At 57.5% G+C, this 57671-nt stretch carries 48 protein-coding genes and 2 tRNA genes (1 of these 50 only partly in view); 39 read left to right on the top strand and 11 right to left on the bottom strand.

Going from position 1 to position 57671, the window contains the following annotated elements; all coding sequences use genetic code 11:
* Window positions 1-418 precede the first annotated feature (418 nt).
* From nagZ to G8764_RS01480, 4 genes are all read left to right on the top strand, one after another.
* Window positions 419-1438: a beta-N-acetylhexosaminidase gene (gene nagZ, locus G8764_RS01495; protein ID WP_166161171.1), complete on the top strand. Its 1020-nt coding sequence runs from the start codon at window positions 419-421 to the stop codon at window positions 1436-1438.
* A 185-nt stretch (window positions 1439-1623) separates the two neighbouring features.
* Complete coding sequence (locus tag G8764_RS01490; protein WP_166161169.1) at window positions 1624-2730, top strand: mechanosensitive ion channel family protein; 1107 nt, start codon at window positions 1624-1626, stop codon at window positions 2728-2730.
* A complete protein-coding gene (locus G8764_RS01485) occupies window positions 2727-3512 on the top strand; it encodes an S-methyl-5'-thioinosine phosphorylase (protein WP_166161167.1) in 786 nt (261 codons plus the stop codon). The genes G8764_RS01490 and G8764_RS01485 overlap by 4 nt, the downstream gene beginning before the upstream one ends.
* Before the next feature lie 330 nt (window positions 3513-3842).
* Entirely contained in the window at window positions 3843-4055 is a 213-nt protein-coding gene (locus G8764_RS01480) for a cold-shock protein (RefSeq protein ID WP_166161165.1), read from the top strand.
* Window positions 4056-4632: 577 nt separating this feature from the next.
* On the opposite strand, the gene G8764_RS01475 is transcribed toward G8764_RS01480, so the two are convergent.
* Window positions 4633-5886, bottom strand: a complete 1254-nt coding sequence (locus G8764_RS01475) for a CsiV family protein (RefSeq protein WP_166161163.1) — start codon at window positions 5884-5886, stop codon at window positions 4633-4635.
* Between the two features lie 28 nt (window positions 5887-5914).
* On the bottom strand, window positions 5915-9370 hold the full coding sequence (gene mfd / locus G8764_RS01470; protein WP_166161161.1) for a transcription-repair coupling factor: 3456 nt from the start codon (window positions 9368-9370) through the stop codon (window positions 5915-5917).
* A gap of 381 nt (window positions 9371-9751) precedes the next feature.
* Between mfd and G8764_RS01465 the strand changes: the two genes are divergently transcribed.
* The 10 genes from G8764_RS01465 (at window position 9752) to sthA (ending at window position 20550) form a co-directional block, all read left to right on the top strand.
* Window positions 9752-11200, top strand: a complete 1449-nt coding sequence (locus G8764_RS01465; RefSeq protein ID WP_166161159.1) for a glyceraldehyde-3-phosphate dehydrogenase — start codon at window positions 9752-9754, stop codon at window positions 11198-11200.
* A gap of 608 nt (window positions 11201-11808) precedes the next feature.
* Entirely contained in the window at window positions 11809-13152 is a 1344-nt protein-coding gene (locus G8764_RS01460) for a Na(+)-translocating NADH-quinone reductase subunit A (protein WP_166161157.1), read from the top strand.
* Between the two features lie 3 nt (window positions 13153-13155).
* On the top strand, window positions 13156-14352 hold the full coding sequence (locus tag G8764_RS01455) for an NADH:ubiquinone reductase (Na(+)-transporting) subunit B (protein WP_207951626.1): 1197 nt from the start codon (window positions 13156-13158) through the stop codon (window positions 14350-14352).
* Entirely contained in the window at window positions 14345-15112 is a 768-nt protein-coding gene (locus tag G8764_RS01450; protein ID WP_166161155.1) for a Na(+)-translocating NADH-quinone reductase subunit C, read from the top strand. The genes G8764_RS01455 and G8764_RS01450 overlap by 8 nt, the downstream gene beginning before the upstream one ends.
* Window positions 15113-15114: 2 nt before the next feature.
* Window positions 15115-15768: an NADH:ubiquinone reductase (Na(+)-transporting) subunit D gene (locus G8764_RS01445; RefSeq protein ID WP_166161153.1), complete on the top strand. Its 654-nt coding sequence runs from the start codon at window positions 15115-15117 to the stop codon at window positions 15766-15768.
* 3 nt (window positions 15769-15771) lie between these two features.
* Entirely contained in the window at window positions 15772-16380 is a 609-nt protein-coding gene (nqrE, locus tag G8764_RS01440; protein ID WP_166161151.1) for an NADH:ubiquinone reductase (Na(+)-transporting) subunit E, read from the top strand.
* 21 nt (window positions 16381-16401) lie between these two features.
* Window positions 16402-17625, top strand: a complete 1224-nt coding sequence (gene nqrF, locus G8764_RS01435) for an NADH:ubiquinone reductase (Na(+)-transporting) subunit F (RefSeq protein WP_166161149.1) — start codon at window positions 16402-16404, stop codon at window positions 17623-17625.
* A gap of 57 nt (window positions 17626-17682) precedes the next feature.
* Entirely contained in the window at window positions 17683-18756 is a 1074-nt protein-coding gene (locus G8764_RS01430; protein ID WP_341806265.1) for an FAD:protein FMN transferase, read from the top strand.
* Window positions 18757-18838: 82 nt separating this feature from the next.
* Window positions 18839-19078 carry a (Na+)-NQR maturation NqrM gene (gene nqrM, locus G8764_RS01425; RefSeq protein WP_166161145.1) on the top strand — a complete coding sequence of 80 codons (240 nt, stop codon included), beginning with the start codon at window positions 18839-18841 and terminating at the stop codon, window positions 19076-19078.
* 74 nt (window positions 19079-19152) lie between these two features.
* Window positions 19153-20550, top strand: a complete 1398-nt coding sequence (gene sthA, locus G8764_RS01420) for a Si-specific NAD(P)(+) transhydrogenase (protein WP_166161143.1) — start codon at window positions 19153-19155, stop codon at window positions 20548-20550.
* Window positions 20551-20572: 22 nt separating this feature from the next.
* On the opposite strand, the gene G8764_RS01415 is transcribed toward sthA, so the two are convergent.
* Together G8764_RS01415 and G8764_RS01410 are read right to left on the bottom strand one after the other, a co-directional pair.
* Complete coding sequence (locus G8764_RS01415; RefSeq protein ID WP_166161141.1) at window positions 20573-20872, bottom strand: hypothetical protein; 300 nt, start codon at window positions 20870-20872, stop codon at window positions 20573-20575.
* Between the two features lie 62 nt (window positions 20873-20934).
* Window positions 20935-21513 (bottom strand): PilZ domain-containing protein, encoded by a 579-nt coding sequence (locus G8764_RS01410; RefSeq protein WP_166161139.1) that lies wholly within the window; start codon window positions 21511-21513, stop codon window positions 20935-20937.
* Window positions 21514-21656: 143 nt separating this feature from the next.
* On the opposite strand from G8764_RS01410, the gene G8764_RS01405 reads away from it, so the two are divergent.
* The 3 genes from G8764_RS01405 (at window position 21657) to G8764_RS01395 (ending at window position 24950) form a co-directional block, all read left to right on the top strand.
* A complete protein-coding gene (locus G8764_RS01405) occupies window positions 21657-22910 on the top strand; it encodes a lipoprotein-releasing ABC transporter permease subunit (RefSeq protein ID WP_166161137.1) in 1254 nt (417 codons plus the stop codon).
* Window positions 22911-22972: 62 nt separating this feature from the next.
* Window positions 22973-23683, top strand: coding sequence for a lipoprotein-releasing ABC transporter ATP-binding protein LolD (lolD, locus tag G8764_RS01400; protein ID WP_243748522.1), 711 nt, complete (start codon window positions 22973-22975; stop codon window positions 23681-23683).
* A gap of 22 nt (window positions 23684-23705) precedes the next feature.
* Window positions 23706-24950 (top strand): lipoprotein-releasing ABC transporter permease subunit, encoded by a 1245-nt coding sequence (locus tag G8764_RS01395; protein WP_166161135.1) that lies wholly within the window; start codon window positions 23706-23708, stop codon window positions 24948-24950.
* Between the two features lie 194 nt (window positions 24951-25144).
* Here G8764_RS01395 and G8764_RS01390 read toward each other — a convergent pair whose 3' ends face one another.
* From G8764_RS01390 to G8764_RS01360, 7 genes are all read right to left on the bottom strand, one after another.
* Window positions 25145-25681 carry a DUF2062 domain-containing protein gene (locus tag G8764_RS01390; protein WP_166161133.1) on the bottom strand — a complete coding sequence of 179 codons (537 nt, stop codon included), beginning with the start codon at window positions 25679-25681 and terminating at the stop codon, window positions 25145-25147.
* A gap of 128 nt (window positions 25682-25809) precedes the next feature.
* Window positions 25810-26775 carry a methylmalonyl Co-A mutase-associated GTPase MeaB gene (gene meaB, locus G8764_RS01385; protein ID WP_166161131.1) on the bottom strand — a complete coding sequence of 322 codons (966 nt, stop codon included), beginning with the start codon at window positions 26773-26775 and terminating at the stop codon, window positions 25810-25812.
* 567 nt (window positions 26776-27342) lie between these two features.
* The gene (scpA, locus tag G8764_RS01380) at window positions 27343-29493 is read right to left on the bottom strand and encodes a methylmalonyl-CoA mutase (RefSeq protein WP_166161129.1); all 2151 of its coding nucleotides are present in this window, start codon (window positions 29491-29493) and stop codon (window positions 27343-27345) included.
* Window positions 29494-29604: 111 nt separating this feature from the next.
* Window positions 29605-30018 (bottom strand): methylmalonyl-CoA epimerase, encoded by a 414-nt coding sequence (gene mce, locus G8764_RS01375; RefSeq protein ID WP_166161127.1) that lies wholly within the window; start codon window positions 30016-30018, stop codon window positions 29605-29607.
* An 88-nt stretch (window positions 30019-30106) separates the two neighbouring features.
* The gene (locus G8764_RS01370) at window positions 30107-32965 is read right to left on the bottom strand and encodes a biotin/lipoyl-containing protein (RefSeq protein ID WP_166161125.1); all 2859 of its coding nucleotides are present in this window, start codon (window positions 32963-32965) and stop codon (window positions 30107-30109) included.
* A gap of 63 nt (window positions 32966-33028) precedes the next feature.
* On the bottom strand, window positions 33029-34708 hold the full coding sequence (locus tag G8764_RS01365) for an acyl-CoA carboxylase subunit beta (protein ID WP_166162930.1): 1680 nt from the start codon (window positions 34706-34708) through the stop codon (window positions 33029-33031).
* Window positions 34709-35035: 327 nt separating this feature from the next.
* Window positions 35036-36079, bottom strand: coding sequence for an AraC family transcriptional regulator (locus tag G8764_RS01360; protein WP_166161123.1), 1044 nt, complete (start codon window positions 36077-36079; stop codon window positions 35036-35038).
* Window positions 36080-36317: 238 nt separating this feature from the next.
* Here G8764_RS01360 and G8764_RS01355 point away from each other — a divergent pair, with 238 nt between their 5' ends.
* The 22 genes from G8764_RS01355 to G8764_RS01250 form a co-directional block, all read left to right on the top strand.
* On the top strand, window positions 36318-36788 hold the full coding sequence (locus G8764_RS01355) for a flavodoxin family protein (protein ID WP_166161121.1): 471 nt from the start codon (window positions 36318-36320) through the stop codon (window positions 36786-36788).
* Between the two features lie 167 nt (window positions 36789-36955).
* The gene (locus G8764_RS01350; RefSeq protein WP_166161119.1) at window positions 36956-39322 is read left to right on the top strand and encodes a DNA internalization-related competence protein ComEC/Rec2; all 2367 of its coding nucleotides are present in this window, start codon (window positions 36956-36958) and stop codon (window positions 39320-39322) included.
* Between the two features lie 201 nt (window positions 39323-39523).
* Complete coding sequence (locus G8764_RS01345; protein WP_166161117.1) at window positions 39524-40150, top strand: MotA/TolQ/ExbB proton channel family protein; 627 nt, start codon at window positions 39524-39526, stop codon at window positions 40148-40150.
* Between the two features lie 10 nt (window positions 40151-40160).
* The gene (locus tag G8764_RS01340) at window positions 40161-40586 is read left to right on the top strand and encodes a biopolymer transporter ExbD (protein ID WP_166161115.1); all 426 of its coding nucleotides are present in this window, start codon (window positions 40161-40163) and stop codon (window positions 40584-40586) included.
* A gap of 89 nt (window positions 40587-40675) precedes the next feature.
* Window positions 40676-41884, top strand: coding sequence for a tetraacyldisaccharide 4'-kinase (lpxK, locus tag G8764_RS01335; protein WP_166161113.1), 1209 nt, complete (start codon window positions 40676-40678; stop codon window positions 41882-41884).
* Entirely contained in the window at window positions 41884-42645 is a 762-nt protein-coding gene (gene kdsB, locus G8764_RS01330; protein ID WP_166161111.1) for a 3-deoxy-manno-octulosonate cytidylyltransferase, read from the top strand. The genes lpxK and kdsB overlap by 1 nt, the downstream gene beginning before the upstream one ends.
* A gap of 29 nt (window positions 42646-42674) precedes the next feature.
* A complete protein-coding gene (locus G8764_RS01325) occupies window positions 42675-43145 on the top strand; it encodes a low molecular weight protein-tyrosine-phosphatase (RefSeq protein ID WP_166162927.1) in 471 nt (156 codons plus the stop codon).
* Entirely contained in the window at window positions 43145-44215 is a 1071-nt protein-coding gene (murB, locus tag G8764_RS01320; protein WP_166161109.1) for a UDP-N-acetylmuramate dehydrogenase, read from the top strand. The genes G8764_RS01325 and murB overlap by 1 nt, the downstream gene beginning before the upstream one ends.
* Window positions 44216-44462: 247 nt before the next feature.
* A complete protein-coding gene (locus G8764_RS01315) occupies window positions 44463-45095 on the top strand; it encodes an alpha-ketoglutarate-dependent dioxygenase AlkB family protein (protein ID WP_166161107.1) in 633 nt (210 codons plus the stop codon).
* Between the two features lie 101 nt (window positions 45096-45196).
* Window positions 45197-45850 (top strand): UvrY/SirA/GacA family response regulator transcription factor, encoded by a 654-nt coding sequence (gene uvrY / locus G8764_RS01310; protein ID WP_166161105.1) that lies wholly within the window; start codon window positions 45197-45199, stop codon window positions 45848-45850.
* A gap of 173 nt (window positions 45851-46023) precedes the next feature.
* Window positions 46024-47886, top strand: a complete 1863-nt coding sequence (uvrC, locus tag G8764_RS01305) for an excinuclease ABC subunit UvrC (RefSeq protein WP_166161103.1) — start codon at window positions 46024-46026, stop codon at window positions 47884-47886.
* Between the two features lie 89 nt (window positions 47887-47975).
* Window positions 47976-48530, top strand: coding sequence for a CDP-diacylglycerol--glycerol-3-phosphate 3-phosphatidyltransferase (gene pgsA, locus G8764_RS01300; protein WP_166161101.1), 555 nt, complete (start codon window positions 47976-47978; stop codon window positions 48528-48530).
* Between the two features lie 130 nt (window positions 48531-48660).
* Window positions 48661-48734, top strand: a tRNA-Cys gene (locus tag G8764_RS01295).
* A 129-nt stretch (window positions 48735-48863) separates the two neighbouring features.
* Window positions 48864-48951: transfer RNA gene (locus G8764_RS01290), tRNA-Leu, on the top strand.
* Between the two features lie 169 nt (window positions 48952-49120).
* The gene (locus G8764_RS01285) at window positions 49121-49591 is read left to right on the top strand and encodes a hypothetical protein (RefSeq protein WP_166161099.1); all 471 of its coding nucleotides are present in this window, start codon (window positions 49121-49123) and stop codon (window positions 49589-49591) included.
* The gene (locus G8764_RS23040; RefSeq protein ID WP_425049206.1) at window positions 49572-49940 is read left to right on the top strand and encodes a putative toxin; all 369 of its coding nucleotides are present in this window, start codon (window positions 49572-49574) and stop codon (window positions 49938-49940) included. Before G8764_RS01285 ends, G8764_RS23040 begins: the two co-directional genes overlap by 20 nt.
* A gap of 12 nt (window positions 49941-49952) precedes the next feature.
* Complete coding sequence (locus G8764_RS01275; RefSeq protein WP_166161095.1) at window positions 49953-51008, top strand: HEAT repeat domain-containing protein; 1056 nt, start codon at window positions 49953-49955, stop codon at window positions 51006-51008.
* 408 nt (window positions 51009-51416) lie between these two features.
* Window positions 51417-52220, top strand: coding sequence for a class I SAM-dependent methyltransferase (locus tag G8764_RS01270; protein ID WP_166161093.1), 804 nt, complete (start codon window positions 51417-51419; stop codon window positions 52218-52220).
* 189 nt (window positions 52221-52409) lie between these two features.
* Complete coding sequence (locus G8764_RS01265; protein WP_166161091.1) at window positions 52410-52823, top strand: SRPBCC family protein; 414 nt, start codon at window positions 52410-52412, stop codon at window positions 52821-52823.
* Window positions 52824-52837: 14 nt separating this feature from the next.
* Window positions 52838-53323: a VOC family protein gene (locus tag G8764_RS01260; RefSeq protein WP_166161089.1), complete on the top strand. Its 486-nt coding sequence runs from the start codon at window positions 52838-52840 to the stop codon at window positions 53321-53323.
* 731 nt (window positions 53324-54054) lie between these two features.
* The gene (locus tag G8764_RS01255; protein WP_166161087.1) at window positions 54055-55986 is read left to right on the top strand and encodes a flavin monoamine oxidase family protein; all 1932 of its coding nucleotides are present in this window, start codon (window positions 54055-54057) and stop codon (window positions 55984-55986) included.
* 14 nt (window positions 55987-56000) lie between these two features.
* Window positions 56001-57671 carry the 5' portion of an alpha-keto acid decarboxylase family protein gene (locus G8764_RS01250; protein WP_166161085.1) on the top strand. 96 nt of this gene lie beyond the right edge of the window, so the window shows 1671 of its 1767 coding nt (coding positions 1-1671); it begins with the start codon at window positions 56001-56003; the stop codon falls past the right edge of the window.

Genomic DNA, 57671 nt, shown 5'->3' with positions numbered 1-57671 from the left:
TCACGCTGCCGTGATTGGATCACGTGTCTTGGACCGCGCGGCCGGCATTTTATCACCAAAGACTCTCTCTTGCGGGGCCGGCCTTAATTTATCGCTCCGTGTAGAAAAACAATAACGCGTTGGGGCAGTGCTTAAAAGCCCGTTTTGAAAGGCGGCCGGGAGACCTTCGCGACAGTAAATCCGGATCATGGCGTAAGCCCCTAATTTATCGCTTGTTTTTATATTTTAGGGATATCCTTTATAGCCAAAACCTGTTTATTCGAGTGTCAGGCGATTAAAAAACGATCTAATTGACACCCGGGGAGCCGGACTGCCGAGGCGCCAGAACTGCCTTGACTTCGATTTCGGCTGTCAGTAAGGTCCAGCGCAGACCGGCTCTCGGCAGCCGGGAACATACGCAAGCCCGAGAATGTATACTATGACACTTGGCCCGATTGTGGCGGACCTGGCAGGTTTAGAAATTACCGATGAAGAGCGGCAGTTACTGCTGCACCCGGCGCTGGGTGGAATTATTCTTTTCTCTCGCAATATTCACGATTACCAGCAGTTGCAAGATTTGGTGCGCGCTATTCGCGCGGTGCGGCCGGAGTTGTTGGTAGCGGTGGACCAGGAGGGGGGGCGCGTACAGCGTTGCAAGTCCGGTTTTTCCCGCATCCCAGCCATGCAGGTGTTCGACGCCAGGTACACGGATGACCCGGGCAGCGCGTTACAACTGGCAGCTGATTGTGGCTGGTTGCTGGCGGCTGAAATCCTGGCGGTTGGCATCGATTTCAGTTTTGCGCCGGTGCTGGATGTGGACCAGAGTTACTGCAGTGTGATCGGTGACCGCTCATTTTCCGCCGACCCGGAACGGGTCATTGCACTGGCCAGCGCTTTTATCCAGGGCGCCCACGAGGCCGGTATGGCCGTCACCGGCAAGCATTTCCCCGGGCACGGCAGTGTCAAGGGCGACAGTCACCTGGAGCTGCCCGTGGACAACCGGGATTTGCAACAGGTCAGTGCCAGGGATATGCAGCCCTTTGCCCGACTGGTGGATGATTTGGAGGCAGTTATGCCCGCCCACATCCTGTTTCCCAAAATCGACCCGCAAGCCCCGGTGGGCTTCTCCAGCCATTGGCTCGGGCAAATACTGCGCCATGAGCTGGGGTTTAAGGGGGTTGTTTTTAGTGACGACCTGTCAATGGCGGGGGCGGCCGCGGCCGGCAATTACCTCGAGCGGGTGCAGCGCGCGCTGGTGGCGGGTTGCGATATGGTGCTGCTGTGCAACAATCCCGCGGCCACTCGGCAGGTGATCGCTGAGCTCAGCGAGGATTACTATTACCGTTCGCCGGTTGAGCGCAGTATCATGCGCGCCCGCCCGGGCCACACCCGCGCCCAATTGGATCGTTCGCCGCGCTGGCAACAAACCTCGCAATCCCTGGCGGCGTTATTGAAATGAAGTAACAGGGCCGACGATACCGAAGTAACAATGCCGAAGTAACAATACCGAAGTAACAATACCGAAGTAACAATACCGACCTAATCATACTGGCGTTATCATACTGGGCCGAAAATGGGATAGCAGGTGGCTGGATCCCGTTTGGCAAGGCTAATTCACACGCTTTTTTTTACAAGACAGGAACTATGGAATACATCAACAAGTTTAGCAAATGGCTCGGTGAGGGTAATTACTGGATTCTGCACGTGTTCGTCATCGTTGCGATCATGCTGGTGGCGGCGTTGGTGGCAAAAATCATCCTCGCCAGATTGGTAAAGCGGGCGGAGAGCAGTCGCAACCTGTGGGACGATGCCCTGCTCGGTGCTTTGCAGCGGCCGTTAAACTGGCTGATATGGCTGATAGGATTGACCATGGCCGCGCAGATCGCCGCGGAAGTCTCGGAAAACACTTTGCTGGATATTTTTGCGCCAGCCAGGAAAGTGGGCGTCATTGTTTTGATCACCTGGTTTTTGGTCTCGTTTATCAGTCGCGCAGAAGAGAATTTCAGAAGCCCCGACTACACCGATGAGCCCGTGGATGAAACCACGGTGCAGGCCATTGCCAAGCTGCTGCGTATGTCGGTATTTATTACTGCGCTATTGGTATTATTGCAATCCCTGGGTTACAGCATCTCCGGAGTGCTGGCGTTCGGTGGTATCGGCGGCATCGCCGTCGGTTTCGCGGCCAAGGATTTACTGGCCAACTTTTTTGGCGGCCTGATGATTTTTATGGATCGCCCCTTCAGTGTCGGTGACTGGGTGCGCTCACCGGACCAGGAAATTGAGGGCACGGTCGAGGATATTGGCTGGCGCTTGACCCGTATTCGAACCTTCGACAAGCGGCCGCTCTATATTCCCAATTCAACGTTTACCCATATCTCCCTGGAAAACCCGTCGCGCATGAGCAATCGGCGCATCAAGGAAACCATCGGCGTGCGCTACGATGACGCCGCCAGGCTGCCCGCCATTGTGGAGCAGGTAAAAGAATACCTGCAGCAGCATCCGGAGATCGATCACAACCAGATATTGATGGTGAACTTTAACGCCTTCGCCGCCTACTCGCTGGACTTTTTTATTTACACATTTACCAAAACCACGGACTGGAAAACCTACCATGAAATCAAGCAGGGAGTGCTGTTTGATATTCTCGCTATCATCGAAAAGAACGGTGCAGAGTGTGCCTTCCCCACCTCCACAGTGCACGTTCCGGACGGCCTTAAATTGACGGGGCAGGGTGACAAGGTGGCCTCATGAAGCTCGGCATAATAGGCGGTACCGGGCTGGCGGATTGCGACGCGGTCGATTGGCACTCGGAGTCAACGCCGGCGACCCGGTTTGGGCCGCCTTCAGCGCCCATCAGGGAGGGGCTGGCGCGCAACGGTGCAGCGCTGGGACAGGGGCGCGGCGGAAAGCGGCTGGCTGTGGCTTTTCTGCCCCGGCACGGCCAAATTCACTCCATCGCGCCCCATTTGATTAACTACCGCGCCAATATAGCAGCACTGCAAGCCGTCGGCGTTACCCACATAGTCGCCGTCAACAGCGTCGGTGGCCTCACATCTGCGATGCAGCCCGCGGCGCTGGTTGTTCCCGATCAAATTATCGACTACTCCTATGGGCGGGCGCAGTCCTTCTACGACGGTGTGGACGGGGAGCTGCGGCATGTGGATTTTACCTGGCCTTTTAGCAACGACCTGCGCGGGGCGCTGTTGCAAGCAGCGGCAAGTGGCGAGGTGGCGTGCATCGATGGCGGCACCTACGCCTGTACCCAGGGGCCGCGGCTGGAAACTGCTGCGGAAGTGCGCCGCCTGATCGGCGATGGCTGTGACCTGGTGGGCATGACGGCGATGCCGGAAGCGGTGTTGGCGCGCGAACTGGACCTCCACTATGCCTGTTTGGCGTTGGTGGTCAACTGGGGGGCGGGCCTGTCTGCCGAGCCTATCCTGATGGAAGATATCGGCCGGATCGTCGCTGCGGGCGCGGGAGATATTAACAAGTTGTTGCAGGTCCTAATGATCCAGCTGGCGGCTGCGCAGTGAATTCTGCCGCTGCGCTTTGCCGGTTTTCACTATTCAGGCTCACTGGCTGTATATCGGGCCCCGACTCACGACAGCAGTGGGCAATGTCAGCCAGGTAGTCGGGCGGGCAATTTTTACTGGACACAAGTGCATAATTGTCATAAAAATAAAACTGGCACTGTCGTGTTTTGCATTGTTTTTATCGCCATGGTTGGCAATGCAAATGGGCACTGCAGGTTAGCAATCCGGATTGGCAATCCAGGTTTACAGCCCGGGTTGGCAACTGGTGGGGGCAGGTGTCAAATCACGCAAATATGTTTTAAACACTATAAAAATAAATGAGGTAGCAGAATGGCTGTTCGGGAAGTCGGCACTGTAAAATGGTTTAACAACGCTCGAGGCTACGGTTTTATTACCCGCGGCGAAGGCAGTGATGATGTATTTGTTCATTACCGCAGTATTCAGGGGGAGGGATATCGCTCGCTGGCGGAAGGCCAGTCGGTGGAGTTTGATCTTTCCGAGGGTGATAAGGGCCTGCAGGCCGAGAACGTCAGCCGCTTGTAGACCCGCGCCGTTGATCGGCGCAGATTAAGTTTTTCTAATTACCACCTAAGCTAAGCGTCGTGCAGCCGGCACTATGTTAGGTCTGGCTTCGGGGGCTTGCTTTCAAGACCCTCGACAGCAGGGATGCTGTCGTGGAGCCTCGAGCCCGCCCCGCGAGCGGAGCGAGTGCTTTGGGTGCATGGATGGAACCTGAGCCTGCCCCGCGAGCGCAGCGAGTGCTTTGGGCACGGCGAGTCTTGAAAGCAAGTCCCTGGAGCCAGGCCGGGAGCAAGGCTGCTGTCCCAAGGGCTACAGAGTATATGTTTACTATCGCCGATAGTTGGCTTATTCATAGGCGTAATTAGGTAAGTTTTTCTCCAGGGTATTTCCTCTCGGGTTCAACAACGCCCCCGCCTGCTGGCCTTTGGCTGCAGGGCGGGTCAGTGTGTTATTTTTCTGCAGAAAAAATTGCGTCGAAAAAGTCTCGCTGCTGCATCCCCATGCCAGCGTCGTTACGGTTTACTGCTGTCTTTACGGTTTACTGCTGTCGTTACGGTCTACTGCTATTGTGGCTGGCCGGACTCGGGCGACGCGCCGCTTACTGCACGGAACCTGCAGCTGCAGGTGGTGGTACGTCGTAAGGGGTACAGAGTATCACTATGCCCAGGTGCGGGTGATCGATGTAGTGCACCTCGCCGCTGCGCATACGGCGCTTTTGCCTGAGTATCGAGATGCGCTCGGGAAGAAACGGGGTGGCCAGAATCTTGTCATAGTCGTCTGTGGGTGGGCTGAACTGCTGCCAGGCCGATGGTGATTTGGCGGTGGCAAGGGCGAACTCTCGCTGGTCAGGACGCTGCGGCAGCTCCGGCCAATTGCCCCGCTCCTGGCCATAGTTGTGGGTAAAACGGGTAAACCAGAGATTGGTTTGCAAATGCAAGTAGCGGGATACGCTGAGTGCTATGGTGCCTTCCAGTTCGTGCTGTTGGCCAAACTTGTCGCCGGCGGAAATCAGCAGTGACGGTGCTTCCGGCTGGTCGACCACGGGTTGGCGCCAGGCTTCATGAAACAACAGGCGGTAATTGTAGGAGCGCTGGATTGCCTTTGCGTCGCGCTCCAGTGCCCGTTGGCTGGCGGGCAGCAGGTAATAGGGGTCGCGCAGCAAATCGACCGGCTTGTTCACAGGTGCCGGGTTTTCAGCTGTAATTGCACCTTCTTCACCCGTGGCAGTGGGCTCCCCGGTGGTTGTGCCTTGGGGGTCGAGGGCAGTGTCTGTGCTGGTGGCCGCAGCGGTTGCCGGGGTGTCGGGTTCACCCGTGTTTGCAGTGCTTTCTGCTGCGCTGCTCTTCTCTGCGGCGGCAGCGAGGCTGGCGGTTTCTGCCAATTGGGCGGCCAGTTCGGCGGTATCTTCCAGCAGCGAGGAATCCAGCAGCGAGGAATCCGGCAGGGAGGTGTTTGGTGCAGAGCCGAACAGTAGAGAGCTGTCGCCGGGCAGGCCCAACGGGGAGCTCTTGGTGTCCATGAGTGAAGCTATCTCGCCAGCGCCCGCAGCGGGCGTTAGTTGGTTGGGGTCTTGCAAGACCACCCAGTTGTGGGGGTACCTGAGCTCGATATCCTTGCGCCAGGTCTCGGTATCGCCAGTCGCTCGCCGGTTGGCAAAGATCAGCACTTCCACCTGGTACCAGCGGGGCTTTTCATCGCTGCCGCTTTGCGCGGCCATCGGGCTGCTGCCCAGCAACAGCCCGATGGCGAGCAACCCCGGCAGAATTGAGAAGCGCGCATTGGTGATCGGGCTGGCGCCGAGTCCGGCCAGGCCGCTAAATTGGCGCAGGAAAAAAACAGTTTTGCTGTACATCGTTATCAGGATCCTGTGAGTGAACCGCTCAAGAGGCCGCCATATGATTGAGTAACTCAGTCACACGCTTCAGTCGGGTTTCGCCATTATGCATGTCAAAGGAGAATTTCAAAACGTTGGCGCCCTCCAGGCGATAGTGTTGCGGCTTCGACTGCACCATTTTAACTATGGTCAGCGGGTCCACCTGGGTGACGCTGTCAAATTCAATGCGGCCGCCGGACTGCCCCGCTTCCAGCTTCCTGACACCGAGCTGTTTCGCCAGCAGCTTGAGGCTGCTGGTCTTGAACAGGGTTTTACAGGGTTCGGGTAGCAAGCCGAAGCGATCGATCATCTCCACCTGCAGCTCCCGCAGCGCCTCATCATTAGCGGCGCCGGCAATACGCTTGTAGATAATCAGGCGGCTGTGGACGTCGGGGAGGTAATCCTCTGGTATAAGGGCCGGCAACCTGAGGTTGATGTCGGTGGCGGTGCTGAAGCTGGTATCAAAGTCCGGCGTCTTGCCCTGGCGGATGCTCTTCACCGCCCGATCCAGCATTTCCATATACAGGGTAAATCCCACCGCCTGCATCTGTCCGCTCTGGTCATCGCCCAACAGCTCACCGGCGCCGCGGATCTCCATATCGTGGGTTGCCAGGGTAAAGCCGGCGCCGAGATCGGTGGTCTGGGCAATCGCCTCGAGGCGTTTCTGGGCGTCGGCGGTCATGGCCTTCTTGTTGGGGGTCAGCAGGTAGGCATAGGCCTGGTGGTGGGAGCGACCCACCCGGCCCCGCAACTGGTGCATCTGGGCCAGGCCAAATTTGTCGGCGCGGTCGATAATGATGGTGTTGGCGTTGGGGATGTCGATACCGGTTTCGATGATGGTGGTGCACACCAGCACATTAAAGCGCTTGTGATAGAAATCCGACATAACCTGTTCCAGCTGCCGTTCGCGCATCTGGCCGTGGGCCACCAGCACTCGCGCCTCGGGCACCAGCTCGGCAATATCCCGCGCCGTTTTTTCGATGCTTTTGACCTCGTTGTGCAGGTAGTAAACCTGGCCGCCGCGGAGAATCTCCCGCAGTATGGCCTCCTTGATCAAGGCTGTGTCTGACTCCCTGACAAAGGTCTTCACCGACAGGCGCTTGGCCGGTGGTGTGGCGATAATGGTGAGATCGCGGATACCGGACATGGCCATATTGAGGGTGCGGGGTATCGGGGTCGCGGTGAGGGTTAGAATATCCACCTCGGAGCGCAGGGACTTCAGGGTCTCCTTTTGCCGCACCCCGAAGCGGTGCTCCTCATCGATGATCAGCAGCCCCAGGTTCTTGTAGTTCAAGTCCGATTGCAACAGCTTGTGGGTGCCGATAATGATATCGATTTTGCCGTCGGCCAGCTTTTGCTGCACGCTGTCCACGTCCTTGCCGGAGCGAAAGCGGGAGATCACGTCAATCTGCACCGGCCAATCGGCAAAGCGGTCGCGAAAGTTGTCGTAGTGCTGCTGGGCGAGCAGGGTAGTGGGTACCAGCATGGCCACCTGTTTGCCGCTGTGGACCGCGATAAATGCCGCGCGCATGGCGACTTCGGTCTTGCCAAAGCCGACGTCGCCACAGACCAGTCGATCCATAGGCTGCTTGGATACCATGTCCTGGTAGACCGCGTCGATGGCGGTTTGCTGGTCGGCGGTCTCTTCAAACGGAAAGCCACTGGCGAAACGCTGGTAGGCGCCCTTCGGGTCTTCGAAGGCAAAGCCGCGGCGAGCCGCGCGGCGGGCGTATATATCGAGCAGTTCTGCGGCGGTATCGCGCACTTGCTCCGCCGCTTTCTTTTTCGCCTTTTGCCACTGGTCGCTGCCCAGCTTGTGCAGTGGCGCATGATCTTCATCGGCGCCGGAATAGCGGCTGATGGCATCGAGGCTGGCGACTGGCACGTACAGATTGGCATCATTGGCGTATTGCAGCATCAGGAATTCATTGCTCTGGCCGTCTACCGTCAGGGTTTTCAGGCCCTGGTAGCGGCCGACGCCGTGATCGATATGCACCACCGGTGCGCCGATGCGCAGTTCGGTCAGGTTGCGAATAGTGGCTTCGTTCTGGTCTTGCTGCTTTAGCCGGCGCCGGCGCTGTTGGACCCGCTCGCCCAGCAGTTCCGATTCGGTGATGATGACGATCGCGGGGTCGGCCAGGCTCAAGCCGTGATCGAGGGGGGCGACAGTGATAGCAATGGTTTCAGAGCCTTCGACAAACGCCTGCCAGCTCATTTCTGCCGGGCTGATATCGATGCGCTCCAGCAGCTCCAGAATGCTTTCACGACGGCCGGCGGACTCGGCGCAAAACAATATTCGCTGCCCGGTTTCCAGCAGGAAGTGCTCCAGCTTGTCGAGCGGGTTGTCGGCGCGGGACTGGACGGTAATGTCGGGTTGGGGCAGGCAGTTGAAGTTGCTGTGGCCGGCGGACTCGGCCACCGGCTCGGACGCCAGGGCGGTGCGCGGGTGGGCGCTCATGTGGCCAAAGATGTCGCCCACCGAGAGAAACATCTCGGCCGGTTTCAAAATGGGGCGCAGCAGATCGCCACAGCGGCTCTGGTAGCGCTCGCTGATCTCCCGGGTAAACAGTTCGGCGGCCTGGTGCACCTGGTCAAACAGGAACAGTTGGCTGGTTTGGGGCAGGTAGTCGAACAGGGTGCTGCAGGCGTCAAAGAACAGCGGCAGGTAGTATTCAATACCGGCCGGGCTGATGCCCGAGCTGATGTCCTGGTAGATCGGGCAGTTTTTGTGATCGGTGTCGAAATGCTGGTGCCAGCGGTCGCGAAAGAGGGAAATGCCGGCCTTGTCCAGCGGATACTCTTTGGCCGGCAGGACCTCGATGCTCTCCACCTGCTCGATGGAGCGCTGGGTTTCCGGGTCGAAAATTCGCAGCGTCTCCACTTCATCGTCGAACAAATCGATGCGGAACGGGGTTTTGCAACCCATTGGAAAGATGTCCATCAAGGCGCCGCGAACGGCAAATTCACCGTGTTCATAGACGGTGTCGACACAGACGTAACCGCTGTCTTCCAGTTGCCGGCGCATGGAGTCCATGGCAAAGCGCTGGCCCTTGTTTACCACCAGGCTGTTTTGCTGCAAGTAGGCAACCGGGGGCAGGCGGTGCATCAGGGTGCTGACCGGAACGACCAGGATGCCGCGCCGGGTTTGTGGCAGCTGGTAAAGCGTCTGCAAGCGCTCGGAAATAATGTCCTGGTGCGGTGAAAAGCTGTCGTAGGGCAGGGTCTCCCAGTCCGGCAGGTGGAGAATCTTGAGCTCATCGCTGTCGCGCTTGAAAAATTTCAGTTCCCGCTCCAGGGTGCGGGCGGAGTCCGTATCCGGGGTCACTACCAGGGTCAGGCTGTCGTGGAGGGCAGCCGCCGAGTAAATGGTCAGTGAGCGGGCGCAGCCGGGCAGGTTGCCCCACAGCCATTTGTTGCCGGGTGTGGTGTTCAGTGCTGGCGCCAGCGGACTTTGGTCTTTCATAGGGTACGACTCTGGGGTAACGCAAATTCGGGCGCTATTGTAGCGGGGATTGGTTGCCTTTGCAGGCTTCGCGGCGGCTGTTTTTGCCACCCCTGCGGGCGGTCTGCCGGTGCTGCCCGGCAGCGGCAACAGAGCGTGTTCGCTGGCAGCATTATTGGCGCCGAAATCATTAAGCCGGAAAAAGTGGGTATTCCAAGTCCCTGTTTTTTAATTAAATTAAATTTTATCGGCTTTTATTTGGCCGCCTCTTGTAATTTTCTTAGATTTCGATTAGAGCCTTGCAGGGCGCCTCACTTAGCCCGATAATGGCGCTCCTTTTGGGGCCGGGGCTGCGCTATCGCCGGGCTCCAGACCGTAAACTCAATGTGAAGGTAACAAACTGTGATTCGACCAAAGCCAGACGATTACTTTAAGGATTGGAAAGAGCGTGAAGCGCTTGCTGAGGCCATGATTCCTGTCATCGGTAAATTAAACCGTGAGCGGAATATCAACATGTACATGTATGGCCGCAACATGGTCAATCGATCCGTCATTGAGCTGATGAAGTCCCATCGTCGAGTGCGACAAATCGAGGAAAATGAACTCTCGGAGTTTGAAACCTTTCCGGTGCTGACGGAGCTGGCCAAGCTGGATCTCGGGCCGGCCCATATCGATCTGGGTAAAATTGCCGTCAAGTTTATGAAGGAAGGCAATGGCACCAGTGTGGCGGAATTTGTCAGGGCCCAGGTTGCCGACGCCATCGGCAGTACCGACAAGCCCCTACCAGTACCCCAGGATGTGGTCCTGTACGGATTCGGCCGCATCGGGCGACTGGTGGCGCGCCTGCTGGTAGAGAAAGCTGGCAGCGGCGACGTGCTGCGCCTGCGAGCGATCGTGGTGCGCAAAGGCAAGGCTGAAGACGATCTGGTCAAGCGCGCCAGCCTGCTGCGTCGCGACTCGGTGCACGGTACCTTCCGCGGCACCATCCGGGTGGACGAAGAGACCAACACCCTGATCGTCAACGGTAACGAAATCAAGGTTATTTACGCCAATTCCCCGGCTGAAGTGGATTACACCCACTACGGTATCAAGGATGCCCTGATCGTGGATAACACCGGCGTCTGGCGCGATGAAGAGGGCCTGGGCCAGCACTTGCAGTGCCCCGGTGCTGCCAAGGTCATACTGACCGCTCCCGGCAAAGGTGATATCAAGAACATCGTTTACGGTATCAACAGCAATGAGATCTCCACCGAAGACCGGATTTTATCGGCAGCGTCCTGTACCACCAACGCCATCACCCCGGTGTTGAAGGCGATTATGGACGAATACGGCGTCAAACACGGCCACGTGGAAACCGTGCACGCCTACACCAACGACCAGAACCTGATTGATAACTACCACAAGGGTGAGCGCCGCGGCCGCAGCGCGGCCTTGAATATGGTCATTACCGAAACCGGTGCCGCCAAGGCGGTGGCGAAAGCGCTGCCAGAGTTAAAAGGCAAGCTCACCGGCAATGCCATTCGGGTACCGATTCCCAATGTCTCCATGGCGATTCTCAATTTGCAACTGGAGAAAGAGACCACGGTTGAGGAGCTGAACAACTACATGCGCAACACGGCGCTGTATTCCTCGCTGCAGCAGCAAATTGATTTCACCAACTCACCGGAGGTGGTCTCAACCGATTTTGTCGGTTCGCGCTACGCCTGCGTATTTGACAGTAAGGCCACCATCGTCGACGGCAGCAGCGCTGTGCTTTACTGTTGGTACGACAATGAGTTCGGCTACAGCTGCCAGGTAGTGCGCTGCCTGGAGGATATGTGCGGTGTGAAGTACCCCATTTTCCCCAAGTAAACCGCGGCTGGCGGCGCCCGCCGCAACCGTAGCAAAAAGACCCGTCATGCCTGGCGGGTTTTTTTTGTGCTCGTCATTGGGCTGGTTAAAAATTGAGCAGTGAGCGCTTTTGCCTGTCCGAATGGGGTTTCAGGTTTTGACTAAGTTGATCTTTTTTCAAGGATTTTTTGGCCTAATCTGCACTTATGGCTGGCCAGAAGGGTCACTCGACCTTATAATTGCGCCGTTTTGAAAGTCGAGAAACAGGGCGGAGTATGCACCGGTGTAGCAGCACAGCTGCAGCAAGTACAGCCCTGTTTACGCGCTTTCCCACCAGCCCAGAGATGAATGAACCCAGATAATCGGCTGGTTATAGCTCAGCGTGAATAGGCAACTCTGCCATCTACTGGTAAAGTCGCATTTGTCTGTCGTCGCCAGGACTGGCTGGCCGGCAGCGCCAGAGCCCTCAAAAATGCAAGCTCAGTCCCTGTCGTGCAGGCAGCGCAGACTGGAATTGGGGCGATAAAAAGTGCCGGGCAAATACAATTTTTTAAGCAAGCAGCAGTTTTAGCAGGCAGCGCCACGCGCGTTGCAAACCAATTTCAAAACTAGTAACTAGGCAGAGGCGTATGATAGATATCCGTCGGGGATTGGATTTACCCATATCCGGGGCTCCCGAACAGGCCATCGTCGATGGCCCGTCCATTCGGTCCGTCGCGGTCATTGGAGCTGATTACCATGGTATGAAGCCGACAATGGCAGTGCAGGAAGGGGACAGGGTAAAACTTGGGCAATTGTTGTTCGAAGACAAAAAAATTAAAGGTGTGCGCTTTACCGCACCTGCAGCCGGCACAGTGGCAGCCATCAATCGCGGTGCCCAGCGGGTATTGCAGTCGGTGGTGATCGACGTCGATGGCGACGAGGCGGAGAGCTTCAGTCAGTATTCGGCGGATCAGTTGGCTGGTTTGACGGACGAACAAGTCCGGGAAAATTTGGTTGCGTCCGGTCTCTGGACCGCACTGCGGACGCGGCCCTACAGTAAAGTGCCGGAGTTGACGTCGAGCCCCAATTCGATTTTCGTCACCGCCATGGATACCAACCCCTTGGCGCCAGACCCGGAACCCATCATTCGCAGCAAGCGCGATGATTTCATCAACGGCTTGCTGTTGTTGACCAAACTGACCGCCGGCCAGGTGTATGTCTGCAAGGCGGCCGGTGCGGATGTCCAGGCTGGCAACAATAGCCGCATCTCCACCCAGGAGTTCGGCGGTGTGCACCCGGCGGGTAACGCGGGCACCCATATTCATCATCTCGATCCGGTCAATGCCAATAAAATGGTGTGGACGATTGGCTACCAGGACGTAATCGCTTTCGGCCAGTTGTTTGTGACCGGTAAGTTGCCCACCGAGCGGGTCATCTCCCTGGCCGGCCCACAGGTGGAGCAGCCGCGCCTGGTGCGCACGCGCCTGGGTGCCAGCTTGCAGGAGCTCACCGCCGGACAATTGAAAAGCGGCGAAAACCGGGTTATTTCCGGCTCTGTTTTTGGCGGCCGCACCGCCAACGGCCCGTATGCCTACCTGGGTCGCTACCACAACCAGATTTCAGTGCTGGCCGAGGGGCGCGATCGCCCGTTTCTGCACTACCTGCGAGCCGGCGCCGAGTACTTCTCCAGCCTGAGCATCTACATTTCCAGTCTGTTCAGTGGCAAAAAGTACGACTTCACCACCACCACCAACGGCAGTGAGCGAGCTATGGTACCCATCGGGGCCTACGAGCGCATAATGCCCCTGGATGTCCTGCCTACCCAACTGTTGCGAGCCCTGATTGTCGGTGACACCGATTTGGCGCAAAAACTGGGTTGCCTGGAGTTGGATGAAGAAGATTTGGCTCTCTGTACTTTCGTCTGTCCGGGTAAATATGAATACGGACCGATCCTGCGTAACAACCTGACTCGTATTGAGAAGGAGGGTTAAATCATGATGAGTTTACGCAAAGTTCTCGACAATATGGAGCCGCACTTCCACAAAGGCGGCAAACTGGAAAGCTGGTACGCATTGTACGAAGCTATTGATACCGGCCTGTTTCGACCCAAGGATGTGACCCGCACGACTTCTCACGTGCGCGATGGCATCGACTTGAAGCGCATCATGATCACGGTGTGGGTGTGTACCTTTCCGGCGATGTTCTACGGCATGTACAACGTCGGCTGGCAGGCCAACACCATCATGGCGGACCTGGGTATTACCCAGATCGGCAACTGGCGCGACTTCTTTATCGCCAGCTTTAACGCCGGCAGCTGGGTAGATAATATCTGGCACGGTGCCCTGTACTTCCTGCCGATCTACGCTGTCACCTTTGTCGTGGGCGGTTTCTGGGAAGTGCTGTTTGCCATGAAGCGCAACCACGAAGTCAATGAAGGCTTCTTTGTCACCTCGGTGTTGTTCGCACTGATCTGTCCGCCGGATGTACCCCTCTGGCAGGTGGCGCTGGGCATCAGCTTTGGTGTGGTTATCGCCAAGGAAGTATTCGGTGGTACCGGCAAGAACTTCCTCAACCCGGCGCTGGCGGGCAGGGCCTTTATGTTCTTCGCCTACCCGGCTGAAATGTCCGGCGACGCGGTCTGGACCGCGGTCGATGGTTACACTGGCGCCACGGCGCTGTCGATGGTCGCCTCGGACGGCATCACTGCCCTGCAGGGCCAGTTGACCTGGCTGGATGCGTTCTTTGGGAAAATGCAAGGTTCCATCGGCGAAACCTCAACCCTGGCAATCCTGCTGGGTGGTGTGGTGCTGGTGGCGATGAAAATTGCCTCGCTGCGCATTATCCTCGGTGTCTTCCTGGGTATGTTCCTCACTGCGGGCCTGTTTAACCTGGTCGGCAACCCGGACACCAACCCGATGATGGCGATGCCCTGGCACTGGCACCTGGTCGTGGGTGGTTTTGCCTTTGGTATGATCTTTATGGCGACCGATCCTGTGTCGGCTTCCATGACCAACACCGGAAAGTGGTGGTTTGGCGGGTTGATCGGCTTTATGGTGGTGTTGATTCGGGTGGTAAACCCGGCCTTCCCTGAGGGCATGATGCTGGCAATCCTGTTTGCCAATTTGTTCGCACCATTGATCGATCATGTTGTAGTCCAGGCAAATATCAAGCGGAGGTTGGCACGTGGCTAACGATAGCGTTTCAAAAACCATCGGTGTTGCACTGGCACTGTGTATCGTCTGCTCGGTAGTTGTATCTACCGCGGCCGTTATGCTCAAGCCGGCACAGGTCGCCAACAAGCAGTTGGATTTCAACCGCAATATTCTTGCTGCGGCCGGTCTCTACGACCCGAGCAAGAGTGTCGAGGAGCAATTTGGCCAGGTGAAAACCCGGCTGGTTGACCTGAAAACTGGCAAATTTACCGACGTTGCTGAAGGTGCTACCAAGTACGACCAGCGCAAGGCGTCCAAGGATCCAGCCCGCTCCACTAAACTGAGTGGTGATGAAGACCTGGCCAAAATCGGCCGTCGTGTCGATGTTGCCAAGGTCTATGTTGTGGAAGGCCCGCAGGGTGGGGTGGAAACCGTCATTCTGCCGATCAAGGGCTACGGCCTCTGGTCTACCCTGTACGGCTTTTTGGCGCTGGGTTCGGACTTGAATACCGTTGTCGGCATGGGCTTTTACGAGCACGCGGAAACACCCGGACTGGGTGGTGAAGTGGACAACCCCAACTGGAAAGCCCTGTGGCCCGGTAAAAAAGTCTACGCTGACGATGGCAGTGTCGGTTTGACCATTATCAAGGGCAACGCGCCGTCCGGCTCAGAGCACAAGATCGATGGCCTGTCCGGCGCTACTCTCACCAGTCGCGGTGTTGATAACCTGATCAAGTTCTGGCTCGGTGAAAGTGGCTACGCCAGTTTCCTGGAAAACCTGAAAAGCGGGGAGGCATAATCATGAAAGCGAAGGATTTATTGTTCAAGCCAATTTTTGAGAACAACCCGATTGCGCTGCAAATCCTCGGTATTTGTTCGGCACTGGCGGTAACCAGTTCACTAAAAGTCACCCTGGTGATGTGTATTGCCCTGACCCTGGTGACCGCATTTTCCAACTTCTTCGTATCACTGGTGCGCCATCACGCTCCGGGCAGTATTCGAATTATCGTGCAGATGACGATTATCGCGTCACTGGTAATCGTGGTGGACCAGGTCCTGAAAGCGGTTGCTTATGATATCAGCAAGCAGTTGTCGGTATTTGTCGGTTTGATCATCACCAACTGCATCGTGATGGGGCGCGCGGAAGCCTTCGCTATGAAGAACCCGCCGCTGCCCAGCTTTCTCGATGGCATAGGTAATGGCTTGGGTTACAGCGCACTGCTGATCGCTCTCGCTACCGTTCGCGAACTGTTTGGCTCCGGCAAGCTGATGGGCTACGAAATTTTGCCGCTGGCAACCGAGGGTGGCTGGTATGTCTCCAACGGCATGCTGTTGCTGCCGCCCAGCGCGTTCTTCCTGATTGGCCTGATTATCTGGGGTCTGCGGGCCTGGAAAACCGAGCAGGTGGAAGAAGCTGAATTCAAAATTTGTCCTAATACAACCAGGGAGGCCTGATCGGTGGAGCATTATTTAAGCCTTTTTATCCGTGCGATTTTTATCGACAACATGGCGCTGAGCTTCTTCCTCGGTATGTGTACTTTCCTGGCGATCTCGAAGAAGGTCGATGCGGCCCTCGGTCTGGGTATTGCGGTTGTCGTGGTGCTGGGTATTACCGTGCCGGTAAACAACCTGCTTTACACTTACCTGCTGGCGGATGGCGCGCTGGCCTGGGCCGGGTTGCCGGAAGTTGACCTCAGTTTCCTCGGTCTGATCACCTACATCGGTGTGATTGCGGCGATCGTGCAGATCCTGGAGATGGTGCTGGATAAGTACGTGCCGGCGCTGTACAACGCGCTGGGTGTGTTCTTGCCTCTGATTACTGTGAACTGCGCCATCATGGGGGCGTCGCTGTTTATGGTCGAGCGCGACTATAACCTCGGTGAGTCCACCGTGTTCGGTATCGGTTCAGGGGTTGGCTGGGCGCTGGCCATTACTGCCCTGGCCGGTATTCGCGAGAAGATGAAATACAGTGACGTACCGGCGGGCCTGCGCGGCCTGGGTATCACCTTTATTTCCGTGGGCCTGATGTCATTGGGCTTTATGTCGTTCGGCGGCATCGATCTGTAAACAGCGAGGGTAAATCGAAGCATGAACATTACTATAGTTTTAGGGGTCGTCATGTTCACCGCCATCGTGCTTGCGCTGGTTGCGGTGATCCTGGCTGCCCGCGCCAAGCTGGTCAGCAGCGGCGATGTGACAATTGAAATCAACGGTGAGAAGACCATCACGGTGCCCGCTGGCGGCAAGCTGCTGAACACCTTGTCTGAGAGCGGCCTGTTTCTGCCTTCAGCCTGTGGTGGTGGCGGTAGCTGCGCCCAGTGCAAGTGTGTTGTGGAGGCCGGCGGCGGCAGTATGCTGCCTACCGAAGAGGGTCACTTTACCAAGCGCGATGCCCGTGAAGGCTGGCGTTTGTCCTGCCAGGTACCGGTCAAGCAGGACATGAAGATCGAAGTGCCTGAGGATGTATTCGGGGTCAAGCAGTGGGAGTGTACTGTCACCTCCAACCCCAATATGGCCACCTTTATCAAGGAGTTGACCTTGAAGCTGCCGGAAGGGGAGAACGTCGACTTCCGCGCCGGTGGTTACGTGCAGTTGGAAGCGCCACCGCACCATGTCTACTTCAAGGACTTTGACATCGAGGAGCAGTTCCGCGGTGACTGGGAGCGGTTTGGCTTCTTTAACCTCGAGTCGAAGGTGACTGAGCCGGTTATCCGTGCTTACTCCATGGCCAACTATCCGGAAGAGCGGGGCGTGGTCAAATTCAATATCCGTATCGCGACACCGCCTCCAGGGGCCAAGGGTATTCCGCCCGGCCAGATGTCATCCTTTGTGTTTAGCCTCAAGCCTGGCGACAAGATTACCGTGTACGGACCATTTGGTGAGTTCTTTGCCAAGGATACCGACAACGAGATGGTGTTTGTCGGCGGTGGTGCCGGTATGGCGCCGATGCGCTCGCATATCTTCGACCAGCTCAAGCGCCTGAAGACAGAGCGGAAAATGTCTTTCTGGTACGGTGCCCGCTCCCTGAAAGAGCTGTTCTACCAGGACGAGTACGATATGCTGGCTCGGGAAAATGACAACTTTACCTGGCACGTCGCCATGTCCGACCCTCAACCTGAGGACAACTGGACTGGTATGACCGGCTTTATTCACAATGTTCTTTACGAAGAATACCTGAAGGACCACCCGGCGCCGGAAGATTGTGAATACTACATGTGTGGGCCGCCGATGATGAACGCCGCCGTTATCAAGATGCTGAAAGATCTCGGGGTCGAGGACGACAACATCTTGCTGGATGACTTCGGCGGTTGATGCAGGTGGTGGCAGTGTGTTGTGCGGGTTTGTATGAGCCGATGGAGATTATCCTCTGTGCTCGCTGACCCGCTAAACGTCAAAGCGCCCAGGACGAGGCCGGCATTGCTGGCCTCGTTTTTGTTTGGGCTGGTAGTTTTTCTGCTGCTGAGCGCTTGCAGCAGGGCGCCGCAACTTGAAATTCTGCGCCTGTCCGGTGCCACCATGGGTACCAGCTACCATGTCAGTATCGTGACGGCGGAAGAGATAGCGGATCCCGGGCAAATACAGTCCGGCATTGACCAGTTGCTGCAGGCGATCAACCTCGCGATGTCCACCTATATCGAGGGCTCCGAGATCAACCGCCTCAATGAGTCGGTGATTGGCCAGTGGGTGCCGCTGTCGGCAGATCTGCTGGCAGTAATGCAAATCAGCACGGAGGTCAGTGATCTGTCCGCCGGGGCGTTCGATGTCACCGTGCGGCCGTTGATCGACCTTTGGGGCTTTGGTCCAAAGCCGGGCACAAACACGGTGCCGGCGGCAGCGGAAATCCGCCAGGCTCTGGACTCAATCGGCTACCAAAAGATGCTGCTGGATGTCGCCGGGGCACGGCTGCAACGGCTGCAGCCGGTATCCCTCGACCTGAGTGCTGTGGCCAAGGGTTACGGGGTTGACCGGTTGGCCGGTTATTTGCAGGAGCTTGGCTACCAGAATTATCTGGTCGAAATCGGCGGTGAGTTGCGTTTGCACGGTCACAATGCACACGGAGAACAGTGGCGGATCGCCATCGAGCGGCCGGACTCACTGCTCGCCACGAGCGTGTACCGGGCTTTGCAGCTGACTAACACCGGTATTGCCACCTCCGGCGATTATCGCAACTACTTCGAGGAGAATGGTGTTCGTTACAGCCATACTGTTGACCCTCGCAGTGGTTACCCGATAAACCACAACCTGGCCTCGGTGACAGTGCTGGATCCGTCCGCGGCGCGGGCGGACGCACTGGCCACGGCGTTTAATGTGCTGGGGTTGGAGCAGGCGCTACCATTGGCTAATAGCCAGGGCATAGCGGCAATGTTTATTATTAAGCAGGGCGATACGTTCGCCGAGGTCGCTTCAGAGGCGTTCCAGGCTTACCTTGAGTCCGGTCAATAAACCGGGCGGGACCGGCAGCCAGTAGCTGCCCATTGGTTTTCACCCGCAGCGGGTGGAAACAGCGGAAATCGAGGAGTATGAGATGAAAATATTTTTACTGACACTGCTGGTGTTGCTGTTGTTTGTCGTCGCCATGGCGGTGGGGGTATTGATGGGCCGCAAGCCGTTAAAGGGCTCCTGCGGCGGGGTTGGCGCAGCCCTGGGTGAAGAGGACTATGTCTGTGACCTGTGTGGTGGCGACCCGAATAAATGTGACGAGCAGCAGGAGTCGACTCCGGCTGCAAAAGAACTCGCCTACGAGGCGGCTACTCCCCGCCGCTGATACTGGCGCTGGACCAGCGCATTGATTTATCTGCAGTAATATTTTCGCAGTAACATTATTGGAGCTTACAGTTTATGGCTGAGTACAACTACGACTTGCTGGTTATTGGCTCGGGCCCGGCCGGGGAGGGGGCAGTGATCTCCGCAGCGAAGGCCGGCAAGCGCGTGGCGGTGATTGAGCGCAAAGAGATGATCGGCGGCAACTGTGCGCACAAGGGCACGGTGCCATCCAAGTCCCTGCGTTTCGCGGTCAAGCAGGTGATTCGGTACAACACCCAGAGTTTATTTCGCAGCATAGGTGACCCCCAGTGGGTGAGTTACCCGAAGATCCAGGAGGCGGCGGCCAAGGTTATCGCCAAGCAGGTGGACAAGTTCAGCAGCGACTTTGCCCGCAACCGGGTCGCGGTGCACTTGGGGCAAGCGGCTTTCGTGGATAAAAATCGCGTCGAGGTGACCCTGAGCGACGGTGCCAAAGAGTACATCAACGCCGCCAATGTCATGATTACCACCGGGTCGCGGCCCTACCGGCCCGAGAATGTGGATTTCACTCATCCGCGGGTTTACGACAGCGATACCATCCTGAAAATGCAGCATACCCCACGCACCATGATCGTCTACGGTGCCGGCGTCATCGGCTGTGAGTACGCGTCGATATTTGCCGGTCTCGGCATCAAGGTTGACCTGATCAACACCCGCGATCGACTGCTCTCGTTTCTCGACGATGAAATATCCGATGCGCTCAGCTACCACTTGCGCGACAGCGGCGTGATGGTGCGTCACTGCGAAGAATTCGAGTCCGTGACCGCGGACCAGAATATCGTCACCATGCAGCTGCAATCAGGCAAGCAGATCAAGGCCGACGCCCTGCTGTGGTGTAACGGTCGGACCGGCAATACCGATGGTCTGGGGCTGGAGAATATCGGCCTGGAGGCCGACCACCGCGGTCAGTTGCAGGTGTCCGAGCGCTATGAAACCTCGGTCGAGGGCATCTACGCCGCCGGTGACGTAATTGGCTGGCCCAGCCTGGCCAGCGCGTCTTTCGACCAGGGGCGCGCGGCGGCACGGGCCATCTGTGGCCAGTCAGTGCGCTTCGTGTCCGATGCCCCGACCGGCATTTACACCTTGCCGGAAATCAGCTCGCTGGGTAAAACCGAGCGCGAGTTGACCGAGGCGCGGGTGCCCTATGAAGTGGGGCGCGCCTTTTTCAAGCACACCGCCCGGGGCCAGATCAGTGGCGAAGACGTCGGCATGCTGAAACTGCTGTTTCGTCCCGACAGCCTGGAAATTCTCGGCATCCATTGTTTCGGCGCCGAGGCCGCGGAAATTATTCACATTGGCCAGGCGATCATGTCGCAGAAGGGGGAGGGGAATTCGATCAAGTTTTTTGTCAGAAATACCTTTAACTACCCCACCATGGCCGAGGCCTATCGCATCGCAGCCCTGAACGGGTTGAACCGACTGCTGCGGTTTTAGCCTCGTGCTGCCGGCGCAGGGCTCAGCCCTGCGGCTGGTGTCTGACGACGGTGTGGATCACAATATCGCCTTCAAAATAGACCACAAACCTGTCGTACACCCAGCGACTGATCGGCGGCTCGCCGCGGGCGGGCAGCTGCTCCAGCGGCGGACCAAACTTTCTCTCAACTGAACTCATATCCATGCCCAGGGTAGGGCGCTCTATATAGGTAGTGCTGCTCTGCTGGCCAACCGGAATCTTAATGGTTTCCGCCAGGCCAGGTGCTGAATCGAGCCAGAGTACCAGTGCGGCGATAACAGGCAGTGAAATAAGCTTGGGCATAGGCCGGGTTTCCTCGCGGTGGTAAGTTGTGAATTCTCGTTTTTCGTTTTTCGTTCTAAGTTCTAGGACTGGTGCTGGCTGCGCCGCTTGGCCTCGAGTTGGGCCTGCATAATGTGGCGGCCCAGCAGTTCTTGCTGGTTGTTGTTCAGGGTCAGGAATTTACAGGCGATTTTAAACACTTTGCTCTCCTGCTGGCTCTCGCAGCGCACAACCCGGGCGAAGCTCGCCAGGCTGGAGTAATCGGAGAGAAACATGATGCGCAGAGCCAGGTGGGAATCCTTGTAGAGTGCCTTGCCGCTGTTAAAAGCGATGCCACCTTCACTGAGGTTGACATGGGTGGGGCGAACATCCTCGCCGCTGTAATTGGCGGCCACACACTGCTGGGCAATGAGGTCCAGCTTTTTATTCAGCATTTTCAGGTAGTCTGCCAGCGGGCGGTTGTTATCGCCGATGGCGCCCAGGTGTGGCGATGCTTCCTTGTCGAGGCGCCGCAGCTCACTGAACAGTGACAGGGCCTTCTGTTCTTCGGGAAACTCGTCCTCAGCCCGGGTGTTTTCCAGGGTATAGCTGTCGACAGGGTGAAAATCCAGCACGATTTCACTGGGGATGCGGAAAAAACTTCTGCGCTCAGCTGAGCTCATTGGCTACCTGCGTTGATAATCCGGTCTCTGCCTGAAGTCTAACAGCAGATAGCGGATCTGTCCTGTCGCGGGAGGCGCTAATGCGAGCGGCTATTTTTTTGCAAACGCTTGTTATGGCTGCTGGCATTGGGTTTAATGCGCTCATGAAAATACCTACCCCCATATTTATCGGATTGCGCTACACGCGGGCCAAGCGGCGCAATCAGTTTATCTCGTTTGTGAGCGGGTTTTCACTGGCGGGGATGACATTGGGGGCGGTGGCGCTGATTGTGGTTATGTCGGTGATGAACGGCTTCGATCGGGAGATCAAACAGCGCCTGTTGCAAATCATTCCCCACGTCGAACTCTACAGTGGCTCCGGCTTGAGCGATTGGCAGGCGCTGGTGGAGCGCGCCGAGTTGCACCCGCAGATTGCGGCCGCAGCGCCCTACGTCGATCGCGATGCGATGGTGAGCTTTGAGCAGGGCATGCAGGGGGTACAATTGCGCGGTTTGTTGCCCCAGGACATCCCGCGCTTGTCGACCCTGCAGGAACACATGCTGCTGGGGCAGCTGGATGCATTGCAGGCCGGCGAGTACAACATCATCATCGGTCGATTACTGGCCCGCTACCTGGGGGTTGCCACCGGCGACAAAATCAGCGTCACCCTGCCGCAATTGACCGTTACCCCGGCCGGAGTGTTCCCGCGGATCAAGCGTTTTACCGTGGCCGGGGTGTTTGAAGTGGGCGGGCAGCTGGACCAGAGCTTTGCCCTTATCCACCTGGGCGATGCGCAGAAGCTGTTCCGCCTGGGTGACAAGGTGGATGGGGTGCAGCTGGAAACCACTGACCGCTACCTGTCGAAGCAGATCGGCTATGGGTTGTGGCAGAGCTTGCCCGGCGCGCAACAACAGGCGGTGGCCGTGCGTGACTGGAGCGAGACCCAGGGCAGCCTGTTTGCGGCGATAAAAATGGAAAAAACGGTGGTGTCGACGCTGCTGATGATTGTTATTGCGGTGGCGGCTTTTAATATTATTTCCAGCCTGGTGTTGATGGTTGCGGACAAGCGCTCCGATATCGCCGTGCTGCGCACCCTCGGGCTGACCCGGGTGCAGGTCACGGCTATCTTTATCGTCCAGGGCGTTGCCATTGGCCTGGTGGGCATACTGGTCGGCGCCCTGGTGGGAGCGGCGATCGCCGTTAACGTGGGCTATATTGTGGCCTTCTTTGAAACCCTGACCGGGCTCCGGATTTTTGACCCGCAGGTGTACTTTATCAGCCATATGCCGTCGCGCCTGCTGTGGTCGGATGTGGTCACGGTGATGACGGTGGGCCTGTCACTGAGCTTCCTGTCCACCCTTTATCCCGCCTATCGCGCCTCGACCGTGGAACCGGCGGAAGCTCTGCGTTACGAATGAACAAGCCAGCGGAATGCCACTAGCAGTGGCCCGGGCTGAGTCTGTATGGAGTATAAAATAGATTGAATGGGGAATCGCCGGGCAGCGGCGCAACAAACTCGCCGGCGCTGGTACTGCACTGCCGCGGATTGGTCAAAAGTTATCGCCAGGGGCCAGCTGTGGTCGAGGTGTTGAGCGGGGTCAACCTGGAGTTGCGCAGCGGCGAGCGGCTGGCAATCATCGGCGCGTCCGGGTCGGGTAAATCCACCTTGCTGAACCTGATGGGGGGCCTCGACGCACCGGATGAAGGGGAAACCCTGCTGCTGGGGCAGCCCTTTTCCGCCTGCAACGACAACCAGCGCGGGCGCTTGCGCAACCGGCACCTGGGCTTCGTCTACCAATTTCATCACCTGCTGGGTGAATTCACCGCCCTGGAAAATGTGGCCATGCCGCAATTGATCGCCGGCGTCAGTAAAAAGAGCGCCTTCAATGCGGCGGCGGACTGGCTCGGCAAAGTGGGGTTGGCAGCGCGGGTGCAACACAAACCCTCGGAATTGTCCGGCGGTGAGCGGCAGCGGGTGGCCATCGCCCGGGCCCTGGTCAATCAGCCCGCCTGTGTGTTGATGGATGAACCCACCGGCAACCTGGACCGGCACACCGCCCACTCCATCGAGGACCTGTTGCGCCAGCTGAGCGCGGAATTGGCCACTAGCTTTGTGGTGGTCACCCACGACGAGCAGTTGGCCGCCTCCATGGACCGGGTATTGAGCCTGGAGGAAGGGCGCTTGTGCTAAAGCTATTGCGCGGGGCCGGGGCATGATCCGGCCGTTCAGCTATTTTGTCGGCATGCGCTTCGCCGGCAGCCGCCAGCGGGCACAGCTGGTGTCCTTTATCTCCGCCATCTCCATTCTCGGCTTGACCCTGGGTGTGGGCCTGTTGCTGACCGTGCTGTCGGTTATGAACGGCTTTGACCGGGAGCTGCGCGAGCGCATTCTCGGCATTATGCCCCACGGCGCCATCTACCATCGCCAGGGCATTGCCGATTGGCGCGAGTTGCGCACCGGGTTATTGACCAATCCCGAATTTGTCGACGCGGCGCCTTTTGTGGAACTGCAGGCGATGCTGAGTGTGGGGCGCAAGGTGGCGCCTATCGCCTTTTTCGGCATCGATGCTGAGCAGGAGAGCCGGGTCTCGGTAATCCGCCAATTCGTGCCGGCGGAGGCGCTGGCACAGCTGCAGGGCGGCGGTACCGAGGGCGCCGCCATCGTGTTGGGTAAAGGCGTCGCTGCCAAACTCAATGTGGCCATCGGCCAGAAGATTACTGTGCTGGTGCCCAGCCGGCGCAGCGCCAGCGCACTGCCAGAAATCGGCGCCTTTACCCTGGTGGGGCTGATTGAATCCGGCACCGAGCTGGACCACTCGTTGGCCCTGACCAGCCTGGCGGCGGCCAGTGCCCTGTCCGATTTCCCCGGTCGGGTCTCCGGCCTGCGAGTGAAGGTCAATGACCTGTTTTCCGCCGCGGACATTATCTACCGCCAGGTGCGCAGCATGGAGTACGGCTACTACGGCTCCGACTGGAGTCGCACCCACGGCAACCTGTTTCACGCCATTCGCATTTCCAAGAGCCTGGTGGGCCTGTTGCTGTTCCTGATTGTCGCCATCGCCGCCTTCAATGTGGTGTCCACCCTGGTGATGGTGGTGGTGGACAAGCAGGCAGATATCGCGGTGCTCAAAACCCTGGGCGCCAGCAGCTCTGATATCACCTGGATATTTATGGTGCACGGCTGCTTTATCGGCCTCACCGGTACCCTGTTCGGGGTGATATTCGGGCTGGCCGGCTCACTGCTGGCCGCCGACCTGTTCAATCTCCTGGAGCGCTGGTTCGGCCTCAGCCTGCTGGACTCCAGTATCTACCCGGTGAGCTACCTGCCCTCCGAAATCCAGTGGCCGGACTTCCTGCTGGTGACCTGCGTGGCGCTGACCATGAGCCTGCTGGCCAGCCTCTATCCCGCCTGGCGCGCCAGCCGGGTCGCGCCCGCGGAAGTACTGCGCTTCGAATAGGCGCAGGGTAACTACTGCCTGCCAGCGCGGTGCAGCAGGTTGACTGCCAGTTGGGTGCCGGTTGATGGATTGCTGTGTGCGGTTAGACCGCTAGCTGGTGGAGGTCGACTGAGAGCAGGCTGACTAAAGACCGGCCGCAGACCCTGTAGCGAACAGGTTCCCCGCGGGACGAGCAAGGCGGTCTCGCGCTGCGTTTACTGCGGTGGATGCTGCCGCTGCAGGCGCTGGTTTTTGCGTTTCTCCCAATGGCGGATGACCTGCCAGCGCCAGAATACCTGCATGGAAATATACCCCAGGCCACCAAAAAACACCGCCGCCAGCAGTGACCCTACCAGCAGCGGCTGCCACAGATGGGTAAACTCGCTACTGAACCATTGCCACGAGAATTCCATCTGGAACGCCAGCGGCGGGGTGCCCAGAATCAGGCGCCCCAACTCGTAAGTGGCATAGAATATGGGAGGGATTGTGAACGGGTTGGAAACCCACACGAGGGCCACCGCAATGGGCAGGTTGACCCGCAACCAGAGGGCAAAGCAGGCCGCGATGGGCATCTGGCCGAGAATCGGCAAAAAAGCGACGAACAGCCCCAGACCAAACGCCCCGGAAACCGAGTGACGGTTCAGGTGAAACAGGTTCGGGTCGTGCAACAGGTGGCTAATAAAGTTTAACGCGGGGCGTTTTTTAAATTCAGCCGGGTCCGGAAGCCAACGCTTGAATATTTTTCTCGCCATTATCTCTACTGCTGTCCACGCTGCTGCTGCGGTAGCTGTCGCAGCGCGGGAGTCGGTATTATTGTCGGATAGCCCGCAGTCGGGTAAAACCTGGTCTAATCAATCACTAGCCCTCCGGTATTCTGTGATTACAGGAGGTCGACAATTTGTTTCGCGGCATTATAAGGAGTTGTCGTGTTTTCCACTACCGCCCGCTGCAATAAAGGCAGTTTATGTTTCACCTCCGGGCTCTGTCGCAAGCGTATCTCAAGCATCTCATGAATCAGCTTCTTCATCCACTCCGAGTTCTGCCGCGCCCGCTTTTCGAAAAACGCCTTGTTCTCAAGGGCGAGCCGCTGGTACTCCAGCACCATAGCCCAAATCTCCGCAATCCGTTGATTCTCCAGCGCCGAGCAGGTTTCCACTTTCGGGGTCCAGAAAGAACCGTGTTTGATCAGGTGAAAGGCATTTTGATAGTGCTGCCGGGTACGTTTGGCCAGGTTAATGCTCTCGCCGTCGGCCTTGTTAATCACCAGCGCATCCGCCAGCTCCATAATACCGCGCTTGATACCCTGCAATTCATCGCCGGCGTTGGGGATCATCAGCACCAGGAAAAAGTCCACCATAGCCGCCACTTCATACTCAGACTGGCCGACACCCACAGTCTCCACCAGAATGACGTCGTAACCGGCGGCCTCGCACAACAGCATGGTCTCCCGGGTTTTCTGCGCCACGCCGCCCAGCGAACCCTCGGAGGGAGAGGGGCGAATAAACGCATTCTCCTCCCGCGACAGCTCCTCCATACGAGTCTTGTCGCCGAGGATACTGCCGCCACGAATCGGCGAACTGGGATCCACCGCCAGCACCGCCACCTTCTTACCCTGCTTGATCAGGTGCTTGCCAAAGGCCTCGATAAACGTCGACTTACCCACCCCGGGTATACCGCTAATGCCAATGCGAATGCTATTGCCCGTAAACGGCAACAAATCTTCCAGCACCTGCTGTGCCTGCTGGCGGTGATTATCGAGTTTGCTTTCCACCAGGGTAATGGCCTTGGCCAGCGCCCGCCGATTACCCTGGCGTAACAGATTCAAGTCAATATTGGGATTGGGCATGTTGTTTCCTGTTTGTTTCGAGCCGCGTCTGGTCGCTTCGGGCTGCAGCGCGGTGTGCCCAGATGCGGCTTTGTTCCGTGACCCGCCGTACCCAAAGCACTCGCTGTGCTCGCGGGGCAGGCTCTAAATACGTCCATGTAGGCTCTCTGCCGCCACACCCCAGGGTGCTTTCTCTTGAAGCGTAGCTTCAATTCACCTTGTCCATGGCGGCAGAAGGTCACGGAACAAAGCCGCACCTGGGCCCATTGACGATTTCAGCGTAAATTCGACTAACATGACTTAATCATCGAATCTCTTTAAAAGTTGATTAAGTGCTAGGAGCTATAGCATGTCAGCTTTTTAAAAAATCGGCTGCTCGCGCATTGCTGGAAGAGGTGGCAGTGTTTGCGCTGGTGACCTTCTGCCGCCATGGATGGCGGCAGAGAGCCCCCATGGACGGGTTAACGGCGTGTCACCAGCGCAAACACTGCCGCCGCAACGCACAATCTTCGAACCAAGTACCAATGTAAAAATGCCCCCGTCAGGGGGCATTCTCAATCGATAAGCGTTTTATTACTAGATTAACACCTAAGCGTGAGCAGCACTGGCCTTGCGCACCTCATCCAGTACCTTGCGCGCCGAGATCGGAATCTTGGTACCGGGTCCAAAGATACCCTTAACGCCCGCTTGGTAGAGATAATCGTAATCCTGCTTCGGAATCACGCCCCCGGCCACCACGATGATGTCATCGGCACCCTGTTTCTTCAACTCCGCGATCAACTCCGGCACCAGGGTCTTGTGACCCGCTGCCTGGGACGAAACACCGACCACGTGAACGTCGTTCTCCACCGCCTGCTTGGCCACTTCCTCAGGGGTCGAGAACATCGGCGACAGATCGATATCGAAACCCACATCGGCAAAGGCCGTGGCGATCACCTTGGCACCGCGATCGTGACCGTCCTGGCCCATCTTGCACACCAGCATGCGCGGACGACGGCCCTGCTCAGACTCAAACGCCTCGATATCAGCCTTGATCGCCTGCCAATCGGCATCGTCCTCATAGGGCGCGCCGTAAACACCGGAGATAGTGCGAGCCTGGGCGTTATAACGGCCGAATTCAGCCTCCATGGCATCGCTGATTTCACCTACGGTGGCCCGTACCCGGGCGGCCTTGACAGACAGGTCGAGCAGATTGCCCTGACCGGTTTTGGCGGCCTCGGTAATCGCTGCCAGGGCAGCTTTGACTGCGTCGTTATCGCGCTCCGCCTTGAGCTTGTTGAGGCGGGCGATCTGGGAGTCACGTACGCGGACGTTGTCCACCTCGAGGATCTCCAGATCGTCTTCCTTCTCCAGCACATACTTGTTGACGCCGACGATAACATCCTCGCCGCGGTCGATCCGCGCCTGCTTCTTGGCCGCGGATTCCTCGATGCGCAGCTTCGGCAAGCCGGCTTCAATGGCCTTGGCCATGCCGCCGTTTTCCTCGATCTCGACAATCAGCTCCCAGGCCCGGTCGGCGATCTGCTGGGTCAGGGTTTCCATCATGTAAGAGCCGCCCCAAGGGTCGACCACCTGGCAGATACCGGTCTCCTCCTGGATGATAATCTGGGTGTTACGGGCGATGCGGGCGGAGAACTCCGTGGGCAGGGCCACGGCTTCATCGAGGGCGTTGGTGTGCAGCGACTGGGTGCCGCCGAACACCGCTGCCATGGCCTCGATGGTAGTGCGGATCACGTTGTTGTACGGGTCCTGCTCGGTCAGTGACCAGCCGGAGGTCTGGGAGTGTGTACGGAGCATGGACGACTTCGGGTTCTTCGGCTTGAACTCGCTCATGATCTTGTCCCAGAGCAGGCGGCCGGCGCGCAGCTTGGCGATTTCCATATAGAAGTTCATGGAAATGCCCCAGAAGAACGACAGGCGCGGGGCGAACTTGTCCACGTCGAGGCCGGCGGCCAGCGCCGTGCGCACATACTCGCGGCCGTCGGACAGAGTGTAGGCCAGCTCCAATGCCGCGTCGGCACCGGCTTCCTGGATGTGGTAGCCGGAAATGGAGATCGAGTTAAACTTCGGCATGTGCTCCGAGGTGTAGCCGATAATGTCGCCGATGATCTTCATGGAGGGCGCAGGGGGGTAGATATAGGTGTTGCGCACCATAAACTCTTTCAGGATATCGTTTTGGATGGTGCCCGCCAGTTTGTCCTGGCTCACACCCTGTTCCTCGGCGGCGATAATGTAATTGGCCAGAATCGGCAAGACCGCGCCGTTCATGGTCATGGACACCGATACCTTGTCCAGCGGGATGCCGTCGAACAGGATTTTCATATCCTCAACTGAATCGATGGCAACCCCGGCCTTGCCGACGTCGCCGGACACCCGCGGGTGGTCGGAATCGTAGCCGCGGTGGGTGGCCAGGTCGAAGGCCACCGAAACCCCCTGGGCGCCGGCGGCGAGATTCTTGCGATAGAAAGCGTTGGACTCCTCGGCGGTGGAGAAGCCGGCGTACTGACGGATGGTCCAGGGACGGCCGGCGTACATGGTGGCCTGCGGCCCGCGCACATAGGGTGCCAGCCCTGGCAAAGTGTCAGCGTACTCGAGGTTCTCGACATCGGCCCTGGTGTAAAGCGGCTTGATGTTAATGCCTTCGGGGGTATGCCAGGTCAGCTCTTCGGGAGTCAGTCCCTTGGACTGCTTGATGGCCAGGGCTTCCCAGTCGGCCAGGGTGGGTTTCTTATCGGACATAGGGTTTCTCTCTCCGTTACAGGCGCGGTTACAGGCCCGCGAGGGCGTTAATACTCAAAAGTCATAAACACGTTATTGGCACGGTCTGCGGGGCAGCAAACAACTCGGTTATCAGTGGTGTTCATCCTGCGGCTGGTTGAGTTCAATCAGAACTCCGTCACAGCTCTTCGGGTGAATAAAAATCACCTTGCAATTATGGGCGCCAATAGTAGGAGCCTCAGACAAAAACTGATAACCCTTGGCCTTCAGGTGCGCCACATCCGCCTCGATGTCGTCGCTGCGGAAGCAGAGGTGGTGCAGGCCACCGCCTTTCTTCTCCAGGTAACCGGCGATCGGGCCCTCGCCCCGCAGCGGGTGCACCAGCTCGATGCTGGTCTCCGGCAGCGGGAAAAATGCGGTGCTGGTCTTGGCCGCTTCGACATCCTCGGAGCCTTTGTACGGCAGGCCAAAGTCTTCCATAAAGCGTTTGATGGCCCTGTCAAAATCGGGTACGGCAATGGCGATGTGATCCAGTGCGACAATCATGTCTTTTACTCCGCTACATTAATACTTTGAAAACATTAACACTCGGGAAAACGCTGCTTGATTCAGGCTCGAATCAAGCAGCGCTGCCTTAGGCCAGGGTGGCCAAAAACGCGTTGGTTTTTGACTCCCGACGGGCTTTAATCTCCTCCGGTGATTCCTCCACCACGCGCTCATCCGGCGTGATCTTGTAGAGCACCTGGCCCTTCTTGATGATCGCGCCGTCGTCTTTTACCAGAACTTCCTCGATGGTTCCAGCAAACGGAGCGTTGACCTTGTTGAACATTTTCATCACTTCGATGATGTAGAGCGGCTGGCCGGCCTCAAAGTGGCTGCCGACTTCCACCAGTGGTGGCATGCCCGGCGCTTCGCAGGCGTAGAACATGCCACCGGTGGGAGCCAGGATTTCATCCGACTTGGCCGCCGGCGGTGGTACCAGCACCTTGGCCATGGCGGTTTGCAAATCGCCGTCCAGCAGTTTTTCCGGAATATGAATACTCAAATCCGGATTCACTTTCAAATCAAAGAAACCGGTAGTTCTGGCAATTTGTACCAGCAGGCTGAGAATACTGGTGCCTGCCTGGAAGCCGGTGTGAGCGGCTTTGGCAGCCTCCCATTTGTCCGCGGCAACGCCTTCAGGCGCTGCACCGGCGAGGGCGGCGACAATGGCGGCGTAATCACTGCTGCCGAGTAACTCTTCCAGCTTGCGGTAAAAGCCCACCGCTTGCTCGAGGATGGCGTGATCGTGATCCCAGATCATGGAGCTTGCCGGTTTGCTGTCGCAGGTGTCCATATTGAGGAAGTGATAGAGCTCCGCCAGCACCAGTACCGGGTTGCTGTTCCAGCTGACTTTATCGCCGTCAATGCTGAAGTGCTTCTGGTTGAGGCTGAGCCAGCCGGCCAGCTTGTGCGGCTCTTCCAGCAAGATTTCCAGCGGTCGGGTCAGCAGCAGGTGCTTGCGATCCAGTACCGCTTTCAGCTCGCCTTTTTCCGTCGCATCGTCGACTTTTTCCAGCTCGGCCTGGCAAACCTGGCGATAGGCATAGGCCAAATCCAGATCATTGGCTTCCTGTTTCAGCAGGCCCACCGCGGTCAGGTAGGGCACGATAAAGCGGGTGGTGGGGCGGGCATTGATGTTGTTGCCCAGGAACCAGTTGACCAGGCCGTAATGAAAACCGAGGTTGGTGGCCAGGTCCTTGCCGCGCAGCTCGGTGACCCGCAGGATTTCCGCCATGCGCTGGTAGCTGTTGCTGCGGTCGTCGCCCACGGTCAGCAGCAGGGCGATATTGGAGTCATAGGCACCGGCCAGGTGATACTTCATAAACACGTCGGTGTCGGGGTTGTGCAGGCTGATGCCCTGGTCGTCGCGGATCTCGCCTTCGACGGCGTTGGACCAGTTTTCGATGATGCCACCGGCGTGAGGCTGCAGGGCCTGGTTGGTGGCGTTCATGCGCGCTTCCACCGAGGCGTTGTGGCGCAGCACACGCTCGGGCTTGGGCAGGCGCGGGCCGTGGGCGGCCAGCAGCACCATGGCTTCAACCAGGGATTCCACCACAAAACTTTCGGCGCTGTTGTCCGGATTGCTGAACTTGAGCCCGTAGCAGAGTTCGGTGACCCGGTGCTCTACCTGGATGCGGGTGTTCATTTCCATAAAGAAGTGCTTGTCGCGATCGACGATACACTCGAAGGTGGAGACCGAATCGAGCCCTACGGCGAGGCCAAAGCGCTCCGATTCCTCTTCCATCTTCTGCAGGGTAATGATGTCCTGGCGCAGCACGGCAGCTTCGGTCTCGTTGCCGGCGGCTTCGGCGGCAGCGAGGGCGTTTTCCAGGTCTTCGGTGGTGACCGAGACTTCCAGCAGCTTTTGCTCGTGCATCTGCAGGGAGCAGTCGCGGCCGCCCATGGCCAGGGACCACTGGCCGTTGCCAATCACCTGGATTTCCTGGTGACGGGTGGTTTCGATGTTCAATTCCACCAGCACGTTCTTGTTGTCGCCCTTGCCGGTGGCTTTTACTTCGTTGAGAATTTCCAGCACCAGGCTCGGCGCCTTGGCGGCGGCCTGTTCAATGCGGCTGGCGAGATCGCCCTTATAGGCCGAGGGCGCCTTTAGAATACGCTGGCCCTTGCCACCGCCACCGCCAATGCACTTCAGGCGAATGCGGTTCTCCGGGTACTCCCGGGTCATGACCATAACCTGCTCGCGGATGGTCTCGCCCAGTTCCTCGATGGTATAGAGGTCGATGCCTTTCTCGTAGCTGGCGGCCAACACCAGGTCAGCCTTGTCTTCCAGCGAGATCTCGCTGGAGTCGAGCTTGGCGGCGTCCACTTGCAGACCTTCGCTGGCCACTAGCTGTTGCAGGGAGGCGATGTCCGGGTATTTCTTCAGCAGGGTCAGGGCGGTGGCATTGTCCACGCCCGGAGTGACCGAAACGCCGACCCGCAGGGCGGTGCGCTTGGCTTCATCCTTGAGGCCCGCATCGTGCACGGTTCGGGAGCAGGGGCCGATAAAATTGAGGCCGGCTTCTTCCATGGCGCTGACCATGTTCTCGTCTTCGGCCATAAAACCGTAGCCGGTGAAGATGGAGTTGTAGCCGTTTTCCCGGGCGATATTGATGATTTGCTGGATCCGCACTTCCCGCTCTGCCTTGTCGGCACCGGTGTAATCCGGTACCCGGTGCACGCGATCGGGGTCGGTCAGCTGGCGCAATTCTGGTGCCAGTGCGCTCTGGTAGACGATGGAGTCCTTCTCCGACAGCAGGATGCCGTAGTGGTGGATGCCCATCTCCTCGAACACATCCATGGCTTCCTTGCGGATCGGGCCGCGGCAGATGATCAGTGGGCGCATATGGCTGCTGTCAAAGCTGCGGGTCCACTCGGTGGTGGCATTGCCCAGGCGGCGATCCTTGTGGATCAGCGGGTTGTGTAAATAGTATTCGTTGCTTGGTTGCACGGCTTCAGCCTCTTTTCAATCTTTCTAATTCGGGGTGTGTGTGGTCTATTCGCAGTCGTCGCGCTAGTGAAATTCGCGCTGCACACCGTTGAACGGCTCTGGCGTGTAGTGGCGCAGGTGGAAATCCATGTTCTTGCACAGCACTTCACGCAGATCAGAGGGCATCACGATTTGCGAAATTGACCCCAGGCTCAGGGCTTCGTTAGGGTTCATCAACTCCTGCTCATAGCGGGTCTTGAGCGCCGCTTCGCGCTGGGCTTGATGGGCCGCAGCTTCGGTGCGGCTGACACCGTTGGCAACTTTTTCCTGGAATTCGCTGCGGATCTCCTGCAGCTCTTTTTTGTAGATAAATTCCACCCCGGCCGGGCCCATAACCGCCGCCCGGGTAGAGGGCAGGGCGATCACAAAGTCAGCGCCGGTGGGGTAGTTGTTGTAAGAGGCGTAAGCACCGCCGAAGGCGTTGCGAATAATGACCAGGAAGCGAGGCGTGCGCAGGTCGATGATGGCATCGAGCATGGCGCGGCCGGCCTGCACAATACCGCCGGCTTCCTGTTCTTTACCCGGCAGGAAACCGGTGGTGTCTTCCATAAAGATAATGGGGATGTTGTAGAGGTTACAGAAACGAATAAAGCGGGCGTTCTTCAGGGCCGCAGCAATGTCGATCTGGCCGGAGGACACCGCTGAATTGTTGGCGACAAAGCCGATCACGTTGCCGCCCATACGGCCCAGTGCGGTGATGGTGTTGCGCGCCCGGTCCGCCTGGATCTCCATAAAGTCACCGTGATCGCACAGCTGCTGGATCAGGATGGTGACATCCAGCGGCGTGTTAAAGCCACTGGGTGAGTTGAAGGCTTTCTTCAACAGGATGTCGATATCCCAGGTCTTGCGATTGACCGGGTCGGAGGTGGGCTCGAACGGCGCCAGCTCTGAATTGTTGCTGGGCAGGTAGTTGAGCAGGGCCCGCACCTTGCGCAGCGCCGACACTTCGTCGGGCACCACAAAATCGGTAACGCCGGACTGGCTGTGCACACCGGGGCCACCCAGTTCGTCCGGGGTGACGTCTTCACCCAGGACCGACTTGACCACGCCAGGGCCGGTGAGACCGAAGAAGGTGTCGTTGGGCTGGATCAGGAAGCTGCCCTGGCGCGGCAGGTAGGAACCGCCGCCGGCGTTAAAGCCGAACATGCACATGATGGAGGGCACCACGCCGCTGATCTTGCGCAGTGCGGTAAAGGCCTCGGCATAGCCGTCGAGGCCACCGACGCCGGCGGGTACGAAGGCACCAGCGGAATCGTTCAGGCCCACCAGCGGGATGCGACGCTTGCCGGCCAGCTCAAACAGGCGCGCCAGTTTCTTGCCGTTGGTGGCGTCCATGGAGCCGGCACGGACGGTAAAGTCGTGGCCGTAGACAGCGACGTCGCGGCCATTGATTTTCACCAGCGCCGTGACCAGTGACGCCCCGTCGAGGTTCTTACCCCAGTTCTGGAACAATACTGTCGGGTCTTCGTCGGTCAGCACCGACAGGCGCTCCCAGATCGTCATGCGGTTCTTGGCGTGCTGACGCTCGATATTGGGGACACCGGCAGCGGTTTTCGGACGGCGAATTAACTCGTAACCTTTTTTCAGCGTCTCTTCGTGCAGCCCGGGTTGGTACGAGGCTTGTCCGGGGACACTGAATTCAACTTCTTTGGCGTCGTCAAACGGGTTGACGAGGGATGCCTTGGGGTTGGTTGTTTTCGTCATGCTGTGAACTTCCGACAGTTTGTTTTTAGTCATAATTACCCGCCCCGGCCAGCCCGATTCACTGGCTGATTATCCGGGGCGGGATGGATAAGTCGGAGTGGATCATAGGGGCTTTTGTCTATTATTGGAATACGAAGGTAAGCTTGTTGTCTTTCTTAAAAAAACTATAAGTAATTGATATTTATATAAATAAATTAAAAATTAGACGTTAGTCGGGGACAAAAAAGGATATATCAAATTGACATAACCGCTCAAAAACGAGCCTTTTGTGCCCCTGATTGCGGCTGAATTGGACGGCGATGCCGCTGTTGATGGGGCACCGCGAGCTCAGGAACTCGCGGCTGGCCGGCTCGAGGGGTTGAGTGCCGCCGCCTGTTTTGCCGCCCGGTATTCTTTTGGGGTTTGTCCCTGCCATTGCTTGAACGCCCGGGTAAAAGCTCGCGGCTCGCTGAAATCCAGCAGTTTGGCGATTGCGGCGATGGTCAGGTTGCGGTTGCCGAGCAGCTTGGAGGCCAGGTCGCTGCGCAGGTTGTCTTTAATCTGCTGGTAGCTGATGCCCTCGGCGCTGAGTTTACGGCGCAAGGTCTGCTCGCTCATACCCAGCCGCTGGGCGATGACGCTGGAATTTGGCAGCTCGATGACCTGGTTGGGTGGCGGCGTCAGCATCTGGTTGATGCGCGCGGTCAGGCTGGTGTCCTCGCCGGGAATGGTGAGCAGGTCGATGGGCGCCCGGCGCAGGAAAACCTGCAACTCCCGCTGGCTACGCACCAGGGGTTGACCCAGGTAGCTGCGGTGGAACACCAGCCGGTTGAATTTGCTTTTCAGGTAAGTGGGGCAGCGAAACAGCAGGCGAAACTCGTCGGCTTCGATGGGGGTATAGTTGATGTAGGCGGCCAGCAATTTGATCGGCTTGCCGATGTACCAGCTGGCAAAGCGGTGCCAGATCACGTGCCAGTACTCGATGTAAAAATGCTCAAAATCCAGTTCCGGACGGCGAAACACCGTGGTCAGGTAGACGTGGTCGCCCTCGTAGACCAGTGACATTTGCAGTTCATCGGTGATCTGGTTGTAAAAGCGAATGCCCCGGGTCAGCAGTTCTTCCAGGGTGTGGGCGCTGGAGACCCAGTCGGCCATCAGGGCGAAGGTGCCCACCTTGCAGGGGCGCTCGGTGAAACCCATAAACTCATCGTTGAGGGCCTTGGCGATGCCGTCGTAGAGCTTGGCCACCAGGTCAACATGGATCCTGGCCTTGGGGTCGCGCAGGGGCTTCTCCGGAATCCGGGCCTCTTTCAGCAGCACCTTGGGGTCCAGGCCTTTGGCGATGGCGCCGCCGAGGGCGCTTTTTATATAGTGGGTACCAATGGTTGCCATGGGATGATTGTCAAAACAGCAGAGTGGCAGAAGGCGCTAAGCTTAACAGTTGCGGCCGGTTCGGCAAACGGCCGGGGCCCCATAGTCCGGTCAGCCGATCTGGCTCGGTGAATTGGCAGGGGACTGGGGGCAAGCGCCTGGTCTGCAGGATCTATGCATTGATGCCGTGGGCGGGTAAAGTTTGAAGCCTGACCTGGTCAATAATTTTCTAGTGCGTAAATGAACACAGGTGGCAGAGATGTCTAATCGCAAGAAGCTCATAATAATCGCCCATGCCCCATCCGATAATACCCGAAAGATGGCAGAGGCCGTGGTGAAAGGTGCTACCAACCCTGAAATAACGGGCGTGGAGGTACAGTGCAAGGCACCGCTCGAGACCCAACCTGATGACATAATTTCGGCTCATGCCCTGATTATTGGCACCACTGAAAACCTTGGCTACATGGCAGGCCTGGTCAAGGATGTATTCGACCGCTGTTATTACCCCTGTCTGGATAAAACCCAGGGGCTGCCATTTGCTTTCTATGTTCGGGCTGGCCACGATGGCACCGGCACTCAACGAGCGATTGAGAGTGTCGCGACCGGGTTGCGCTGGCGCATAGTGCAAGAACCTCTTATCTGCCGGGGTGATTTCCAACAAACGTTTATCAGCCAATGTGAGGATCTGGGTTTATCAATGGCGGCAAGCCTGGACGCAGGTATTATTTAAAACTCAAACGGTCTTCATAAACCTCATACCTGGGACTGAAATTCCGCCACCGTCACCGGCGCTGCAAGCTTAAACCGCTGCATTGACCTTTTCCGCCGCACCCGGGGGGTCGATGATGGGCGCTGGAGACAAGCGGTAGACGGGGGCGTCGAGTGTGGATTGCGGTGGTGGCTGTCAGTGGGATGGGGCTGGTGGCACTGTGCCCGAGCCTGCCGTCGCTGACCTACCCGGTTGCCGCGCTCTGCGTCGTTGCCGTTGTTGGTGTCTGTCGCCGTGACCTGAGCTGGCCGCTGCTGGCGGGGCTATTGCTGCTGTGTTGTTGCCGCGGGATTTTGTGGGGGGATTGGCAACTGCAGAATCGGGTTGCTGCCTCGCTGGAAGGCGCAGATATGGTGCTGGAAGGCTACGTCGACGGGCTGCCGGAGCGCCAGCCGCGCTTGCAGCGCTTTAATTTTCAGGTTCGTTCAGCACGGCGGGCCGACACCGGCGCAGAGGTTGCGTTTCCCGCCAAAGTGCGCCTTAGCCACTACATTGAGCCCGGCGTTGCAACACTACCGCCGCTGGTGGCCGGCGGTGAAAGCTGGCGCCTGTTGGTGCGGGTAAAGCGACCCTATGGCTTTGTCAACCCCGGCGGATTCGATTACGAGTTGTGGTTATTGAACCGCGGTATCGGCGCCACCGGCTATGTGCGCCAGTTAATCGCTCCGCTGGCGCCAGTGGGCGGTGCTGCCGCGCTGCACCGCTGGCGTGAAAAAATTCGCCAGCGCTTTTTTCAAGATTTTCAAGAGTTGGGCCAGGGGCGAGTGCTGGGGGTGCTGCTGGCACTGACCCTGGGCGATAAAAGTTATATCGACAGCAGCGCCCGGGACGCCATCCGCGAATCCGGCCTTAGCCATTTGCTCGCCATCTCCGGGCTGCACATCAGTGTGGTCGCCGCTTTTGGTTTTCTGCTCGGTCGTCACCTGGGCGGCGTATTGTCGCTGGCCTGGCCGCTGGCGCTATTTGGGCCCCGGGTGGGAGTGGCCGGCGGGGTTGCGCTGGCGGGCAGCTACAGCCTGCTGTCCGGCTTTGGTATACCGGCTCAACGGGCCATGATCATGTTGCTGGTGTGGTCGGCCTGGTATTTGTCGAACCGCCGTTTCAGCGCCTGGGACAGCTGGAGCCTGGCGCTGCTGGCAGTGCTCTGGCTGCAACCCCTGGCACTGCTGGAAGCGGGGTTCTGGTTTTCCTTTGCCGCAGTGGCGAGTTTGATCCATCTGTCCGGCAAGAACTACAGCGCCGCCTGGGGCAAGTGGGCGCTGCTGGTGTTTTTGCAAGTGGGCTTGTTCCTCCTGCTGGGGGTATTGCAAGTCTTCTGGGGGCTGGGGCTCAACCCCTGGTCACCCCTGATCAACCTGGTGGCCATTCCCTTTGTCAGCTTGCTGGTGGTGCCGCTGGCCCTGTTGGCAACACTGGCGGTGCTGATCCTGCCGCCGCTGGCAGCGCCATTGCTGTGGCTGGTGCAACTGCCGCTGGCGGCGTTTTGGCGGGGCCTCGACGGTCTGGCGGCAGTGGGAGGCCTGGCCTATTTTGTGCCGCTGCTGCCCCTGTCACTGCCGGCGTTGCTGGTTGCGTTGCTCGGTATTGCGCTGTTGCTCTCGCCGCTGCCGGCGGCCATGCGGGCGATGGGAGTAGCGGCAGCGCTGGTTGCCGGGGCCGCGGGCCAGGCGGTTGAGCGAGACACCCGGGTAACCGTGCTGGATGTAGGGCAGGGGTTGGCGGTGGTGGTGGAGAGTGGCGGCGAGGTGTTGCTGTACGATACCGGGCCGCGATTTTCCGCCCGTTTCGATGCCGGCAGAGCGGTGCTGTTGCCCTATTTCAGCCACCGCGCCATTCGCAAGCTGGACACCCTGGTGGTCAGTCACGGCGACAGCGACCACAGCGGCGGCTACAGCTCGGTGGTGTCTACGACCGCGGTGCAGCAGTTGTTGCTGGGGGAGGTGTTTGACGGCCTGGTCGCTCGCCAATCCGACTCAGGCAATAACTCCGGCGACTTCTGTAATCGCGACCGGACCCTGTTGCTGGGGCGGGTCGTGGTTCATATCATTGGCCTGGGGCAGGACCGCTGGCCGCAAAACCCCAACAACCGCTCCTGTGTCTTGCTGCTGGAGGTCGACGGCCACCGGCTGCTGTTGCCCGGTGACATCGAGCACCAGCGGGAGCAGCTACTGTTGCAGCACCCGCTGTTGCAGGCGCCTGTGGCGGTAATGTTGGTACCTCATCACGGCAGCCAGACTTCATCGACCCGGGCCTGGGTCGAGCGCCTGCGCCCGCACTGGGCAGTAGTCAGTGCCGGCTATCGCAATCGTTACAAGCACCCCCACGCAGATGTTTTACAGCGCTATCGCCAGGTCGGCAGTCAGTTGCTGTGCAGCAGCGACAGCGGGGCACTGACGTTTATATTTGAGCCCTCCGGCCAGTTGCGCCTGCAGCGCTACCGACAGCAGGTGGCGCGTTACTGGCGTTATCGCCAGCCTCAGGCCTGCCCGCCATAGCCTGCAAAAGAAATCAGATTGCCGCTGCCGGAATAATTTCAACGTCTATACTGCAGAGTGTTGGATTTCGGGAAATAGAAACCGGGCGGGGGCGTTCGCCGCGCCGCGGAGTGTGGTACAGTTCCGCCGGTTATGTGGCAAGCTTTCCCCGGGGCGTCGTGCCGCTCAAAACAGGCTGGTAAAAAATAAAGAGGTTCAGAAGTGCTGGAAATTGTCTCTGCTGGTGGTTGGTTAATGCTGCCGATAATCTTGTGTTCCATAGCGGTTATTGCGATTGGAATCGAGCGTTACTGGACCCTTAACTCGAAAAAAATTGCCCCCAGGGGCCTGCTGGCCCAGGTGTGGGGTTGGATAAAAAGCAATCAGCTGGATGCGGCCCGGCTCAAGGAGCTGAAGCAGTCCTCGGAGCTGGGCAAGATTTTGGCCGCTGGCTTGAGTAATTCCCGCCACGGCCGCGATGTTATGAAAGACAGTATCGAAGAGGCGGCCAGCCAGGTGGTGCACGACCTGGAGCGCTACCTGGGCGCGCTCGGCACCATTGCCGCGGTGTCGCCGCTGCTGGGTTTGCTGGGTACCGTGTTGGGCATGATCAAGGTATTTACCGCCATCATGATGCAGGGCACTGGCAATGCGGCGGTGCTGGCCGGCGGTATCTCGGAAGCATTAATCACCACTGCGGCGGGCTTGTGCGTGGCCATTCCGGCGATGATCCTGCACCGTTTCTACACCCGCAAGGTCGACGGGCTGGTGGTCACCATGGAGCAGGAAGCGGTGAAACTGGTGGACGCGCTGCACAGTGAGCGCCGGGTCGATGTCAAAGCGGCTTAGGGGTTGAACGGTGAAGTTTAAACGGCAGGTGCAGGCGGAAGACGCTATCAATCTCACCCCCCTGATTGATGTGGTGTTTCTGCTGCTGATCTTTTTTATGGTGTCCACTACCTTTACCCGGGAGACCCATCTCAGTATCGATTTGCCCGAGGCCTCGGCCACCGCGGCGCTGGAATCGGAACAGGTGCTCGACATACTGATTGCCGCTGACGGCAGTTACTCCCTCAACGGCAAGTCGCTGATCAATCAAAAGATCGAGACTTTGAAAGCGGCGCTCAACAAGGAGTCAGAGGGCAACAGCAAACTGCCGTTGACCATTACCGCCGACGCCAAGACCCCCCATCAAGCGGTGGTGACGGCCATGGACGCAGCCGGCCAGCTGGGTTTTGTGCACCTCAGCATCACCACCCGCAAACCCGGTGCTGACGGTGGCTAGAAACATGTGGCCTGAATTCGAGTGGCCTGAATCCGAGTGGCAAGACTCCGTGTGGCTGTTAGAGGTGGTGCGCTGCGGGGCAGGGCAACGTGGCTAACAGCCCGGTGAACCCTCGCGAGGCCAGCAACAAAAGCCAGGCCAACGATCCAGGCTGCTCCAGCAATCCAGGCCAGGCCAGTAATCCAGGCCAGGCCAGTAATCCAGGCCAGGCCAGGGCAACAAACCCTGCTGGCAAAAACAGCAGCGGCAGCCACGAGTTCTGGCTGGCGGCCTGGTACGAGGGGCGCTGGTGGCTGTGGCTGCTGTGGCCCTTGAGCTTGCTGTTTTCCGGGCTGGCCGCCAGGCGCCGGCGGCGTTTAAGTGCCAGCGCGGTGAAGTTGTCGGCGCCGCTGATCGTGGTGGGCAATATATCCCTCGGTGGCACCGGTAAAACCCCGCTTATTATCGCCTTGGTCAAATTCCTGCGCAGCCGTGGCCTGCGGCCCGGGGTACTGAGCCGCGGCTACGGTGGCCAGGCCCCGCACTATCCCTATTCGGTGGTGGCCGGTTCCGACCCCCGCCACTGTGGTGACGAACCCCTGTTGATCGCCCGGGAAGCCGCCTGCCCGGTGGCCGTGGATCGCGACCGGGTAGCGGCAGGGCAGCACCTGATCCGCGAACACGGCTGCAATATTTTACTCAGCGACGACGGCTTGCAACATTATCGCCTGGCCCGGCAGTGGGAAATCGCCGTTATCGACGGTCGCCGCGGCCTGGGTAACGGCCTGTGCCTGCCGGCCGGCCCTTTGCGGGAGCCGCCGGCGCGTTTGCAGGAGGTGGACTGTGTGGTGATCAATGGCACCGGCAGCGCCTGCGAAACCGAGTTGGCACTGGACCATGGCATTGTGTTTGCGGTGAATTTGCTGCCCAGTCATTGGTGCAATGTGAAAACCGGTGAGCGGGTGAGTGTGGTTGACTACCCGCGGTTGCTTGCCAGTGCCGCCGGGGAAGAGGCCATCGATGCGGTCACCGGTATTGGCAATCCGGGCCGATTTTTTGACACATTGCGTGACATGGGGCTCAAGATTCGGGAAAATTCCTTTCCTGATCATCATCCGTTTTGCGCCGAAGATTTGCAGTACGCGGGCGACCAGCCCTTGCTGATGACCGCCAAGGATGCCGTCAAATGCCAGCCATTTGCCAAGGCCAGCTGGTGGTATCTCGCCGTTGGTATGCCCCTGCCGGATGCCTTGCAACAGACACTGGCGGACTTCCTCGTGCAACAGGGTCTTCTTGCCGACCACTCAGAGAGCAGTTAATGAAATTTACCGTTGTTATTCCCGCCCGTTACGCGTCCTCCCGCCTGCCCGCCAAACCACTGAAAGATATTGCTGGCAAACCCATGATTCAATGGGTCTACGAACAGGCTAGCAAGAGCAGCGCCGAGCGGGTGGTTGTGGCCACCGACGATACCCGCATCGAAGAAGTGGTATTGGGTTTTGGTGGCAACGTCTGCATGACCTCCGCCCAGCACGAGTCCGGCACCGACCGCTTGCAGGAAGTTGCCGCCACCTATGGGCTCGCCGCTGATGACATAGTGGTCAATGTGCAGGGCGATGAGCCACTGATCCCGCCGGCGGTGATCGAGCAAGTGGCGACCAACCTGGCCAATTATTCGGCCGCCAGCGTGGCCACCCTCTGCGAGCCCATTCGCAGTAGCGAAGATTTTCTCAGCCCCAATGTGGTGAAGGTGGTTACCGACTGCAACGGTATGGCGCTCTATTTCAGCCGCGCCCCCATGCCCTGGCCCCGGGACCCGTTTGCCAAAAGCCGGGAGCAGCTGCCTGATTCACCCATGTTCCAGCGCCATATTGGTATCTACGCCTATCGGGTCAGTCTCCTCAACCAGTTTGTTACCTGGCCGCTGGCGCCGCTGGAAGCGCTGGAGTGCCTGGAGCAATTGCGGGTGCTCTGGAATGGCCACGGTATTCACGTGCAACAGGCCGTAGCCGATGTGCCCGGCGGCGTTGATACCGCCGCCGATCTGGAGCGGGTGCGCAAAATTCTGCAATCAGCCTGAGTCGAGGTTCATTCGTGAGCGTTAATGTGATGTTTGTGTGCCTGGGCAATATCTGTCGCTCGCCCACCGCCCACGGTTTGTTCGCCGCCAAGGTGGAGCAGGCGGGTTTGAGCGGGCATATCCAGGTGCGCTCTGGCGGCACCGGCGGCTGGCATGTGGGCGATCCACCCGATGAGCGCAGTGTGCGGGTGGCGCTGGAGCGGGGCATCGACCTGTCTCATCTGCGCGCCAGCCAGGTGAGCAGTCGGGATTTCCACAGCTGCGACTATATGCTGGCCATGGACGCCGCCAACCTCGCCGATTTGCGGCGCATGGCGCCGCCCGCTTACCCCGGGGTGCTGGACCTGTTTTTGACGTTTGCTGCCGACTCCGGCTACCGCGAGGTGCCGGACCCCTATTACGGCGGCGAGGATGGCTTCCAGCTGGTGGTTGACCTGATAGAAGCGGCCTCCGACGGCCTGCTGCAGCATATTCGCCGTCACCAGCTGGGGCAGGGTTGATGCCGCCGGATTCCGCCCCGCCCCCGGTGTCGCTGTTGCCGCACGCCAGCCTCAATTTCCTCAACACCATGGGGGTGGCGGCAAAAGCGGATTTTATGGCCACCGCGGGTTCGGTGGCGGAATTGCAGGCACTGCTCAAGTGGTGGCGCGCAGAGCACCGCCAGTCCGCCTCGCCGCCGCCAATTCTGCCTTTGGGCGGTGGCAGCAACCTGATCCTGGCCGCTGACTTTGCCGGCCTGGTTATCCGCATCGGCATTCACGGCCGTGAGCTGGTGCGCGAAGACGAAGACTTTGTCTGGCTCCGGGTCGGGGCCGGTGAAAACTGGCACCAGCTGGTAGAACACTGCCTGCAAGCGGGCTATTGCGGGCTGGAAAACCTGGCCCTGATTCCCGGCAATGTCGGTGCCGCGCCGATCCAGAATATCGGCGCCTACGGGGTCGAGCTGCAGCAGGTCTTCGCCGAACTGTCGGCGCTGGAGATCAGCAGTGGTGTGGAGGTGACTTTTGATCGCGATGCCTGCCACTTTGGCTACCGCGACAGTATCTTCAAGCAGGGCTTGCAGGGCCGCTACATCATCACCTCAGTCACCCTTAAGCTGGCCAAGAAGCCGCGGCTGGTGTGCGAATACCCGGCCCTGCAGCAGTATTTCGAAGATCACGGCAGTAAAGCTGAGCACCCCGAGCAGATTTTTGCTGCGGTGTGTGCCATCCGGCGCAGCAAGCTGCCCGATCCCAGCGAGGTGCCCAACGCCGGCAGTTTCTTCCAAAACCCGGTGGTAGATCGGGCCGCTTACGAAGAGCTGAAAGGCCGCTACCCGGGCCTGGTGGGGTATCCGCTGGACGACGGCGCCCGGGTCAAGCTTGCCGCTGGCTGGTTGATCGACCACGCCGGTTGGCGCGGTTATCGACTCGGCCCGGTCGGGGTGCACGACAAGCAGGCTCTGGTATTGATCAATCCGGGTCGCGGCAGTGGCCGCGACGTGCTGGAACTGGCGGCCAGGATTCAAACCGATATTCAGGCCCGTTACGGGGTCAAGCTGGTGATCGAGCCCAGCGTGGTGGGCTCCTAGGCTGGCGTTCTTGCAGAAATAAATTATGTCAAAAGCTGATTAGTTGCCATCCTTGCCGGGATTGAATTCTGCAGCAGTGAAAAATTATTATAATAAATTGCTGGCACAATCAGGCCATGGCGTGAAGGCGCTGTACCACGGGTGGGGCCTTGTCTATACCACCAAGGTCGGTGGCGTTCGGACACGGTAGTATTTATAGTAAGGGATAGAGCGCATAAAAGAGCGTGCACGCACAGCGCACAATATAATGCAAAAATCACTGTTTGAAGCAGATGCACCCCTTGAGTTTCCCTTGCGCCAGGGGTTTTTAACCCTGCACCCGCACTGGTTGGCGCGGGAGCAAGCGGACCAATTGTTTCAGGTTTTTAAGGAAACCCTCAACTGGGAGCAGTCACAACTGCGCATCCATGGCAGGATGGTACCGATTCCGCGGTTGAATGCCTGGTATGGGGATCCCGGCTGCCACTACCAGTACTCCGGACATCAGCTAACATTAAATCCCTGGACCGCTGAACTGGCCGCTCTCAGGCAGCGCTTGAGCGAGGAGTTCAACAGCCAGTTTAATTCAGTGCTGGCCAATTTTTACCGCGACGGTAAGGACAGTGTCGCCTGGCACAGTGACGACGAGCCGGAGCTCGGTCGCAACCCGTTGATTGCCTCCCTCAGCCTGGGGGTGAGCCGCCGCTTCAGCCTCAAACATCGTTTTCAAAAGCAGGAGGCGCCGGTGAATCTGGAGTTAACGCACGGATCGCTGTTGTTAATGTCCGGTACGACACAAAGTTTTTGGAGTCATTGCCTGCCTAAATCGAGTAGAATTGCGTCTGGAAGAATTAACCTGACGTTTCGTCGCATTGTTGATCCGCGCATCGACAAACAGTGACGGCAGTTAAGGGCTTTACGGTTTTACAGTCAGTAAGTTGGTGTCGGCACAGGGAGTCGCTGAACACCGGTTTTTCTGCCCTGCACAAGAGGGTGTGTTACTTGATAAAAATTCTGATAGTAGACGATCACGACCTGGTGCGTACGGGGTTGGTGCATATGCTCTCCGCCGTCGATGGTTTTAACGTAGTCGGCGACGCGACCTGTGGCGAGGAGGCGGTGAAGATGACCCGCACGCTGAAGCCCGATGTGGTGTTGATGGACGTCAAAATGCCCGGCATTGGCGGCATTGAGGCCACCAAAAAGCTCAACCTGGCCGACAACCATGTCAAGGTTATTGCGGTGACCGCCTGTGACGATGACATGTTCCCGAATCGGCTGCTGCAGGCGGGGGCCGTTGGCTATGTGACCAAGGGCGCCGGCCTCGATGAAATGATCAAGGCAATTCGCACGGTACATGAGGGCAATCTCTATGTAAGCAGCAAGATTGCCCAGCAGATGGCATTGAGAAGCTTTAACGGCAACAAGAGCGACAAGTCACCCTTCGAAAAGCTCTCCGAGCGAGAGCTGCAAACTGCCATGCTGATCTCCAACGGCAAGAAAGCCCAGGAGATCGCCGACACCTTTTGCGTCAGTCCGAAGACAGTAAACAGCTACCGCTATCGCATCTTCGAGAAGCTGGATATCAACAGCGATGTGGAGTTGACTCTGCTGGCGGTGAAGCACAATATCCTCGATATAGAAAACATATTGTAGTAGCAGTGGGCCGGCACTTGTCGCAGCAGCCTGAACAAGGCCAGGTCAATCGCTGCCGGCCTCTTGCCAAGCGGTTGCTGCCAGTGATGATTGCCGCCAGAGCCCGCGCTTCGCGTTTATAGGCCCGCGCTTCGCGATTATAGGATAGTTCTCGAGAGACCGTTGTACCCGTCATGTCATTACCCAGCCCCGATCCATCCGCCCAACCCTTCGACGCCAAAGGCTTTCTAAAACAGGTCTCGACCCAGAGCGGGATCTACCAGATGTACGCCGCCGACGGCAAGATCCTCTACGTCGGCAAAGCCAAAAACCTGAAAAGCCGGCTGGGCAGTTATTTCCAGAGCGGCGGCCTCGCGCCCAAGACCCGGGCTTTGGTGAGCCGTATTGCGCGGGTCGACGTCACTATCACAGCCACCGAAACCGAGGCCCTGCTGCTCGAACAAAACCTGATCAAGCAACAGCGGCCACCCTACAACATCCTCCTGCGGGATGATAAATCCTACCCCTACATCATGTTTACCAGCGGCGACGAGTTTCCCCGCCTGGCCATGCACCGCGGGGTCAAGCGCAAGGGGGTGCGTTATTTTGGCCCATTCCCCAATGTCGGTGCGGTGAAATCCAGCCTCTCGTTTTTGCAGAAAACATTCCGCCTGCGCCAGTGTGAAGACAGCGTCTTCAACAACCGCACGCGCCCCTGCCTGCAACATCAAATCAATCGCTGTACGGCGCCCTGTGTGGGGCTGATCAGCAGGGAGGACTACGCCGCTGATATCCGCCACGCGGAAATGTTCCTGGCGGGTAAGAGCGATACCCTGGTGAAGGAGCTGGCAGACTTGATGGAAGCGGCAGCGGGGCAGCTGGAGTTTGAACAGGCGGCAGGGTACCGCGACCAGATCGCCGCCCTGAAGCGGGTCCAGGCCCAGCAAATCATCGAGGGCGGCACCGCCGATGTGGACGTGATCGCCCTGCAGCAGCAGGGCGGTATGGCCTGTGTGCATATCCTCTATATCCGCCAGGGGCGGATTCTCGGCAGCAAGAGCCATTACCCCAAGTCGGGTATTAGCCAGAACTGGAGTGAGGACAGCGCGGAACTGCTGGAGGCATTCCTGTCCCAGTATTACCTCAACCATCGCGAGCGGTCCATGCCGCGTCTGATCCTGCTCAGCGATGCGGTGCCCGGGCTCGAGGCCCTTGGCGAGGCCATCGAACAGCAGTCCGGCCGGCGCCTGCTGTTCCAAACCGAATTGCGCGGCCAGCGCCTGCAGTGGATGCAGCTGGCGCAAAAAGCCGCCCATGAGAACCTGTCCGCCCAGCTGAGCAGCAAGCAGAACACCCTGCAACGCTTTGAGGCGCTGCAGGAGGTGCTCAACCTCAGCAGCCTGCCGGAGCGGCTGGAATGTTTTGATATCAGCCACAGCCACGGCGAGTCCACGGTGGCCTCCTGCGTGGTGTTTGATACCAGCGGCCCCCTGAAAAGCGATTACCGGCGCTTCAATATCGATGGCGTCACCGGCGGTGATGACTACGCCGCGCTGGAGCAGGCCATCCGCCGGCGTTACACGCGCCTGCAGAAAGGTGAGGGCGTCTTGCCGGATATCCTCCTCATCGACGGCGGCAAGGGCCAGTTGCGCCGGGCCGAAGAAGTGCTGGCGGAACTGGCGGTCAACGACGTCTTGACCATCGGTGTCGCCAAGGGCACCACCCGCAAGGCCGGCTTTGAAACCCTGATCCTGCCCGACCGGCAGGGTGAAATGACCCTCTCCGGGGATTCACCGGCGCTGCACCTGATCCAGCACATACGGGATGAATCCCACCGCTTTGCCATCACCGGCCACAAGAACCGCCGTGACAAGACCCGGCGCACGTCGCGGCTGGAGGATATCCCGGGGGTGGGGGCCAAGCGCCGCCGGGAACTGCTGCGCCATTTCGGTGGTTTACAGGAAATTCGCCAGGCCAGTGTGGCAGACTTGGCAAAAGTGCCCTTGATCAGCAAAAAAACCGCCGAAGATATTTACAGTGCCCTCAACACCGAGTAACTTCGAGAGCCGCGCGGGGGCTTCCCTCATTGAACAAAGATTAACCAAAGGACCGGCAACCAACCATTGTGTTGGCGAACAAACGAGTTATGACTTTAGCCAACCGCTTGACCCTGTTTCGCATTACCCTGATCCCCTTGCTGGTGATCGTGTTTTATTTGCCGTTCAGCTGGAGCTATCCCGCCGCAGGGTTGGTTTTTAGCATCGCCGCACTCACCGACTGGCTGGATGGCTACGTGGCGCGCCGTTACGACCAGTCCACGGCCTTTGGCGCCTTCCTCGATCCGGTGGCGGATAAGCTCATGGTCGGGGTAGCGTTAGTGTTGCTGGTGGGTGTCCACGCCAGTGCCTGGATGGCGGTTCCGGCGGCGGTGATCATCGGCCGGGAAATCGTTATCTCGGCCCTGCGGGAATGGATGGCCGAACTGGGCAAACGCGCCAGTGTGGCGGTCTCCTATATCGGTAAAATCAAAACCACCTTGCAGATGATTGCCATCATCCTGTTGCTGACTTTTGATCCCAACCAGTTCCCCACCTGGAAGCTGCTGGGCTACGTCACCCTCTATGTGGCCGCCGGCCTGACCCTCTGGTCCATGATTATTTATTTGCGCGCCGCTTGGCCCGAACTTATGGCGGAGGAATAGTGCATTAAGTCCTTGACTCTAAAGGTGGTTTCCGTACAATGCGGTCCGGCTTAACCCACAGGGTGAAGCGCGTTTTAGCAAGGTCTACCTTGGTGAAACAGTTTTGGTAAAACAGTTTTTGTAAAACATAGGCGCGGTGGCAGAGTGGTCATGCAGCGGACTGCAACTCCGTGTACGCCGGTTCGATTCCGACCCGCGCCTCCATCTTTTGATGACTTGCCCCTGGCAGGTTGTCGGCTCCTTCAAGCGAAAGTGACGAAAGGACCCAGTGCCCAGCACTGTTAAAACCAGTTGGTCCCCACCATTGCCAACTTTAAAATACCCTCAATATATGCCCGGGTGGTGGAATTGGTAGACACAGGAGACTTAAAATCTCCCGACTATTGCAGTCGTGCCGGTTCGACCCCGGCCTCGGGCACCATATAAATCAAAGAGTTACGTCAACTCCGCAATTATTCATCTCTTTCGCCGAAAAATCTGTTGCAGGTCTGTTGCAGGTTTTGCCCAGGCAGCGAAGATTTCAGTTTCCGTCGTCTACCGTTGTAATCTTCTGTAATATGCTCTCAGAACTCTAAACCCTGAGGGATGTCATGAGGCTTGCGTTCTTCCTGCTCTGTAGTTTGCTAATTGCACAAAAGCTTTTGGCTGAGGCTGAACCCAACAAAGATGAGTGGGATAAATTTGTTTCTGCTGCGTCCGATGGTTCCGTTTACTTCGATGAACTCAGTGGTCGTTCAGGTAATAATGGAATCCCTTTGACGCTGGAGCAACTGCGGGCTAAGCGGTACAACGTAGAGAAGGAATTGGATAAAGCTGGTATTTTTCCAAGCATTTCCCTTTTATCACAGATTTTTTCTATTGACTGTATGATGGTTACCGGTGACGAAAAGTCATGTAAATGCCTTGTCGAAAACCGGCCAGTGTATAGTTCCTATTCTGAGTACACATTGTTCATCCTCAAACCCATGTTCGCTGCCAGGAGAAAAGACCTCGATATATCAGAGCAACAAATATTGGTGGATAAGATGGTAGAGATAAGAAATGCATGTGTGGTTAATTGATGCATCTGAAGTGATTCGATCTGCTCATAATATTGGAAAAAGGCCTTCTGAATTAATTGTAGTGCACGGTCTAAATAGTCTTCCTGATGAGATGAACACCAACGTAGGTACGCTTTCCGAAGCAAAGAACAGGGCTAAACTATCTTATAGTAGACAATTGAGGGGCTACGTAGCCTACGCTCAAGGCAATATGCTGCAGGTAGAATTGTACGTTAGAGAAACGAGCGGTTTTAATGGCAGTGTTGAGGCCACTAGGCTTACGGAGCCGCTAAATCGAGCAATTTGCAGCGGCGCTATAGTTATAAAGGCAATTCCCACAACGGTAGCGCCTCCAAACTTTTCTAAATGATTATCTAATAGTATGAACGAAATAGATGAGTTAAATACAATTATCGAGGAGATTAGGCAAGAAGGGGTAGTGCCGTCTGAAAATTGGGAGTTGGTTGCGAGGAAACGATTAGAGATCAGAAAGTTTGCGAGAATGGTGAAGGAGAAGTCAAAACCATTGGTCGATGAGCTCAATGCGAAAGGCTATAAGGTAGAATCTGTTTGGGACCTGGATCAAGAAGGTTATGATATTTTACCAATTGTACCTATGCTCCTCAGACATTTTCAGTTGCCATATCCAAGGCGAACGCGCGAAGGAATTTTAAAAGCTCTAAACAAGCCTGAATTGAGTAAAATGGTTGTGAACCCTCTAATTAGACTGTTTATCTCTGAGCAAGATAAAGCAGTTCAAATAGGCATCGGCGGAGTATTGGCTCGTATATGTGAGCCTGAACATACAGATGATTTGGTGAAGCTAGCTACCAATGCGAATTACGGAGAAGCAAGACATTTTCTTCCCAGGGGGATTGCTCGAATTCAACAACAGAAGGCCATTCCTATCCTGGTCGATTTATTGGATCAAAAAGATTTTGGGGCTGAGGTTATAGAAGCTCTTGGAGAAGTCGGAGGAGTAGATGCTGCGGCTTTAATTCTACCGTTTACAAAAGATAAAGATAGCTACGTTAGAAGCATAGCCAAAAAGGCGTATAAGAAATGCTCAATAGGCAAGGTTAGCAAGTGTAGCAGTATGCAAACATCGGGACTCATTGAAGCAGATTTCGCCTACGAAACATCTGGCGAGTTTGATTTAGACGATCTGGGTCCATTCCTTGAGTTGGCTCAGTCAACTTTTGCGTTATCTATTGATGCAAAGCTGGTTATGGATTCGGTTGAAAGCGCAAATGTTAATGAAGAGATTAAATTAAGTGTCAGGACGAAATCCGGAAAATATTCTGCCGAAATACTTCTGAAAATTTTGAAAGAAGATGAAGATGTTTGCTCAATATTTTTATTTTCCGGGTCGAAAATCACAATAAAGAGATGGGATACTTTGTTAAACCAGTTAATGAATGGACTGAAAAAAGAATAATCGAGAGATATAAATCATCATTAGTCAGAATTTTATTGATTGGTTGGACGTACCCTGTCGGCTTTTATCGTTCGGCCGTGAATGATTGATAGTGCCGACCAGTTGTAGTGATCGCTCACGATATAGGCCAATGCGTAAACGAGAAGCCGACCGGTGGCTGGCATGAAATACTGCTAGGCCTGCCCACGGCCCACAGCGATTAATTGGCAGTCTCGTCGTTTACCGAGTACTACCGAATAGGTATTTAAAATCGCTTGGGATACCGGAGCCGGAGGAATACTATTAACTCAACCAACCGAAACCGTGGTAGGTGAGGTGTCCGGGCTGGAACACCAGTGCCCGGTGGCATGGGGAGAGGCTCCGTGAGGTGTCTCCTTATTCTGATAAGACGACACAGTGGAGGTAGAGATGGCCACCTCAGAACTGCACGAACAGATCGCTGCGGCGCGGGCGTATGAAGACTTTTTCGTCCCATCCCTTTTTCAACAGTGGCCCCCTGTTCTCGCGAAGGCTGCCCATGTCGCGCCGGGTATGCGCGTGCTGGATGTCGCGTGCGGCACAGGAGTGCTCGCGCGTGAATTGATGGCACATGTCGGCACATCCGGGTCGGTAGTTGGATTGGATGTCATGCCCGGAATGCTGGAGGTGGCAAAGCAGATTGCGCCAAGCATCGACTGGAAGCAAGGAACCGCCGAGGCCTTGCCGTTCTCGGACCAATCTTTCGACGTAGTTGTGAGCCAGTTCGGACTCATGTTCTTTCCCGACCGCATAAAGTCACTCCGAGAAATGCTTCGCGTCCTGACGCCCGGGGGCCGATTGGCCGTGGCGGTCTGGGGTTCCTTGGACAGCATTCCAGCGATCGCTGATGAAGTAGCGTTATTGGAGCGCGTCGCAGGGCGAGCTGCAGCGGATGCCCTTCGGGCGCCTTTTGTACTTGGAAATAAAAGTGAGCTGGAGCTGTTAGCGCGCGAAGCGGGCGTCGGTGCGCCCATAGTGAATACCAGTACCGGAACGGCACGCTTCCCCAGTATTCGGTCATTGGTTGAGGCCGATCTGCGAGGATGGCTTCCGGTCATGGGTGTGGTGCTTCAGGAGGAAACAATCCAAGGAGTCCTGGCAGAAGCTGATCGAGACTTGGGTGCTTATGCCGACGAGAGCGGACGAGCGGTGTTTTCGGTATCAGCGCATGTATTGAGTGGAACCAAGTCGTGAGGATGTACGGACAAGCGGCTCTTATCAACGGGCAATGGGCGAGAATGAGCGAGGGTGATCAGCGGGGGCACTTTTCCTGAACAAATAATAGAAAAGCAAACAGGATCCTGATCTCATCCAATGCCGGGGAATTAAAGCAATTTTAATTATGCCTTTTCAAGGCCGAATTATTGATTCGAGGAACAAGCAATGCAAATAACAATAGAAAATGACGTCGCTGCAGACCTGGAGAAGGTTTGGGCTGCCTGGACTACTCCGGAGTCCATTACCCAGTGGAACTTCGCAATAGACGAGTGGCATTGCCCGAGCGCCAGTTTAAACCTCGTGGCGGGCGGTACTTTCAACTACAGAATGGAAGCAAAAGACGGTTCAATGGGTTTCGATTTTACTGGCAAGTTTACCCAAATAGATCGACTATCAACCATCCGCTACCAAATGGACGATGGCCGCAATGTTTCCGTCAGATTTGCGAAGACCAGCGATGGGGTAAAGATCACAGAAACTTTTGACGCTGAGGACGAAAACTCAGCAGAGCAGCAGCGCCTGGGCTGGCTGGGTATTCTCAACAACTTCAAAGCCTTTGTCGAAGCAGAAAACAACTAACCGGGTAGTGCAATATGAAGACCACTGCTAAAAACACCGTTTGTCTTTGGTTTGATGGCAATGCTGAAGAGGCGGCCCGATTTTACGCCGCTACCTTTCCCGACTCATCTGTCGGTGCTCTGCTTCGCGCCCCTGGAGATTTTCCCTCGGGTAAGGCAGGGGACGTACTGACTGTCGAGTTTACGCTAATGGGCATCCCCTGTATCGGGCTTAATGGTGGGCCGGTGTTCACCCACTGCGAGGCCTTTTCGTTTCAGGTGGCCACGGCTGATCAAGCCGAAACGGATCGCTACTGGAACGCGATTGTCGGCAATGGCGGGCAGGAGAGCGCCTGCGGCTGGTGCAAGGATAAGTGGGGGCTGTCCTGGCAGATAACACCGGTCGCTTTGACTGACGCATTGACTGACCCCGACCCGGCGGTCGCAAAGAGAGTGTTTGAGGCGATGATGCAGATGGGGAAAATTGACATCGCATTACTCGAAGCTGCCCGCCGGGGTTGACCGTCGCGTGGTCTTGCTGCTGAACTAATGCATCTAATACCCTTCGTTAGGCGAAGCAGAACAGTTATCATGCGCGAGCATCGCACACGAGCATCCGCACCGGACTGGCGAGTCGCGCCTTCCTTAATTTGCGTATTAATTCAGTTTGGAGTTTAGTGCTCCCGGTGAAATTCTATTTGGTGCTTATGGTTTCTTCAGACAAGGATATAAACGACAAATTGTCGATATAAAAATATTGTCCTTGTCGAACATATAAGTCCCGTGTAGTTTTAAAAGATGACGCAAGTCATCGTTCGTATTCGTCTGATTCCTGCTTCGAATACAAGCTACTTTCAGGAAAGATCAGCGATCATCGTCAATAACTTTGTTCAATAGCGATAGCCAAAAACAACAATAAGGAAAGCAAGAACCTATGGCCACTTGTGCTAGAAAGGTTGCTATAAAAATACGGGCTGGCGCACCAAGCCAACTGAGGCTCGTATCATTCTGTCGTCGAATATCCCTTCTCGCTCATGTCAGGTTATTGATGCCATCGATCGCACTCCAGCTCGATTGTTACTGATTTATTTTTTACTGGCTGATGTAAAGGCCGCTTGTGTTTGTTTTTAGGGCGTTCCTCCGTCGCGCTCATTTGCATTCCAGCATCAAGTTAAATTAAGCAGTATTTTTACACGATCACCCGTTTATGGACGGGCTTAAATTAACCCTATCATCAGGTAAGGAGTACCGTTATGTCCTCTCATTACACCGTCGAGTCTATGCCCCCCAAACCCCTGCCCAGTGAGGCCGATATTGTCATTGTTGGCGCTGGCATGTCGGGGCTCTATGTCGCCTGGCGACTGTTGCAGCAAGACCCTGAACGCAGCATTTGTATTGTCGACCGGATTAACCGCACCGGGGGGCGCCTCGACTCTGACCTGGTGCACTTTCCGGACGGCTCGACGGTCAAGGAAGAGCAGGGGGGGATGCGCTTTACCTTTGATACTATGGACAATTTGATGAGCCTGTTCCTTATGCTCGGGCTCGATAAAGAGATTGTGCCATTCCCCATGAACAGCGGCGGTAACAATCGTCTCTATTTTCGTGGGCACGCCTTTACTAACGCCCAGGCGAAAGAGGACGATTACGCAGTTTGGGGTGAGCTCTATAATCTCGATCAGGCCGAACAGGGCATCGACCCCAAATCCATTATCAACACTGTTTTTAATCGCATCCTGGCGGCCAATCCCCAGTTTGAATCCCGTCCCGATCCTCGCCCGCCGGAGTTCTGGCAGGCCTTTCGGCTGGAATGCCAGTGGAACAATGTCAAGCTGATTGACTGGTCGCTGTGGAATCTGCTGATGGAAATGGGCTATTCCAACGAATGCGTGACCTTGCTGTATCGTTTGCTGGGGTTCAACGGCACGTTTCTCTCGCAAATGAACGCCGGCGAGGCGTTTCAACTGCTGGAGGATTTTCCGGCCGACCCGCAGTTTTTTACCCTGGTAGACGGTTTCAGCGGGCTGCCCAACAAGCTGGTGGACGCGGTGGGCATGGAGCGCATTCACCTGCTGACTACGGTCGAGTCGCTCAGTAAAAGGGGCGACGGAAGCTGCGAACTGCTGACACACAACACGGAAACCGGCGAGCGTCATTCGATTGTTGCGAAAGAGAAAGTGGTATTGGCGCTGCCGCGCTTGGCGCTGGAGAAATTGTTCCTGCGTTCGAGCGCCTTTGCCGAGTTGCCGCCTGAGCGCGCAGATTCGCTCTGGAATACACTGCTTACCACCACCGACCAGGCGCTGTTAAAAATCAATTTGTACTACGACTACGCCTGGTGGGGCAATAACCTGTCCGGGCAGCCGCCGGTGGACTTCGGCCCCAATTTCTCCGACTTGCCGCTCGGTTCCGTGTACCCGTTCTATGCGATCGATGAAGCATTGTTCGCAGGTCTTGAATACCAAAACTGGCTCAAGGCGAACCACAAAACGGTACCTCCCGAGCTGGTTGATAAACTGGATTGCATCAATGACAGCAAGTTCAACAAGCCCGCGGCCCTGACCATTTACTGTGATTTCCTCAACATTAATTTCTGGCGAGCGTTGCAGGAAAACGGGCCGCGCTTTGAATCACCGCTGCAGCATGATCACAACGTGGCGCAGCCGCAGAAGATCTATCCGGCTTCCCAGGCGGTGGTGCGGGAAGCGACGGGCTTTTTCAAGAAGCTGTTTAACTCCCACTATGTGCCAGCGCCGATCCTGACCAGTGCCCGCATCTGGGCCGGCACTACCGAGCTGGGTGTGCCGGCGTCGCGGCAGGTGGGTTACGGCGTGCACCAGTGGGGCATGCACGCCGATGACAGGGAGGTGATTGCGAGCCTGGTCGAACCGGTTCCCGGTATCCACACCTGTGGCGAGGCTTTTTCCGACTACCAGGGCTGGGTGGAAGGGGCATTGCGTTCGGCGGACCAGGTATTGGCGGAATTTGGCCTGGAGCCGATCGCCAAAGTCTACTGCAAGGAATACGGTGAGCCTGCCAAGGTGATTCGCTCCAAGTACAAGGAGTTTTCCACTGAGCGCATCAAGCAGTATATAACCCGGGATCTTGCTGGCGGTGCGGATGTGGCCGACGCAGCCGCGCTGGATCAGGGTTACGACCTCAAGTTGAGCTATTTCGACAAGTAAGCAGGAGAGGTGTTATGCAAACCACCGTCGCAGATTATTTGAAAACCCGGCTTGAGCAACTTGGACTGGAGCAGATGTTTGGCGTGGCCGGTAACTACACGGCAGCGCTACTGGATACCATTCTCGCCGACAGTGACTCGCCGATTACCATCTCCGGCAACCCGAACGAAATCTGTGCGGGTTTCGCCGCGGATGCCTACGCGCGCTACAAGGGCATCGGTGCGGTGTACGTGACTTACAGTGTCGGCGCCTTTACGGCATTGAATACCATCGCCGGCGCCTATGTCGAGCACGTTCCCATCGTCCTGATCAACGGCGCGCCGACACGCAAGGAGACGGTTATAGAGCGCCAGGAAGGCCTGCTGTATTCCCACACCACCGGTAACCCCATGGTCGATATCAGCCTGTTTCGACCGGTGACCGTGGCCGCGGAGCGCATTATCGACGCCGGCCAGGCACCCTACCAGATTGACGCGGCGCTGACCGCGCTGCTGACCTATCAACAACCGGTGTACATCGAAGTGGCGGAGGACGTTTGGCGCGCGGCCTGCTGCGCCCCGGAGCGCCCCCTGCGCGGTGACAGGGATGGCAGGGTTACTGTCAGCGATACGGCGGCCGCGGTGGCCGCGACGCTGGAGTTGACGCGCCAGCGCCCACGGGTACTGTTTTGGGCGGGCATTGAAATCCAGCGCCAGGGGCTGGAGGAGCCGTTTTTGGCGCTGATGGCGGCACTCAATCGCGACCGGGACGATGCCGAGCAGCAGGTGCGCTTTGTTACGTCCGCGCTGAGCAAGGGGGTGGTGTCGGAAGATCATCCTCTGTTCGACGGTTGTGTGACCCTGACCGAACAGGAAATTGAGTCCCTGACCGGTGACGATGGTTGCCTGATCGGGATCGGTGGCTGGACCACCAGCAAGAATACCGGCAGCGAGGATGTGCGCGGCTCCGGCAGGGTGTTGGCCAGCGCCGGGACGGCGCGGGTCGGCGCAAGGTTTTTTGCCTCGGTGGAGCTGCGCGACTATATCGAGCAGTTAACCGCGGCAGTGCCGCAGTGCCCGCCCGCGCCACTGCGGCTGCCGGCCATGCTGGCACCGGTCAAGGCTGCGGCAGCGGTAGACGAAACCATTACCTACGACAGCTTTTTCCAAATGCTCAGCAATTGGTTGGGTGACGACAAGGTGCTGGTGGCGGATGCGGGGTTTCCCCTGATCGGCGCGCAGTCGGTACACATCGCCAGCCAGGGAGGTTTTCTGGCGCAAGCGGCATGGCTGGCCATCGGTTATTCCGTGCCCGCGGCCACCGGTGTGAAGTGCGCGTTGCCCGACAAGCGGGTGGTGGTGGCGGTGGGTGATGGCGCCTTCCATGAAACCTGCCAGGCGGTATCCGATCACCATCACTATGGCCATAACACGGTGGTTTTTGTGATCAAGAATGGCCTGTACGGAATAGAGCAGTTCCTGGTCAACCCGAATCCGTTTCGTCAGCCGCCAGTGGAATACCCGCAGCGCTTGCAGAACGCGCCTTATGCCTACAACGCGTTGCCGGCCTGGAACTACGAGAAAGTGGTGGATGTTTTTGGTGGCAAGGGCAGCAAGGTTGAAACATTGACCCAGTTGCGGGCGGCGCTGGCGGAGATCGATGAGTTCAAGCAAAGCAATTTCGTGGTGGAAGTTACCGTGCCGGAG

The organism is Pseudomaricurvus alcaniphilus (assembly GCF_011440395.1).
In the GTDB taxonomy this organism is placed as follows: Bacteria; Pseudomonadota; Gammaproteobacteria; order Pseudomonadales; family Cellvibrionaceae; genus Pseudomaricurvus; species Pseudomaricurvus alcaniphilus.
The sequence above is the reverse complement of the archived record's forward strand: the minus strand, read 5'-3'. Positions and strand labels throughout refer to the sequence as shown.

Bases quoted from the DNA above. Each gene is read 5' to 3' on its own strand.
- G8764_RS01355 (WP_166161121.1), top strand. From the start codon at position 36,318: ATGTCTAATCGCAAGAAGCTCATAATAATCGCCCATGCCCCATCCGAT.
- G8764_RS01265 (WP_166161091.1), top strand. From the start codon at position 52,410: ATGCAAATAACAATAGAAAATGACGTCGCTGCAGACCTGGAGAAGGTT.
- G8764_RS01255 (WP_166161087.1), top strand. From the start codon at position 54,055: ATGTCCTCTCATTACACCGTCGAGTCTATGCCCCCCAAACCCCTGCCC.
- G8764_RS01455 (WP_207951626.1), top strand. From the start codon at position 13,156: ATGATGAGTTTACGCAAAGTTCTCGACAATATGGAGCCGCACTTCCAC.
- G8764_RS01410 (WP_166161139.1), bottom strand. From the start codon at position 21,513: ATGAGCTCAGCTGAGCGCAGAAGTTTTTTCCGCATCCCCAGTGAAATC.
- kdsB (WP_166161111.1), top strand. From the start codon at position 41,884: ATGAAATTTACCGTTGTTATTCCCGCCCGTTACGCGTCCTCCCGCCTG.
- nqrF (WP_166161149.1), top strand. From the start codon at position 16,402: ATGAACATTACTATAGTTTTAGGGGTCGTCATGTTCACCGCCATCGTG.
- G8764_RS01390 (WP_166161133.1), bottom strand. From the start codon at position 25,681: ATGGCGAGAAAAATATTCAAGCGTTGGCTTCCGGACCCGGCTGAATTT.
- G8764_RS01315 (WP_166161107.1), top strand. From the start codon at position 44,463: ATGCAAAAATCACTGTTTGAAGCAGATGCACCCCTTGAGTTTCCCTTG.
- G8764_RS01405 (WP_166161137.1), top strand. From the start codon at position 21,657: ATGAAAATACCTACCCCCATATTTATCGGATTGCGCTACACGCGGGCC.
- mfd (WP_166161161.1), bottom strand. From the start codon at position 9,370: ATGAAAGACCAAAGTCCGCTGGCGCCAGCACTGAACACCACACCCGGC.
- meaB (WP_166161131.1), bottom strand. From the start codon at position 26,775: ATGCCCAATCCCAATATTGACTTGAATCTGTTACGCCAGGGTAATCGG.
- G8764_RS01445 (WP_166161153.1), top strand. From the start codon at position 15,115: ATGAAAGCGAAGGATTTATTGTTCAAGCCAATTTTTGAGAACAACCCG.
- G8764_RS01490 (WP_166161169.1), top strand. From the start codon at position 1,624: ATGGAATACATCAACAAGTTTAGCAAATGGCTCGGTGAGGGTAATTAC.
- G8764_RS01475 (WP_166161163.1), bottom strand. From the start codon at position 5,886: ATGTACAGCAAAACTGTTTTTTTCCTGCGCCAATTTAGCGGCCTGGCC.
- mce (WP_166161127.1), bottom strand. From the start codon at position 30,018: ATGATTGTCGCACTGGATCACATCGCCATTGCCGTACCCGATTTTGAC.
- G8764_RS01480 (WP_166161165.1), top strand. From the start codon at position 3,843: ATGGCTGTTCGGGAAGTCGGCACTGTAAAATGGTTTAACAACGCTCGA.
- G8764_RS01365 (WP_166162930.1), bottom strand. From the start codon at position 34,708: ATGACGAAAACAACCAACCCCAAGGCATCCCTCGTCAACCCGTTTGAC.
- nqrM (WP_166161145.1), top strand. From the start codon at position 18,839: ATGAAAATATTTTTACTGACACTGCTGGTGTTGCTGTTGTTTGTCGTC.
- nagZ (WP_166161171.1), top strand. From the start codon at position 419: ATGACACTTGGCCCGATTGTGGCGGACCTGGCAGGTTTAGAAATTACC.
- G8764_RS01270 (WP_166161093.1), top strand. From the start codon at position 51,417: ATGGCCACCTCAGAACTGCACGAACAGATCGCTGCGGCGCGGGCGTAT.
- sthA (WP_166161143.1), top strand. From the start codon at position 19,153: ATGGCTGAGTACAACTACGACTTGCTGGTTATTGGCTCGGGCCCGGCC.
- G8764_RS01260 (WP_166161089.1), top strand. From the start codon at position 52,838: ATGAAGACCACTGCTAAAAACACCGTTTGTCTTTGGTTTGATGGCAAT.
- G8764_RS01360 (WP_166161123.1), bottom strand. From the start codon at position 36,079: ATGGCAACCATTGGTACCCACTATATAAAAAGCGCCCTCGGCGGCGCC.
- scpA (WP_166161129.1), bottom strand. From the start codon at position 29,493: ATGTCCGATAAGAAACCCACCCTGGCCGACTGGGAAGCCCTGGCCATC.
- pgsA (WP_166161101.1), top strand. From the start codon at position 47,976: ATGACTTTAGCCAACCGCTTGACCCTGTTTCGCATTACCCTGATCCCC.
- G8764_RS23040 (WP_425049206.1), top strand. From the start codon at position 49,572: ATGCATGTGTGGTTAATTGATGCATCTGAAGTGATTCGATCTGCTCAT.
- uvrC (WP_166161103.1), top strand. From the start codon at position 46,024: ATGTCATTACCCAGCCCCGATCCATCCGCCCAACCCTTCGACGCCAAA.
- G8764_RS01460 (WP_166161157.1), top strand. From the start codon at position 11,809: ATGATAGATATCCGTCGGGGATTGGATTTACCCATATCCGGGGCTCCC.
- G8764_RS01395 (WP_166161135.1), top strand. From the start codon at position 23,706: ATGATCCGGCCGTTCAGCTATTTTGTCGGCATGCGCTTCGCCGGCAGC.
- G8764_RS01275 (WP_166161095.1), top strand. From the start codon at position 49,953: ATGAACGAAATAGATGAGTTAAATACAATTATCGAGGAGATTAGGCAA.
- G8764_RS01285 (WP_166161099.1), top strand. From the start codon at position 49,121: ATGAGGCTTGCGTTCTTCCTGCTCTGTAGTTTGCTAATTGCACAAAAG.
- G8764_RS01415 (WP_166161141.1), bottom strand. From the start codon at position 20,872: ATGCCCAAGCTTATTTCACTGCCTGTTATCGCCGCACTGGTACTCTGG.
- G8764_RS01325 (WP_166162927.1), top strand. From the start codon at position 42,675: ATGTTTGTGTGCCTGGGCAATATCTGTCGCTCGCCCACCGCCCACGGT.
- G8764_RS01485 (WP_166161167.1), top strand. From the start codon at position 2,727: ATGAAGCTCGGCATAATAGGCGGTACCGGGCTGGCGGATTGCGACGCG.
- murB (WP_166161109.1), top strand. From the start codon at position 43,145: ATGCCGCCGGATTCCGCCCCGCCCCCGGTGTCGCTGTTGCCGCACGCC.